The following is a 55,565-nucleotide window of genomic DNA, read 5'->3' on the forward strand; positions in this document are numbered from 1 at the left end:
GGCGGAAGACCCGGCTGGCTGATCACCGGATACGAGCTGGTCAGGTCGGTCCTGGCCGACTCGCGGTTCAGCTCGCGCAAGGAGCTCCTGAACGTGGGCGACTTCGAGGTTCCTCCGGCGCCGCCCGGCGAGTTCCTCCTCATGGACGAGCCGCAGCACGGGCGCTATCGCAAGCCGCTGGTGGGCAAGTTCACGGTACGGCGGATGCGGCTTCTCACCGAGCGCATCGAGCAGATCACCGCCGAATGCCTGGACGCCATGGAGAAGGCCGGGCCGCCCACGGACCTGGTGACCGCGTTCGCCAAGCCCATCCCCACCATCGTCATCTGCGAGCTGCTGGGCGTGCCCTATCAGGACCGGGGCTCCTTCCAGGAGCAGATCGACACGTTCATGGGAGGGGACACAAGCGAAGAGGAGCTGATAGCCGCCTACACCGCGACCCAGGACTACCTCGCGCAGCTGGTGGCCGCCAAGCGCGCGAACCCCACGGACGACGTGCTCAGCGAACTCACCGACAGCGATCTGACCGATGAGGAGCTGAAGGGGATCAGCCTGATCCTGCTGGCCGCCGGATTCGACACCACCGCGAACATGCTGTCCCTCGGCACGTTCGCGCTGCTGCAGAACCCGGCGCAACTGGCCGCGCTGCGCGCCGACCCCGCGCTCACCGACGCGGCCGTGGAGGAACTGCTGCGCTATCTGAGCGTCGCCAAGACGTTCATGAGGACGGCGCTCGAGGACGTCGAGCTGGGCGGCCAGACCATCGAGGCCGGCACGACGGTCGTCCTGTCGTACAACACCGCCAACCGCGACCCCGAGCGCTTCGCCGACCCGCACGTGCTCGACCTGCGGAGGCAGGACGCCGGTGGACACCTGGCCTTCAGCCACGGCATCCACCAGTGCCTGGGTCAGCAGCTGGCCCGCGTCGAGATGCGGGTCGCCTTCCGCGCGCTGGTCGACCGCTTCCCCACGCTGCGCCTTGCCGTACCGGCTGAGGAAGTCGGCCTGCGCCCGGAGACCGCGGACATCTACGGCGTGAAGAGCCTCCCGGTCACCTGGGACAAGGAGGAGTCATGAGCACGTCGCGCCTGCGCGTCGACCGCGAGCGCTGCATCGGCGCCGGGATGTGCGCCCTGACCGCCCCCGACGTCTTCGACCAGGACCCCGACGACGGCCGGGTGCTCCTGCTGCACGCCGAGCCGCCCACCGCCCATCGCGCCGCCGCACAGATGGCCGTCGGCGTCTGCCCCTCCGGGGCGATCACCCTCCAAGAGCCGGAACCCAGCGGCTCCTGATACCGGGGCGACCGCACCCGGACCGAGAACCCCGCGCCGCGCGCCGGTGCGGGGCTCTCGCGTGTACGGCACAGGTCGGGCATCTGTGCGTGTACGGCACAGGCCGGGCATCCGTGGGGCAGGTGTCACGCTTCCTGCCCGGTGGCCGTCTGCGCGAGGCGGAGGCGGCCCGGCAGCCGCGCCCGAGGGTCCATCTGGGCTGAGCCGGGGCAGGCGTCAGGATCCCGTCAAGATCGGGGTCTGCGGCGTAAGAACGGCATCAGCGACACCTGACCTCGCACACGCATCCGCCTACCGTCGGAAATATGCGCAGGAACAGTCGGCCGGGACCGGCCGGCGACCGCCACTGGCGCGGCAGCGCCCGGCTCGCGGCCGTCTGTGCCGGCGTCTTCGCCGCGCTGACCCTGTTCATCGACTGGGACGCCGGCACCCTGACCGCACCCCGCGCCCTGCTGTGGACCGCCCTGTCCGCCGCGATCTTCGCCGTGCTGCTGCCGCACCGCGTCACGGCGGGCCCCGGCTGGCTGACCGTACGCGGCCCCCTGCGCCGGCAGACCATACGGACAGACGCCCTGACGTCCGTACAGGAGTACGGCGACGTCAGCACCCACCTCGTCCTGAGGGACGCGTACGGCCACCGTCTGGAACTCGAGCCCCGCGTGCTCGCCGCCAACCCCTTCCTCTGGCACGAACTCGACACCGGCGTCCGTCGCTCTCTTGAGCGCGGGACACTCCGCCAAGGAACGCAGGTCCTGGAGCACCTGAGCCGACAGATCGACGGCGAGACGGCCCAGGCGGTCCTCAGGGCCTCCGGGCTGTCCTGATCCTCGGCGGAGCGAAGACGCCGGCTGGTTCTGCAGGAGCCGCTGCCAGGGCTTGGGGAGTTGCATCTCGGGGATCAGGACTGGCTGGGCCTGCCGAGGAGCGTCGTCAGCGGGGAACTGGAGTCGCTCCCGTACTCGCCTCCTTCAGTGCCGCCTGTTCCTCGGCCTTCGGGGCCAGCACCCTCTCGGCGAGCAGCCCGAAGACAAGCCCGAAGGCGGTCCACAGGGTCGCCTGGACGGCCAGGGCCGCCAGGCGGAACTGCCAGAGCAGGGTGGCCGAGAAGTCCTTCGGGACCTCGTTGACGGCCGGCAGGAACGCGTACGCCAGCCCGATGGCCAGGACGAAGAACGCCCCTGCGGCGACCGTGGCGTTCCAGTTGCCCAGGCGCGGCGCCAGGCGCCTGCCGACGATCACGGTGGTGATCGCCAGCAACACACTGAGCAGCATCATCAGGAAGTACAGAGCGGTGCGCTTGCCGATGGTGTCGGGGTCGCCGACGGACGGCGGGTTGGCGGGGTACTTCAGGAACGGCACGACGTACACGGCGGTCAGTCCGGCCGCCGCGAGGAGCAGCGCGCTCGCGCGCGGCCCGAAGCGGCCGATCCGACCGAGCGCGAAGCAGTACGCGAGGGCGGCGATACCGCCGAACGCGACGCCGTAGACGAGGACTCCGGTGGCCAGGCCGCCGGTGGACTGCATCGTGCGGCTGACGACTTCCATGCCGTGTTCGTGGGAGTGCGACTCTTCGTAGGCGATGGCCGAGTCGACGCGCGGCTCACCGAGGAAGTAGGCGACGACGAGGGCGAGCAGGCCCGCGGCGAGTCCCGCGAGCATGCCACGCACCAGCAGATTGCGGACGATTGCCGAGTTCACGGAACGCTCGATTTCTTCCTGTCGTCAGTGGCAGGGGAAGCCGAGCAGGTGGCGGGCGTCGTGCACCCACTCGTGCACGTCCTCGCCGGACATCACGGAGGTGGCGCCCTGCTCGGCGCCGACGAAGTAGAGCAGGACCAGCATCAGGATGCCGAAGAAGACCGCCCAGGGGACGATCGCGCCGATCGGCAGCTTGGCCGGTGCGGTGGTGGGGGTGGTGGTCGGCTGAGCGACGGACTGCGCCATGGCAGGACCTCCTGGGGAACTCGCGTCCCGTCTCGGTGGTGCACAGGACGACGGCGCGGGTCTGACTTGCCCACCACACAACGGAGATGTGTCGTGGGGGCTTACAGTGGCGCGACCGTGCCGGAATCCCACCGGCTTCCGCGATCCGTCGTCGATATCGCCGAGAAGGTACCGCGAAGCGGAGGTGCGGCCAAGGGCGCACGGGTGCTCACGGGCGCTCGCCGGGCCGTCGTCTTCTGTGAACTCCCTGTGCGAACAGGGGTGTCGATCACGAGAGTGAGCACGTGACGAACCGAGTGATGTTGATCTCACCAGCTATGAACACGTCCCTGCGGGCGGCTCGCTTCGACGACGGGTGCTCACTCGACGCGGTCGGGGCGTCGCACGCCCGCTCGGCGGCCGGCGCCCTCGCACGGGCCGGGCGAGCGCTGGTCTCCCCCACCGCGCGCTGTCGGCAGACGGCGTCCGCACTCGGCCTCGACGCCGACGACGCACCCGGACTGGCCGGCCTCGACGTGGGTCGCTGGCGCGGCCGGACGCTCGACGAGGTGGGCGCCGCCGAGCCGGAATCGGTGGCCCTGTGGCTGAGGGACCCGGCAGCCGCCCCGCACGGCGGGGAGTCGGTGCACGATCTGTGCGAGCGGGTCGGAGTCTGGCTGGACGAGGCCGCGCACGTCCCGGGCCGCACGGTCGCCGTTGTCGAGCCGGATGTCGTACGAGCCGTGACCGTCCGGGTGCTGGGGGCGCCGGAGCCGGCCTTCTGGCGGATCGACGTACCGCCGCTGACTGCGGCCGAGCTCAGTGGCCGCGCCGGACGCTGGAACCTGACACTCGGCAGACCACTCGAGCGAGCCGAGGACGACTGACCGGGACGTCTCGCGGCATCGACACCGTGCCGGCTGCCGCCCCGCTGCTCGCGCGGCCGGCAGTACCGGCACCAGCGTCGCGCCGCCGGGAAAGACCGTGGGCGGCCACCGTCGGAACGGCAGGTGCCGTTCCGGCGGGCGTGGTCTCCTCCCCGGTGGCGGCCGTTGTCATTGCGGCGCTCGCTGTTCCTGAAGCCGGGTAGGGCCGCCAACGCGGCCGGGGGTGGAGCAGGCGGTGGGGGTTGTCGAGGAGGGGCGCACTGGCAGGGGCGTGAGGGGCGTGCAGACCGGGGTGGCCAGCCCGATGAGCTCGACCAGTCCTTCGCCTCCCGTCGGCGGGATGATCCTCGCCCAGTTGTTGGCCACCCAGACGTTGCCGGAGGCGTCGATCTGAACGGCCGTGAGGTGCTGGATCGCCTCGTTCCGGAAGCCGGCGCCGGGGGACAGGACGGTGCCGCCGGTGGCGCCGAGGGGGCAGGCGGCGGTGTTCACACCGCACAGCAGTGACACGGAGGAGGCGCCGAATCCGGCAACCCACACGCGGTCCGTTCCGTCGACGGCGACCGACCAGGGGAAGACCGTCCCGGGCAGCTGATGCACGCCCGCGACCGTGCCGTTGGGCCGGATCCGGGTGATGGCGCTGCTGAAGAAGTTGGCCACCCAGGCGTTGCCCTCGGAGTCCAGCGCGAGCCCGACGGGCGCCTGGAGGGAGCTGTCGTTGATGGAGGCGATGGGCCTGAAGTCGGGTCCGATGACGGTGACGCTGCCGCCGACCTTGCCGGGGCGCTTGTTCTCCAGGATCTCGGCGAAGGAGAGGTGGCTGTTGGTGACCCAGGCCCGGCCGTAGCCGTCGATCTGGACGGCGAACGGATGGTTGAAGCCGGCGTCGGTGATGGTGATGGCCTTCGAGGGGTCGCCGTGCGGGTAGACGACGACGCTGCCCTGGCCGGGTTTGCCCTTGAGGCCGTAGGAGTTGGCGATCCACAGATTGCCGCGCTGGTCGACGGCGGTGCCCTGCGGATGGTTGAGCCCGCCGTTCTTCCACCCTGTGGGGGGCGACAGAACAGCGCCGGCGGCCGAGTACTTCGACATGACGTTGCCGCCGTAGCTGGGTATCCAGACGGAGCCGTCATGGTCGATCGCGATGCCCCACGCCCCGCCTTTCATGCCGCCGCCGCTGATGGGGCTGCCGAGGGTGGGGACGCCTGTCGGGTCCTGGACGGTGACGAAGGGGTTGGGGGTGCGGGTACCGGGCAGCCAGTTGTTGGTCGCCCAGGCGTTGCCCTGGGCGTCGAAGGCGATGCGGCCGGGAGCGTAGAGGTCGGTGGCGGTGTGGCGTAGCGCCAGGATCCAGGCCGTGGGTGGCGCGGTGAGGGCGGGGGTGAAGACGTTCGCCTCACGGGCCAGGGCGTACAGGTCGGCCGGGGACAGTGTGGGGTTGTGGGCGAGGTTCCCGACCGCCTGCACGGTGTCGGCCGCTGCCGCGCCCCCGGGTGGTGCAGCCAGCCGAAGGACCTGGTCGCAGCGCGGGTTGTCCGCCGTGCACAGGGAGATGAGGTTGGCGAGCGTGTCCAGGGTGGCGAGTGTCTGGCTGTTGGCGCTGTCGGCCGTGACCGCCGCTGCCGGCTTGCCCGTCACCGGGTCGGCGAGGGTGAAGGATGTCGCCGCGGCGTTCTGCAGCCCCGGGCTCGGCCCGGTGATGCCGCGCTGGTCGCTGAACTGGGCCAGGGCGTACGTCGTGGCGACCGTTGTCAGTTCGTTGACCGTCACCGTGTTCACAGTCCGCTGGGGTACGCCGCCGCCGGCGCCCACACCGACGACCGAGCGCAGCCGGAACCTGCGTGTGGCCGCCGAAGCCGCCTCGACGTACACGACTGCGTCGGCGGGCTCGGCATGGGCGATGGTGAAGGAGCCGCTCGCGTCGGTCGTCGCGCGGCCCAGCTCCCTGACTCCTGACCGCGATCCGGCCAAGAGCCTCACCTGCACACCGCGCAGCGGTTGTCCCGCGCCGACGACCGTGCCGTGCAACGGGCCCGGTACGGCATCGGGCGACGCCGCGGGGGTGCTCACCGTCCCCAGGGCGAGGGCGGCCGAGGCCGCTGCCGCGGCGGCCGCCGCCCACGACACGGGGCCCATCCGTCTTCGTGCGCGGCTCACATTCGCGAAGACCGACCTGCCGGGATGTATGCCTGGGATACGCATCATGTGGAAACCGTTCACCGTAGGGAGTCGGACTGGTTCGCGGAGCCGGAAGGGGGGGTTGTGGTCATCGACGACTCCGGTGACAGCCGGGGACGGCGCCGGTCCGTCGTGCTGGTGGACGGGGCTCAGGTCTCCTCGGTCTCAGCCGGGCCGGGGCCGCGTGTGCCCTGCAGCGGACCCTTCGGGATGTCGCCGGGCGAACTCTTGCGGAAGAGCTCCACCAGCCCGGCGTCGCCGGCCTTGAGCAGATCCGTCTCAGTGAGTGCCACGGTCGTCCTCCTAACGGCCGTCAACCGTCCCTCGGGCTCACCGCTGCCACGCTCCCGACTCCGTCGATGGCGGCCGGTCAGGGACATGCGCAGCTCGGGTGGCGCAACAGCGGTACTGCGGCTGCCCGTCGGCGCTCGCGTGGCTTCCCGCCCCTGCACGCGAAGCGGGCCTGCGCACGAACCAACCTCGATGTGCGATCCAGCTGCCAACCCCACCCTGGATCCCGCAGACGCGAACCACCACTGTTGCTGCACCGAACGGGAAGACGTTTAGAGTTCCTAACGAAACATGGCGGCCTCGCCGGTACGGGCGTTCCGGCAGCCAGCCGCCGTCGCCGCTCATCAGCAGGTGGCCAACTGAAGCACCGAAGTCACAGGTGCACAGAAACGTGGGCGGCGCTTACCTGGCGATCCAGGACGACGGCGACGTCGTCATCCACGACAGCGCCTCCCAGCCCGTCTGGGAAACCCACACCGACGGCTGACACGCACAGAATCCTCCTTGCCGGTCTGCCCGGTGAGGATCCTGGGTCTTTAGCGCCGAAGTGGCCGACTGGAGGACTCGATGGCCAACTGACGCGCTCAGTCACAGTTTGCCGTCGCCGCGAGCGGCAACGCGAAGCCCATGAATCAATCGAACAGCGGCACGAATCGAGATTCCGCATCCAAGCGAAGTGCATCTGCCAAGGCCCGGCGGGCTACGGAGAAGGCGACTGCTCCCGCATCGCAGGCGGCGGACACGGCAGTCGAAAAGTCCGGTGACGTGGCGTCAATAGCCCTGGACGCGGCCGAGCGTACGGCCGGGACGGGCAGTGCCGTCGTGCACAGCGCAGCCGGGCGTGTCCAAGCCGGCCGTCAGGCCGTCACCGCTGCCTCGGGGAAGGCCGTGGTCTTCGCCAAGACGGCATGGACGTCGATCGCCCATCGAAAGCTCCTCGCCGCCGGCGTGAGTGCGGGCTTGTCCGCGTTTGGTGCCACCTCGTACCTGGCGGGTCGCCGTGCGGGGCGCCGCACGCACGGTCCGATCACCCGTCTGACCGGCGGGCGGATCTGATGGTGACCTTCGACGTCGATGCAGGACGTCTTGGCGTCGTCCCCGTCGGTGCTACATCCGCTCGCTGAACGCGGGCCGAGCGAGCTTCGCGTGCAGCCTTGGGTATCGCTGTCCGAGGCTCGCCGCGAACGCTCGCAGCCTCGGGGCCTCACCGTCGTCCTGGGCCACTCGCTCCTCCTGCCGGTTTCCGCTCAACCGCGGTGGCCCCCTGGGACAGTGGGCCACCCGCGCCGGCGTCTTGCGCCATGCAGAGCTTCAGCAGCGCGGACATAGGGCCGTCAACGAGCCGGTAGCGCACGATCCGGCCGTCCTTCTCGCCCTCGACGACGCCGGCGGTCCGCAAGAGGCGCAGGGCCTGGGACACGGCGGTGTCCCGCATCCCGGTGGCGACGGCGAGGTCGGAGACGGCGATGGGGCCCGCCTCATGGAGGGCGAGCAGCAGGGACAGGCGTCCGGGATCGGAGAGCAGGGAGAAGCGGTCGGCCCAGGCGCGTACGCGTTCGGGATCGCCGACGGCGGCGATGGCGTCGCAGACCCGATGGCCGTCGATGGTCCGCCGCCCGGCGTGTTCCGCGGGGACGAGATGCATGGACGCATCATCGCAGTCCCCGGCGTCGACCTCCATACCTGATCAGTTGTGCAGCCTTGCACGCGTTACCCGCGGCCTTCTAGGGTGAGCGGGCCGTGGTGTTCGGGAAGACCGGTGACAGCCCCAAGGGGCTCAGTCCGGAGCGGCCCTCGCCACTGTGATCGGGAAGTTCCCGCCCCACGCATGCCACTGGCCATACGGCCGGGAAGGCAGGGGCGGGCGCGTCGACCCTCCCCCACTCTCGACTTCGCTCGAGCGGGAGGCGCCCCCATGCCAGGAGACCGGCCACGGCATCACGAAACTGATCCACGAGGTGCTGGAGCGTGACCGTATGACCGTGGCCCGAGGCGTGCCCGAAACCGCCGCCACCCCGTCCTTCCGCTGGCGCCGCGAGGACACCGTCCGAACCGCCGGCCTGCTGGCCGTGATCGTCGCTCTGCACGTGGTCGCGTTCGGGATCCTGTTTCTGCTCGTGATACCTCGTCACTACGAGGTCGGCACCAAAGCGTTCGGCGTCGGCCTGGGCATCACGGCCTACACCCTCGGCATGCGGCACGCCTTCGACGCCGACCACATCGCCGCCATCGACAACACCACCCGCAAGCTGATGGCGGACGGCCGGCGACCGGTGTCGGTCGGCTTCTGGTTCGCGCTGGGGCACTCGGGCGTGGTGGTCGTCATGGCCGCACTGGTCGCCGGGGGCGCGAAGCTCGCCGGCACCCTGATGAACGACGACTCGCGAACACACCAAGTCCTCGGCACGGTGGGCACCACGGTCTCCGGCAGCTTTCTGTACCTCATCGCCGCTCTCAACCTGGTGGCGCTGTTCGGCATCATGCGCGTCTTCAAGGCGATGCGGGCCGGACGGTACGACGAGGCGGAGCTGGAGGCGCACCTCGACTCGCGCGGCTTCATGAACCGGCTCCTGGGCCGGTTCACCAAGTCCGTCCGCCGCCCGGGCCAGATGTTCCCGCTCGGCTTCCTGTTCGGGATCGGCTTCGACACCTCGACCGAGGTCCTGCTCCTCGCGCTGGCCGGCAACGGCGCCGCCGCCGGGCTGCCGTGGTACGCGGTCCTGTGCCTGCCCCTCCTCTTCGCGGCGGGCATGAGCCTGTTCGACACTCTCGACGGCACGTTCATGAACTTCGCCTACCAGTGGGCGTTCTCCAACCCCGTTCGCAAGGTGTTCTACAACCTCACGATCACCGGCCTGTCCATCGCGGTCGCCTTCTTCGTCGGCACGATCGAACTGGTCGGCGTCCTGCACGACAAGCTCGGCCTGAGTGACGACGTCACCGGCTGGATCGCGGGCCTGAACCTGGACAGCGTCGGCTACGTCATAGTCGGCCTGTTCGTGGTCGTCTGGGCCGTGGCCATCGCCTACTGGCGCCTGGCCAAGGTCGAGGAGCGCTGGAACGCCCGTGTCGCAGAAGCCGGCTGACACCACAGCAGCCATTGCAGCGGCCGGATACTCTCCGGCAGCCGAAATGCTGATCGCGCAGGGCGTCCGGGGGCGCGCTGCGCCTCCGGGTCCCGCAGCGGACACGCCCGCCCACCCGGAGAAACGAAGGGACCGCGATCACGGGCACCCGAGTGACGCCCTCCGTGTTCAGCAGGAGCCGCTCGCCCGGGGCGAAGTCCACCCGGCACGGCTCCGGGCCCTCTCTCCGAGCGCGCCCGGCCACCGGAGCGCCGTCAAGAGTTCACCGCCCGTCCGCTCATCGACCGGCCCCGAGGCCAACCGGGAACGGCAAACTCCCCGCCGAGCCGATCATCGGCTGCCGCCCACGTCCGCCGGGAGCCGCACCGCCACCCCCCACCGGCCGCTGACCATCTGTCCCCGGCCCGCCCGGGCCGTTCGACCGTGAGGGAGAAACCGATGAGATCCTGGCGCCACGCCCTTACCGCCACCGCCGCCCTGAGCCTGCTCACGCTCGCCGTGTCCACGGGGAGCGCCTCGGCCGGCCCGCGCGCCGCCGACGCCGGCGTCACCACCGACGACACGCCGTTCACCTTCGCGGTGTTCGGCGACATGCCCTACGGCGACGCCGAGATCGCCGACTTCCCGCGCGTCATCAGTCAGATCAACGCCGATCCCGACGTCAGTTTCGTCACGCACCTCGGGGACATCAAGAACGGCTCGACGGTGTGCAGCGACGCGTATTTCCAGATGATCAAGTCGGACTTCGACCAGTTCAAGGACCCGCTGGTGTACACGGTGGGCGACAACGAGTGGACCGACTGCCACCGGCCGAACAACGGCTCCTACAACCCGCTGGAACGCCTCGCCAAGATCCGCGAGGTGTTCTTCGCCCGCCCCGGCCGGACCCTGGGCCAGAACAGCGTGCGGGTGACCTCGCAGGCCGACGAGGGCGTCCCGGAGGACGTCCGCTACACCCGCGCCGGCGTCGCGTTCGCCGCGGTCGACGTGGTGGGCAGCAACAACAGCATGGCGCCGTGGACCGGCAGGACCCAGCCCACCCCCGAGCAGGCCGCCGAGGTACTGGCCCGTACGGCGTCGGTCGTCGAGTCCATCCGCGACACCTTCGCCTCGGCCCGCCGCCACCACGACCGGGCCGTCACCCTGATGATGCAGGCCGACATGTTCGACCCCACCGTCAGCAGCCCCTCCTACGCCGACTACTACGCCTTCCAGCCGATCGTCGCCGCCATCGCCCGCGAGTCGGCCGCCTTCGACGGCCCGGTCTACCTCTTCAACGGCGACAGCCACCTCTACAACAGCGACCAGCCGCTGGCCGCCGGTTCCTCGTGGCTGTCCTTCTACCACCTGGCCGCCGCCGTGCCGAACCTGCACCGCATCACCGTCGACGGCTCCGACAACGCCAAGGACTACCTGAAGGTCACCGTCCAGCCGCACAACCCCCAGGTACTCAGCTGGACCCGGGTCCCCCTGGCCGGCTCCGGCGCCTGACACACGGGTGCGTCGGCGGCCGTCACCTGTCGGCCGCTGCTGACGCCACGGTGTTCATGGTGGGCGCCGGGCGACGAAGCCTGCGTACCGCTCGTACGGGGAACGGCGCCCTCCGCCCGGATGCGGCGGGTGCCCGAGCGGCTGCGCACACAAGAGGGGTGCTCCCGAGTCGGTACCAGCGCTGTTCGGCGCCATACAGGCGAAGGGGCCTCCGCCCGGAAGCGGAGGCCCCTTCCCTCGGTCAGAGGAAGCCGTTCAGGCGAACCCCACCGTGACTCAGGCTGCTTCGGGTTGCGGTTCCGGTTGCCGTCGTGGTGCGGGCTTCGGTTCCCACAGTGCGGTCGCCCGTACGTAGCCGTAGACCACCGAGGTCATCGCCAGAATGAGGAGTGGTCCGAACACCCCCGGATGTCGGGCCATCTCCATCGGCAGACAGCGATATGACACCAAGAGCGCGGCGAAGACCATGGCGCCGTAAGCGACCAGCTGGATCCCTGATCGATCCCAGCCGTGGTCGACCGAGCGCAGAGCTGCCTCGATCGTGAGCGCGAACACCACGCCGGCGACGAGATCCGCACCGTAGTGGAAGCCGAATCCCAGCGTCGCAGCGAGCGTGGCAATCAGCCAGAACGTGCCTGCGAATCGCAGGACCCGTGGTCCCTTCCGAGAGTGGACGAAGATGGCGGTGGCCCACGCCGTGTGCAGGCTGGGCATGCAGTTGCGTGGGGTGATCCGGTCGAACGGCATCTGGTGCGGGGTACTGATCGGCGGCGGCGTGTTGGGCCACACGTCGGCCACCGCCCAGTGCACGGTGGGCGGCGTCGCCGGCCACAGGTCGGCCGACGCCCAATGATCGTTGCCGGTGCCGTAGGCGTAGAGCGGTCCGACCACCGGGAAGATCATGTAGATGGCCGGCCCGAGGAGGCCGATCACCAGAAAAGTGCGCACCAGATGATGGCCCGGGAAGCGGCGTTCGACCGCCACATGACGCAGCTGGTACAGCGCGACGACGACCGCGGCAACCGCCAGTTGCGCGTAGACGTAATTGAGAGCATGGGCGCCGATCGAGCCGGTGGCCGTGACCATCCGGCCCACCAGCCACGACGGATTGCCCAGCGCGTGATCGGCGGTGGCCACGTACTGGTCGAACACCGCCGGGCGGGACCTCGACGTGATCAGCAGCCAGGTGTCACCGGTCTTGCGGCCCGCCACCAGCAGCAGGCCCAGGCCGACGCCCTTCAGCATCAGGACGCGTTCCGGGCCGGTGCGGCGCGTGACGGCGATGAGCGCGCCGCCCAATATCACCCACAAAGCGCCGTTGCCGAAGGGGTGTCCGCCGGTCATCCTGGCGCCGACCGCCCACCGCACCAGCAAGAAGGCGACGTCGATGCCGATCGCGGCACCGGCCGCGATGAACCGTTGCCGCCGGGTGAGCACCACCATCATCAACGCCATACTGGCGTACAACAGGAAGCCTGATTTGGGCGGGAATATCAGCTCTCGCCCCTGGCTGGCGATCGGCCCCGGCAGGCCGTAGCGACGGGCGACGATCTCCAGCGTGATGAGGAGTCCGAGGGCCACCACACCCGCTGTGGCCCACAGTATCGCCCGTGGTCGACGCCACGCGGAGAACGCAGTTCTGCCGTCTATTCGCGAAAGCGGTCGCGATGCTATAGGTCTCAATCAGTTGGCCGTTTGTCAGATGTCAGTGGAATCGGATTGTTCATCGTGCTGGACAGCATGGTTTTCCGCCGACGGAGGGCGGTGGGCATTCACGAAGTTCGAACATCTTATCGGAGCGGTGCGGGCCGGCCGCGGGTAGTTCCAGGGCCGAGGGAAAGCCCAGTCGTCTGCAGGCCGGTCAGACCCGTTCCAGGGGCCGGTGCGGGCCGTCGGGAAGTTCCGCTTCGATCGGGTCACCGGGGCGCACCACGCCACCCTCCCTCACGATGCTCATGATTCCGGCCCTGCGCACGATGTTCCCCGCCTCGTCGCGGCCGACGACCTGCTTCAGCAGCCCGTCCTGGAAGTTGTCGATCTGCAGACAGGGATTGCGGAGGCCGGTGACCTCCAGCACCGCGGAGTCACCGATGCGCAGCAGTGTGCCGACCGGAAGACCGAGCAGATCGATGCCGCGGGTGGTGATGTTCTCGCCGAGTTCGCCGGGCCCCAACTCGAACCCCTCTTCGCCGACCTCGGCGAAGAGCTCCTCGTGCATGAGGTGGACCTGGCGCAGATTCGGCTGGGTGGGGTCCTGCGCCACGCGCGAGCGGTGCTTGACCGTCACACCGGCGTGTACGTCCCCCTCCACACCGAGCCCGGCGAGCAGTGTGACGCTGTCCCGGTTCGGCTTGGTGAACGAGTACTCGCCGTTACTGCTGACCGCCGTCACTCTTCCGCTCATACCTCGGAACCCCCCTCTTCAGCAGCAATGATCAGAAAGAGCCTAACCCTCGGCCCGCCGCACGCGAGAGCGCGAGTCAGGACACGGGCGGGCCGGCCTGTACGAGGCCCGACTGGTAGGCGATGACGACGAGTTGGGCGCGGTCGCGGGCGCCCAGTTTCGTCATGGCGCGGTGAATGTGCGCTTCCCGTGCCCGCAGCCGGCGTGCGAGCAGGCCGAGCAGCACGGCGTTGACCAGCCCGGCTACCGCAATGTGGCCTATAAGTCCCTTACTGTGACTTTTGCTTGGTGCTCCGTGGACGGGATGGAGTTGGGGCCGTGGCGTTCGCGGAGTCGGCCGGTGGCGGTGAGTCCGTGCCCCCCGAGTCGGCCCCGAAGTCCCAACGACGGTCCTGGGCACCGCTGCCGGCGGTGTGCGCCGGGTATTTCATGGTGATCCTGGACGTGACGGTCATCAACGTCGCCGTGCCCGTGATCGGCCGGGAGCTGTCCGCCTCGCTCACCGGCATCCAGTGGATCACCGATGGGTACACCCTGGTCTTCGCCGGGTTCCTGCTGACCGGTGGCGCCCTGGGCGACCGGCTCGGCAACCGCCGGGTCTTCTGCTGGGGCGTGGCGGTGTTCACCGTGTCCTCGGCCGCGTGCGCGCTCGCGCCGAGCGCCCCCTTCCTGGTTGCGGCCCGGCTGGCGGAGGGGCTCGGCGCGGCGCTGATCGTGCCCGGTTCCCTGGCCCTGCTCCAGCAGGCCTACCCGGCGCCGGCCGCACGCTCGCGGGCCTTCGGGCTGTGGGGTTCGATGGCGGGCGTCGCGGCCTCTGCCGGGCCGCTGCTGGGCGGACTGCTCGTCTCCACGGTGGGTTGGCGCTGGGTGTTCCTCATCAACCTGCCCGTCGGTGTGGCCTGCCTGGCGCTGACACTGCGGTTCGTGACGCGCTCCCCCCGGCGCGCCGCCCGGGCCCTGGACTGGCCGGCGCAGTGCGCGGTCGTGGCGGCGGTGGCGCTGCTGACCGCGGCGCTCAACGAGGCGGGACGGCGGGGCTGGTCCGATCCGGCTGTTCTCGCCGGGATGGGACTGACCGTGCCGGCCGCCGCGGCGTTCGCGGTACGGGAGCGGCTGGCCCGGTCTCCCGCCCTCCCGCCGAGCCTGCTGCGCTCTCGTGCGATGAGCGGCGGAGCCGTCGTCGGCCTGCTGTTCAACTTCGGCTTCTACGGCATGGTGTTCACCGCCAGCCTGGAGTTCCAGCACCGGCGCGGCTTCAGCGCGCTCGGCACCGGGCTGGCGCTGTTCCCGGCGGTGGCGATGACCATGTTCGCCTCCGTCCTGTCCGGGCGGCTGACCCGCCGCACCGGCGATCGTCCGCTGGTGATCTCCGGCATGCTCCTCGCCGCCCTGGGGCTGGCCGGCTGGGCCGCGGCGGGAGACGACCCCGCCTACCCGCTGCTGGTGGCCCCGATGATGGCCGCGGGGTTCGGTACCTCCTTCGCCCTCACCGGCTCCACCGCCACCGTGATGGGTGCCGCACCCCCGGCGTACGCGGGGGCCGCCTCGGCCCTGTTCAACACCACCCGCCAGATCGGCAGCGCCACCGGCGTGGCGCTCGGCGGCAGCCTGCTCGCCACGGCCACCGACTACGGCACCGGGCTGCGCATCAGCATGGCCGTCGGCGCGCTCGCCTACCTGACCGCCGCAGGCCTCGCGTGGCTGTGCGTGCCGGTGAGGTCCGAGGGGACGTAGGGCGTTCGGGACACTCGGACGGGCCGGGCGGCCCCCGGGCGCTTCGGATCTCAGCCGGCGCGGACCGTGAGGTACGTCCACTGGCTCCACACGCTGCCGGTCTGTGCGCCCTTGGCGGGCGGCGTGTAGTGGCCGCGGATGCGGTAGTGGTCGTTGCTCGTGAAGAGCTTCAGAGCGCGGCCGTAGCCGTACCAGCCGTCGGAGTACAAGGGCACACAGCTCTGCGAGGTGACCTGGTGCCAGGCCCCCGAGTAGTAGTGCTCGAGGTACACCGACATGCAGCCGCCGGACTGACGGGGGGTGACCTGGAGGTTGAAGCCCATGTTGACTTCGGACTTGTGGAAGACCTGGTAGGTGGTGGATCCGATGCGGGTGGTCCCGGTGGGCCACTGCATCTGCGTGCGGACCGTGGGTGTGACGGTCGTACCGGTCGTCACCGTGCGCGGCGCATAGCGGTAGTCGCCCGCGAAGACCGCGCTGAAGACGGTGTTGCGGCTGATCCTGTAGTACGCCACGAGGTTCCCCTGCGCGTCGACCTTGCCGCTCTTCAGCTGCGTCCGCGACGCCCCCGCGGGCTGGGCGTACAGCGTCACGACACGGGAGTTGTACGTCGTCCCCAGGTGCGCGGTGACCTTGACGGTCGCGCCGGAGTGGTACGACTTCGCGTCGGTCGCCACGCTCAGGCCCGGAGTGGCTCGGGACACCTGCACCTGCGCCGACGCCGCGACCGGGAGGTAGGACGTGCCACCGTCGTAGGTGAAGGCGTAGGTGTTCGCGCCGCCGACCTGCGGGGTGTCGTGGAAGGCGAAGCCGCCGTCGGCGGCGACGGGCACGGTGCCCACCGCGTAGCCGGAGGGGTGCGCCTGGTCGGTCTTGACGACGTGGACCGCGCCGGTCGTCACATGCGCGTGCGGCCAGGCGAGTCGGCCGGTGATGGTCATCGCCGCGGCACGGTTCGCGGCGGAGGGAGCGGTCAGCGCCATGGTGGGCGCGTACTTCGCCACCGGGATGTCGAAGGTCTGGCTCGCCGGGGCGTAGTGGCCGGCTCCTGAGTAGTCGACGCGGAAGCTGAGCGATCCGGTGGCGGGAGCGGTGCCGGCGACGTAGTAGGAGCCGAAGAAGTCGAACGGTATGCGTGCCGGGGTGGTTGTCGGGTCCGTGATGAGCAGGCCGTCCGGATCGGCGTCGTCGTGGCGGGTGATCCGTACGGTGCCCGGAATCATGGATTCCCCGGCACTGAGGTTGAGGGGCGAACCGAAGCCCGTCCGGAACGTGTAGGCCTCGCCGGGGGCGAGCGGGGTGGTGGTCGAGGTTCCGTAGAGACGGACCCACGCGGTTTCCGGGGTACGGGTGATGTGCAGCGTCGGTGATCCCCCGGACGCGTCCACGGCCACGCCGTAGACCCGGCTGTCGTCCGGTGCCCAGGCGAGGCCGTGTGCGGCCAGGCGCAGCGGATAGTCGTAGCCGTACTGGGTGTAGTCGCCGTCGCCCGTTTCCGGAAACGTGTGCAGCGAGCGGTCGCCGCCGGCCATGGTCCCGTCCGGGGCCACGGCGACCGTCGCGTACGTCGCGTCGGCGAACCGCCCGTCCACTGCGAGATCCGAGGTGCGGAACCGTTGGGTGCTCGCGTTCAGGTCCTGCTCGGACGAGACCGCCAGATGTTGCCCGCCCGCCGTGACCGCGAAGTCGCTCAGGTCGCGGAAGGGCAGCGCCTTCGCGGCCTGCCGGGTCAGCGCACCGCCCTCGGCCCGGTACGTGACGACGGCGGAGGTGTCGCCCGTCTGCGCGGCGGCCGCGAGGACGCCGGAGGGCGTCGGGGTCGTCGTCAGCATCGGCGCTGCCGGCCAACTGCCGGAATCCTGCCGCAACGTGACGGTACCGGCCCCGTCGACGGATCCGATGCCGCCCGCGCCCGCCGTGCCGTATCCGAACCAGAGGGTGCCCCCGGCGACGGCCAGCGAGTCCGGACGGGTGCCCGCGCCCGTGGCGTACCGAGCGGACTCGGTCAGGCTCTCCGTGCTGATCGCCGCGATCGCGTCCTGGTCCGGCAGAGCCGCGTACAGTGCGGATCCGTCGTCGGAGAGGGCGAGACCGGTGGCGCCCGGCTCACCACTGATCGTCGTCGGGTTCCCGCCGTCGAGGTCGGTGACGAGAACGCCGTCGGTACCGGAGCCGCCGCTGATGAACAGGTGTCCGTGCGGGGCGTCCACCACCATGTGCGCGAAGTGCGCGATCGGCAGCGGTACGTCCGACGCCGCGTACGAGCCGACCGCGCCGGGACCGATGACGGTCGTCAGGCCCAGGAGCAGCGCTGCGGCGGTCGGCGGCGAGAATCGCGCCATCTTCATGAAAGGCCCCCACCTAACCTTCACGATCAAGGGGCGCAACCTAGCACGGGAAGATCAGGTGCCGACAGCGTGGGAGTAGGGAACGGGGCGAGATCACCGAGACCCGATCGTGCCCGGATCGGGTCAGGGCAACATCGGGCGCCATGACGGGGCTTGTGCGCCGGCCCATGCGCCGGCCGGCGTCTGCGGTCGGCTCCACGGGGCCCGGGACGGCCTTCCGGCGCCGGGTTGGGCGGTCTCCCGGCGGGCCAAGCCGTAGAGCACCGATGCCAGCGCGGCCAGTTCGGGTTCCCGCGGTGTGCCCCGGACCACCCGGAACAGCGGTTCTTCGCCGGTCACTGCGGCTGGTTCCCGTGCTTGCGGCTGGGCAGCGGGACGTGCTTGGCCCGCAGCATGGCGAGCGCTCCGATGAGCCGGTGCCGTGTCTCGGCCGGGTCGATGACATCGTCGACGAGGCCGCGCTCGGCGGCGTAGTAGGGATGCATGAGCTCGCTGCGGTACTCCTTCACCTTCTGTGCGCGCACCGCCTCGGGATCCTCCGCTGCCGCGATCTCGCGGCGGAAGATGACATTGGCCGCTCCCTCCGCGCCCATCACCGCGATCTCGTTGGTGGGCCAGGCGAAGGACACGTCGGCGCCGATGGAGCGGGAGTCCATCACGATGTACGCGCCGCCGTAGGCCTTGCGCAGGATCACCTGGACCCGCGGCACGGTGGCGTTGCAGTACGCGTACAGCAGCTTGGCGCCGTGCCGGATGATCCCGCCGTGCTCCTGGTCGACGCCGGGCAGGAATCCCGGCACGTCGACGAGCGTGATCAGCGGGATGTTGAACGCGTCGCACAGGGCGACGAAACGGGCGGCCTTCTCGCTGGCGTGGATGTCCAGCACGCCGGCGAGCGACGCCGGCTGGTTGGCGACGATCCCCACCACGTGCCCGTCCATCCGGGCCAGGGCGCAGATGACGTTGGTCGCCCACAGCGGCTGGATCTCGAAGTAGTCGCCGTCGTCGACGATTTCCTCGATGACGGCGCGCATGTCGTAGGACCGGTTGGGGTCCACGGGCACCAGGTCGGCCAGTTTCGCGGTGCGCCGGTCGGGCGGGTCGGCCGAGGGAGTGTGCGGTGGGAGTTCGCGGTTGTTGGACGGCAGCAGGGACAGCAGGCAGCGCAGATCCGCGAGGCACTCCTCCTCGTCGTCGTAGGCGAGGCTCGCCACCCCGGACACCCCGGCGTGCGCGTCGGCGCCGCCCAGCTCGTCGTGGCTGATCACCTCGCCCGTCACCGCCTGCACCACGTCGGGCCCGGTGATGAACATCTGGGCGGTGCCGCGCACCATGAGCACGAAGTCGGTCAGGGCCGGGGAGTAGGCGGCACCCCCCGCGCAGGGGCCGAGGATCACGCTGATCTGCGGGATGACACCGGAGTTGCGGACGTTGCGCTGGAAGATCCCCCCGTATCCGGCGAGCGCCGTGACGCCCTCCTGGATGCGGGCGCCCGCCCCGTCGCACAGGCCCACGATGGGGGCGCCGGCCGCCTCGGCCAGATCCATCACCTTGTGGATCTTGGCGGCGTGCGCCTCGCCGAGTGCGCCACCGTAGATGCGGAAGTCGTGCGCGTAGACGAACACGGTGCGGCCGTCCACGGTGCCCCAGCCGGTGACCACCCCGTCCGTGTAGGGCCTCTTCGCCTCCATGCCGAATCCGGAGGCCCGGTGCCGGCGCAGGCTCTCGATCTCCTGGAACGACCCTTCGTCGAAGAGCAGCTCGATGCGTTCCCGGACGGTCAGTTTGCCCTTGGCCTTCTGTGCCTCGGTCGCCCGCGGCCCGGGCCCGCCGCGCGCTTGGTCCTGGATCTCGGCGAGTTCGGTGACGCGGAACCGCATCGAGTCCGCGGGCTGCCCGTCATCAACGATGGTCATGCCTGCCCTTCCGATGAGATACGCGCCGCTCGGGCGAGCCCGACGCGGTGACGCTGCCGTGGCGGCGAGCGTCCGTCGCGTCCCTACAGCCCCGCTCGAAGCCGGCTGGACCGCCGCGCGGCCGGTTTCCGCCTCCATCCCGGATCCAGTGGTGCTCCAGAGCGGTCGCGGAGGGTGACCTGCGGACGCGATGAACTCGGACCCAGGACGGCGGCGGTGTGCCATGTCGGTGGCTAGAGACGAATTCCGGGCCTTCTTCGGATCGTTCCCCACGGCGGTGTCGATCGTGACGACGGTCGACACGGACGGTGCTCCTCGAGGGTTCACCTGCAGCGCCGTCACGTCCGTCTCGATGGATCCCCCTCTGCTGCTGGTCTGCCTGGACCGGTCCGCGCGCTCACTCGCCCCGCTGCTGTCGGCGGGGACCTTCGTGGTCAACGTGCTCGCGGACGGCGCCCAGGACACGGCGCGGGCCTTCGCGAGCAGGTCGGAACGGAAGTTCACCGGCGTGCGCTGGCAGCCCTCCGCGGTCGCCGGGGGCGCCCCCGTCCTGTCGGACCTGGTGGTCGGCTACGCCGAGTGCACGGTGACACGGTCCCTGCAGGCCGGCGACCACTGGATCGTCATCGGCAGGGTGGAAGGGGTCGCGGTCTTCCCCCGGGCGCCGGTCCTGCACCAGCGCGGAGTGTTCGGGGTCTGGCCCGGCGAACTCGCCGCGTCCAGGGGGTGATCCGCCAGGGGCCGCGCGGGCGCGGCCCCTGGCGTCTCAGGCGTGGCAGACGGGCAGGCCCCCATGGTGTTCGATCATCTTGCCGAAGAGCTTCCCGATGTCCAGCGGGTCACCGGGGGCCGCACCCCGCTCCTCCGCGTAAGCCCGGTACAGGTTCGGAACCAGCCGCTCGGCGTCCAGCAGCCCGGCGTACTCGCCGAGATCGGCCTCACGCGCCACGTCGAGAGGGTCGAGGCCGGCCGCCACTCCTTCCTTGGCCAGTTGCTGGAGCCGGCGCAGATATCCCTCGGTCACGTCGAGCGCCTCCGGCCCGGCGACCGGGCCGTGTCCGGTGACGAGGACGCGTGCGCCGAAGGCGCGCAACCGGTCGACGGCGGCCAGGGAACCGGACACCGAACCCATCGGGCAGAACGGGGTCACCCCGGCCATGACCAGGTCGCCGGTGAACAGCACACCCCGTTCCGGCAGCCAGACCACCGTGTCATCGGTGGTGTGCGCCGGACCGACATGCACCAACTCGGCTCGCAGGGAGCCCACATGGAGGGTCATCCGGTCCTCGTAGGTCACCGTCGGCAGCACGAGCCGCAGGTCCCCCCAGTCGACATTCGGCCACAGCGACGTCAGGTGCAGCCCGGCTGCGGCCATCTCGGTGCGTGTCCGGTGCTGGGCCACGACCACGGCCTCGGGAAAGACGAAGTTCCCGAAGGCGTGGTCACCGTGGAAGTGGGTGTTGACGACGAGCCGGGGCGGGGCGGGGGCGACGGCCGACACGGCCGTCCGCAGTCGCCGGGCGCGTTCCTCGGTCGCGGCGGTGTCGATCAGCGCGGCCTCGCCGTCGGCGACGACCACGCCGGCGTTGTTGAGGCACCATCCGCCGTCCGGCTGGACATAGGCGAACACGCCGTCGGCCACCTCCTCCAAAGTGGCTGCCGAGGGGTCGTACTGTCGAGCGCTCATGAGTGTCTCCCGTGGACGTCCGAGTGCCTGCCTGCCCGGACTGTCGCGGGTGTTCCTGGAGGGCTGGTCGAGCCCGTCCGCCGGACGGCCGCGGCATGTGGCCGAATTCAGCAAATCCCAGGAAAAGCAGTCATTTTCACAAGCCGCGGCGGGCTAGTATCGACTTTGTCAATCAACCGGGGGAACTTGTGATACGGGTCATGCTGGCCGAGGACATGCACATGGTGCGTGGGGCCTTGGTGGCGCTCCTGAAACTGGAGCCGGATTTCGAAGTGATCGCGGAAGTCGAGTCCGGAGACGCCATCCTGCCGGTCGCCCTGGAGAGACGGCCCGACGTCATCATCGTCGACCTCGACCTGCCCGGACTCGACGGGCTCACCGCGGCCACCCAGCTGAGGAACCGGATACCGGAGTGCGGCGTGCTGATCCTCACCAGTCTGGACCGCCCCGGCACCCTGCGGCGGGCACTGGCTGCGGGGGCCCTGGGATATCTGCGCAAGGACGCCCCGTCCCAGGAACTGGCGGAGGCGGTGCGCAAGGTCGCGGCGCACGAACTGGCGGTGGACCGGCAGCTGATGCATGCCGCGTGGAGCCAGGAGGACAACCCGCTCACCAGCCGGGAGACGGAGGTACTGCGCTGGGCGGCGTCCGGTGCGGAAACCACCGAGATCGCCGCCCAGGTCCATCTGTCGGTGGGTACCGTGCGCAACTACCTCACGTCGGCCGTGGCCAAGCTCAACGCGCGAAATCGGCTTGACGCAGTACGGATTGCCTCGGAGGCGGGCTGGTTGTGACCGTCCGCTGAGGGGCGACGAGCGGGCAGCCGGCGATGACGTGGAACCAGCCGTGCTCGTCGACCTCGGCGGTGAGCGCACCCCCCAACCGGGCCATCCGCTCGGCGAGGTTGTCCAGACCCCGGCCCCCGACGACCATCCTCGGACCGCTGTCCCGCACGCCGTCGTTGGACAGCGTCAGCCGCACATGGTCGCCCTCCTCCCGGAGCCTAATGCGGCACCGGCTCGGCTCGGCGTGCCGCAGCAGATTGGTGACCCCCTCGCGGAGCACCGTGGCGAGCGCGGTCTCCGTCTGGCAGCCCCAACGGCCCTCCTCCGCCTCGATGTCGGCCTCGACGCCGGCGGCGGCCAGCACCCTTCGTACGGCGGCGACCTCGTCGCAGAGGGAGAGCTCTCGGTAGGAGTAGGCCACCGTCCGCACGTCCGACAGGGCCTGGCGCGAGATGTCGAGCACCTCGCCGAGTTCCTTGCGGGCCTGCTCGTTGTCCTCGACCATCCGATGGACCAGCTCGCTCTTGAGCGTGATGGAGGCGAGGCTGTATCCGAGCAGATCGTGCAGGTCGCGGGAGAAGCGCAGACGCTCCCGGGTGACGGCGAGGTGCGCGCTCTCGCCCTGGTTGCGATGCGCCTCGCTCAGCAGTTCAGCCAGACAGAGCAGGCCGTAGATCATCAGCCCGGTCATGGCTGTGCCCACGGTCAGGCAGGAGATGTCGAGCATCGGAAATCCCTTCGCCATGGCCAGGGCGCCCGCGACCACCGGATAGAGGGCGAAGAGAATCCACGAGAGGGGGGCGTCGACGATGAGCAGGGTGCTCCCGGCCACGAACCCGCCCATGCCACCCCAGGCCGCGCCGAAGAGCACGACGGGGGCGAAGGTGAAGAACGCCTGGAGTGAGAGCGTCCACCTGCCGTACCGGGCGCGGTGACGCCGGGTCGGCTCCGCGCAGTGCACCAGTTGCAGCAGAAGGACCGCGGCGAAGGAGACCAGGCACACCACGACGCTCACAGGCGAGGGGTGGGTCGCCAGGAGCCGGAGCATGCCGGTCACGCCGAACCCGCACTGGGCGAGGGCGACGACGATCACCGGAAACCACGGCGACAGATAGCGATTTCTCACCCCGTTTATTTCAAAAGCTGCTTCAGAAAGCGCGTTCCCCCGTGCAATACCGCCCATGACTCTCCTCGACAGATCATGCGGACATTGCGTTCGAAGAGAAGCATACGGAGGCCGGGCACCCCGACGAGTGAACTGTGACGCATCCCCCGTCGGGACATTCCGGATCGCGACCGAAATGGCAGGTCCCGACTGAAACGGACGTTGCACGTCCGCTTTCCGGATCGTTAAGGAAATCAATCCGGCCACTGCGGCAAGAATTGATCGAACATTGCCGGGTCGTACAACGATGAAATACCGCACCCCTCCCCGGGGAGCGCGGTGACCATGCCCGCCCCTGCCACATGGGCGATGATCGCCTGCACCAGCAGCGGTGCCATCGCCTCGGCCGCGGCCTGCGCCGGCGTGACGTACCCCTGCAGCATCCTCGTCGTGAACAGTGCCTCCGGCCGGTGCAGCAGCACCCGGTGACACGCCTGAGGGGAGAACAGCTCCCCGGTGACGCCCCGAACGGTCAGCGTGCAGCAGCAGGACAGCCTCACCCACTGGTGCGGCGACGGCAGGACCGGACGGAACCGGGCCTGCCGGCACACCGGTACCACCGAGAGCACCGGCCCGAGACGGTCGTCCAGCCCGATCGAGCGCACCACCATGTGCTGCAGACGCCACAGCACGTCGGAGAGCACGGCGGGAAGAGCCGAGAACAGATCCGTGCCGGGCGGGCCCTCGAAGGCGCCCCGCGGCGCGTCCACCGCGTTCTCCAGGGAGACCGGTCCCAGCACCATCCGGTCGAGCGTCCTGCGCACCATCGGGTGGGGCGACGGCAGCCGGACCCGGCCGACGGCACTGCGCACGACGAGCACGCGACCGCCCTCCTCGTCCTCCAGCACGGCGTCGTCGCGCAGGGACCACAGGGACCGGGGCTCGTACCCGGGCCGCGCCGTGAGGCCGGTGGCCTCCGGTGGGCCGCCCCGCGGTCCCGCGGAGACGAGCGGGCGGCGTCTTCCGTCCACGGATGAGATTCCTTCACTTGTCTGTCACGCACTGATCGTCTCGGAACACTTCGGCGCCCCTTTGACGGATCGCTCATTGTGCCGTGAGACGGCCGTAACAAAACAGTGCCGTCGTCCCGGCGGCCGTTAAAAGCTCATACACGCCTTCCGGTTGCATGAGTTCGTCACGAGATCTCTGTGAGGGGGGCACTACTGCCTGGCGGGCACCTCGTGGAAGGCTCGAGAAGCACTCGTCGACCAGGGCGCCGCCCATGACCAGGGCTTCGCCCGAAGAGAGGCTCCCACCATGGAAATCGAGATACTCGGACCGGTTGAGATTCGCATGAACGGAGTGTCGATCGTTCCGAGCGCGGGAAAGCCGCGGCAGGTCCTGGCGCTCCTCGCCATCAGAGCGGGTCAGATCGTGCCGGTCACGACCCTGATGGAGGAGGTGTGGGGCGACGACCTGCCGCGCAGTGCGGTCACCACGCTGCAGACGTACATCCTGCAGCTGAGGCGGAAGATCGTCTCCACCCTGCCGGCGGAAGCGGGCGCGAGCGCCAAGGACATTCTGAGCACCCGGTTCGGCGGCTACAGCATCGGCGTGCGGCCGGACGTCTGCGACCTGCGGGAGTTCGAGCAGCTCGCCGCCCGGGGCATGACGGCCCTGGAGGCCGGTGACGCCCGAAGCGCCTCGTCGCTTCTCGGGCAGGCGCTGTCCCTGTGGCGGGGGAACGCGCTCATGGACGTGCCGATGGGCCGGGTGCTGGAGATGGAGACGCTCGGCATCCAGGAGGCGCGCATGCGGGTCCTGGAGCAGCGGATCAAGGCCGATCTGCAGTTGGGCCGGCACGCCGAGCTTCTCGCCGAGCTGCGGGTGCTGACCACCCAGCACCCGCTGCACGAGACCTTCGCCGGCAACCTGATGCTGGCCTTCTACCGGTCCGGCGCGGTCTGGCGGGCGCTGGAGGTCTTCCAGCAGCTGCGCAGGACGCTGGACGACGAGCTGGGCATCGTGCCCTCCCCGCGGCTGCAGCAGCTGCACCAGGCGATCCTGGTCGGGGACCCTGCTCTGGACGCCCCGCAGTACACCGCCGACGCTGCCCTGCCCCTCGTCGCGGCCTGAGGGTCCCGACCGCCCCGCCGGGTCCCCGCCGGCTCGTCCAGGCCCTGGTGGCCGCCGGTCCCGGGGGCGGCCACCAGGGCGGAGTTCAGCCCATGTGGTCGTAGTCGACGACGCGGGAGCGCATCAGAACCCGGTCGTCGGACACCTCCAGCACGTCGCGCACGATGCAGCTGGGCCAGATCTCCGGCTCCGGCTTGCCGCCGGGGCGGGTGCGCACCACCAGGCAGTACACCGTGGAGCGAAGGGTGCCGTCGGGCTGGGGGTCGAGCACGATCTGGTTGAACCAGTGCCGCCGCTGGACCGGTTCGTCCCGGTACCGCTCGTGGAAGCGCACGAGTTCGGCGACGATGCCCCGGCGCGTGCGGGCGGGTTCGGTGCCGGGAGTGTGCTGGAAGGTGCCGTCCTCCGTGAACGTGGCGGCGTACTCCTCGAACCTGCCCTCGTCCAGCGCCTGCATCTGGCGGGCGTAGAACTGCTGGATCCGCGCGTACTCATGGGGCGGCACGGGCGTCTTGGTCATAACTTCCTCCGGTGCCGGATCAGCGAGGTTCCCACCGTCCACCAGCCACCTCGAAGGTCGCTCGAGCGCCGCCGACACCGCCCGGGTCACGGGCTCGGGCCGCGGTGCCGTCGAGAACTCTTCGACCACCGCTCAAGGCCCTGGGCGCAGGCTCGGACCGTCGGACTGAACGCGGGTCAGGAGGAAACATGGCGGAGGCAGTCAAACCGGTCGCGCTGGTCACCGGGGCCACCAGCGGTATCGGACTGGAGATCACCAAGCGGCTGGCCGGGCTCGGCGCACGCGTCTACCTCTGCGCCCGGCGGGAGCAGCAGCTGGCCGCCACGGTCAAGGAGCTGCAGGACCAGGGACTGGACGTCGACGGCACCACGTGCGACGTGGCGCAGCCCGAGCAGATCCGGGCCCTGGTCAGGGCGGCGGTGGAACGCTTCGGGCCGATCGACATCCTGGTCAACAACGCCGGCCGCAGCGGTGGCGGGGCCACCGCGGAGATCCCGGACGAGCTGTGGCTGGACGTGATCAACACCAATCTCAACAGCGTCTTCCTGGTCACCAAGGAGGTCCTCACCACGGGCGGCATGCTCGACAAGGACCGCGGCCGGATCATCAACATCGCCTCGACGGGCGGGAAGCAGGGCGTCGTGCACGCCGCCCCGTACTCCGCCTCCAAGCACGGCGTGGTGGGCTTCTCCAAGGCGCTCGGGCTGGAACTGGCCCGGACCGGCATCACCGTGAACGCGGTGTGCCCGGGCTTCGTCGAGACGCCGATGGCGGAGCGGGTGCGCGAGCACTACGGCGACATCTGGGGAGTCACCGAGCAGGAGGCCCACGACCGGATCACCACGCGTGTGCCGCTGGGCCGTTACGTGGAGACGCGCGAGGTCGCCGCGATGGTCGAGTACCTGGTCAGCGACGACGCCGCCGCGGTGACGGCGCAGGCGCTCAACGTCTGCGGCGGCCTCGGCAACTACTGAGCCGGACACAGCCGTCGGCGAGCGCGGGGGCCTCTCAACGGGAGGCCCCCGCGCCGTGCGCGGCCGTGACGACGGCCAGTCGGCGTACGTCGTCGAGCAGTTGGGCCTGGCGGATGAGCGAAGGGTCGGCGCAGGTCCGACCGCGCAGGACGGCATCCGCGAACGCGGCGAGCGTGTTGGCGCACTGATCGTCCGGTTCGAGGACCAACTCCTCCACACCGCCGCCCCGTTCGAGGCGGACCACCGGCGTGTGGTCGGCGGGCGGGGTGAACGCGCGGTCCACGGTGATGCGGCCCTCCGTGCCCAGCAGCTCGTAGCGGGAGGTGTAGGCGTGGTCCAGGCCGAAGACGAGCTGACCGACGACTCCGTCGGGCCGGTTGACCAGCGCTCCACCGGCGACGTCCACGCCCGGGTCCTCCTCGTGCCTCAGGGCCGACCCCACGACCCGGGTGCCGGGGCCGAGGAAGTACAGCGCGGCCCGGACGGGGTAGGCGCCCACGTCGAGCCGGGCGCCGCCGCCCAGCGCCGCCTGGTACCGGATGTCGGAGCGGTCGCGGGGCGGGATGGCGAAGGCGGCGGAGAAGGAGCGGAGTTCCCCGATCGCGCCGCTGTCGAGAAGCGCGCGGACCCGGTGCTGACGCCGGTGGTGGAGGAACATGAAGTTCTCGTGCAGCACGAGGCCGGCCGCCCGCGCCTGAGTCACCAGCGCTTCGGTGGCCGCCGGGTCCGTGGTGAGCGGCTTCTCCGCGAGGACGTGCTTGCCCGCCGCCAGTGCGCGGCCGACCCATTCGGCGTGCAGCCCGGTGGGCAGCGGAACGTAGACGGCGTCGACGTCCTCCCGGTCCAGCAGTTGCTCGTAGTCCGCCACCGCGCGCCCGCCGAACACGGCCGTCACCCGCTCGGCACGCTCCCGGTCGCGGCTGGCGACCGCGGTGAGCGAGAGCCGGGGAAGCCGTGCCACGGCGGGCAGCACCCGACGCAGGGCGATGTCCGCACAGCCCATCAGGCCCAGGCGGACGACCGGCCCGGAGGCGGGTGTCATGCCGAGCCCTCCAGGGCGCGCAGCGGCTCCCAGAAGCCGGGGTGGTCCCTGTACCAGGCGACGAGGTCGGCGAGCCCCTCCTCGAAGGACCAGCGCGGCGCGTATCCCAGCTGCCGGCTGATCTTGCTGTCGTCGATGGAGTACCGCAGGTCGTGGCCCTTGCGGTCCTCGACGTGGCGGACCAGGTCCCAGTCCGCCCCACACAGCTCCAGCAGCCGTGCGGTGACCTCGCGGTTGGTGAGCTCCGTGCCGCCGCCCACGTTGTAGATCTCGCCGGCCGCGCCCTTGGTGAGGACCAGCTGGATGGCCTGGCAGTGGTCGTCGACGTGCAGCCACTCGCGGGAGTTGCGCCCGTCGCCGTAGAGCGGGACGGGCAGTCCGCTGAGCAGGTTGGTGATGAAACGCGGCAGGAACTTCTCGGGGTGCTGGCGCGGGCCGTAGTTGTTGGAGCAGCGGGTGACGCGCACGTCCAGACCGTGGGTGCGCCAGAAGGCGCGGGCGATCAGGTCGCTGCCCGCCTTCGAGGCCGCGTACGGGGAGTTGGGCAGCAGCGGCTCGTTCTCGTCCCACGAGCCGGTGGGGATCGAGCCGTAGACCTCGTCCGTCGACACGTGGACGACGGTGCGCACGCCGACCTCCACACAGGTCTCCAGCAGGCACTGGGTTCCGCCGACGTTGGTGCGGACGAACGCCGCCGCCGCCTGCAGCGAGCGGTCGACGTGGCTCTCCGCCGCGAAGTGGACCACCATGTCGTGGCCCGGCAGCAACAGCCGCAGCAGGTCCTGGTCGCAGACGTCCCCGCGGACGAAGAAGAGCCGGGGGTCGTCGGTGGGCAGGTTGTCCAGGCTGCCGGCGTAGGTCACCTTGTCGAGCACGGTGATCTCGGCGTCCTCGTAGCCCGGGTACGCGCCGGCCAGCATGGACCGCACGTAGTGGGAGCCTATGAAACCGGCACCACCGGTCACCAGTACCTTCATGTCGCCACCTCCGCTTGGGCGTGATCACCGACGATGAGCCGCGACGGTCGCGTACCGTCCGCGGCGCTGAGTTTGGCCCACCGGCCGATGATCGAGTGACGCAGCGCCGGCACACTGTCCACCGCGGCGCCCTCGAGCAGGATCGAATCGGACAACCCCGCGCTGCTGACCAGGCACTCGCGGCCGACCGCGACACCGGGACCGATGGCGCTGTCCGAGATGACGCTGCCGGCCCCGATGACCAGCGGGCCGACCAGCCGGGACCGGATGACCTTGGCACCCGCCTCGATGACGACGGGCCCCTCGACGGAGGTCTCGGCGTCGATCTCGCCCTCGATCCGCGGCCGCAGCCGTGCCAGCAGTTCCCGGTTGCACTCCAGGAGGTCCTCGGGCCGGCCGGTGTCCTTCCAGTACCCCTGGTACCTCTCGGCGAGCACGGTGCCGCCGCTGTCCAGCAGATGCTGGATCGCGTCCGTGATCTCCAGCTCACCGCGGCCGCTCGGGCGGATGGCGGCGACGGACCGGTGGATCGCGCCCGTGAAGAAGTACACACCGATGACCGCGAGATCGCTCTTCGGCTCCTGAGGCTTCTCCACCAGACGACGGATGCGGCCTTCGGCGTCCAGTTCGGCGACGCCGTACGCCCGTGGGTCGGGCACGGGGGCGACCAGCACGGTCGCGTCGCACCCGGAGGCCCGGAAGTTCTCCGCCGCCGGCACGATGCCGTCCGCGAGGATGTTGTCTCCCAGGTACATGACGAAGTCCTCGTCACCGAGGAAATCCGCGGCGACGGCGATGCAGTGCGCCAGGCCTAGCGGGGCGTGCTGCCTGATGTACGTGATCCGCAGTCCCAGGTGGGCCCCGTCGCCGATGGCCGCCCTGATCTGGTCGCCGTGATCACCGACGATGATCCCGACCTCGGTCACGCCGGCCTCCTGGATCTTCTCCAGGCAGTGCCGGAGCACGGGCTTGTTGGCCACCGGGAGCAGTTGCTTGGCCGTCGAATAAGTGAAAGGCCGCAATCGCGAGCCTGTTCCTCCGGACAATACAAGCGCCTTCATGCCGCGAAGCCTGCGTACCTCCGCTCAAGCCCCGGTCGACACTGGCTCGGGCCGTCGCCCTGTGCGAGAGGGACGCGGAACCGGAGGAGAAGTCCTCGGCCGGTGCTCGACCACGGCTCGAGCAGGCGCGGCGACGGTGCCCGATATGACATTGGCGAATGGTATGGCAACGCCGTCGCAAGCGGTCGATGAGGCCCGCGGCAGTGGCCCGGCGGACGGCTTCTGGCATGTCGCCCGGCCCGTCACCGGCCCGGCCGATGGTCTCCCCGAATTCCGGCAGTGGTTCGCGGAGCAGGCCCGGATCCACCACTACAGGGTCGACCGGATCCCCCTGTCCGAGCTGTCCGGGTGGCACTTCGAGGACGGCAGCGGCGACCTGGTGCACGAGTCCGGGGGGTTCTTCGCCATCTCCGGCCTGCGGGCGCGCACCGGTTTCCGCCGCCCCCGTGAATGGACGCAGCCGGTGATCGTGCAGTCCGAGATCGGCGTGCTGGGCATTCTCCTCAAGCGGTTCGACGGCGTACCGCACCTGCTGATGCAGGCGAAGATGGAGCCCGGGAACATCAACACCGTGCAGCTGTCGCCCACCGTGCAGGCCACGCGCAGCAACTACACCGGCGTGCACCGCGGCCGGCGCGTGCCGTACCTGGAGTACTTCATGGGCCCGCAGCGGGGCACGGTGCTCGCCGACTCCCTCCAGTCGGAGCAGGGCTGGTGGTTCCTGCACAAGCGGAACCGCAACATGGTGGTGGAGACACGGGAAGAGGTGCCGCTGCTCGACGGCTTCCGCTGGGTGACGCTGCCCCAGCTCGGCGAGCTGCTGAGGACCGACAACCTGGTCAACATGGACTCCCGTACGGTCCTGTCGACCCTGCCCTACGGCGAGCCCGCGCCCGAACTGGTCGACGCGGCCACGGACCCGTACCGCAGGGCGGCCCTGCGGTCCCTGGCGCCGCGGTACGGGTCCGTGCACAGCCTGCACGAGGTGCTGCGCAGGCTGACCGACGCCCGGTCCCGCCACGAGCTGGTGCAGCGCCGCATACCGCTGCGCGAGGTCCTCGACGGGGGGTCGTGGCAGCGGACGGAGCGCGGGATCGCCCGGCCCGACGGACGGCACTTCGAGGTGATCGGGGTCGACGTACGGGCGGAGCGGCGCGAGGTGGGCCGTTGGTCGCAGCCGCTGGTGGCGCCCGTCGCGGGGCTGTCGGGACTGTTCGTGAAGCGGATCGGAGGCGTGCTCCACCTGCTGCTGGAGGCCCGCGTCGAGGCGGGCACGCTGAACGTGTGCGAGTACGCGCCGAGCGTCCAGTGCTCCCCCTCCCACCACGCCGCAGGCGCAGGCGCAGGCGCAGGCAGCGAGCTGCTCGGCCTGCTGCTGTCGGCCCCGCGCGACCGGATCCGCTACGACGCCGTGCAGTCCGAGGAAGGCGGCCGGTTCCACCACGCGGTGACCCGCAACCTGGTCGTCGAGGCCGACGACGACTTCCCGCTCGCCGAGCCGGAGGGGCACTGCTGGGTGACGCTGCACCAGGCCCAGGAGCTGCTGCGCCACAGCAACTACCTCAACGTGCAGGCCCGCACCCTGGTCGCCTGCCTGAGCCTCGGTCTGTTCTGAGCCCCGGTCCACTCCGGCTCAAGGGGGGTTCGACTCCCCGCGCCTAGCGTCGCCCGCATGCGAATCCTCTTCATCTCGGGCGGAAGCCGGGGCGCGGTCTTCCCGCTGGTCCCGCTGGCCACCGCAGCCCGCAACGCAGGTCATGAAGTCTTCGTCGGCGTCACCGAGAACACGTTGCCCGCGGTGGCGAGTGCCGGTCTGCCCGGCGTCTCCCTCACCACGGGCACCATGCCGCAGTTCATGTACCAGGACCGCGAGGGCAAGCCGGCCATCGAGCCGGACGACCCGGACGAGTGGAACCTGTTCAACGGCCACGGCATGGGCCGGCTGGCGGCGGCCAGCCTGGAGGGTCTGGTTCCGTTGATCGAACGGTGGCGGCCGGACGTCATCGTGGGCGGCTCCCTGTCCTACGCCGCCCCCATCATCGCCGCGCACTTCCGGATCCCCTTCGTGCGGCACGCCCTGAACATGGGCGAGCCGGCCAACATCGACCTCGGCGCGGCCGCAGAACTCGCGCCCGAGCTGGAGAAGTTCGGCCTGTCGGAGATTCCCGGCGAGGACATGTTCATCGACATCTGCCCGCCGAGCGTGCGTCCCGAGGACGCCATCCCGTCGCAGTCGATGCGGTACGTGCCGTACAACACGCACAAGAAGCTCGACCCGTGGATGTACACCAAGCCCGAGAAGCCGCGGGTCGTCGTCTCGGCGGGCAGCCGCGTCACCCCGGACTACGAACTCGCCCCGCTGCGCGACCTGGTCGAGAAGGTGGGACCGCTCGGCATGGAGATGGTCATCGCCGTGCCCGACGAGGTGGCCGATCTGCTCGGTCCGCTGCCCGAGGGGGTGCGGGCCGGATGGCTGCCCATCGACGTGCTGATGCGCTCCAGCGATCTGCTCGTCCACCGTGGCGGCGGCAACACCATGCTGTCCGCGATGACCGCGGGCATCCCGCAGCTCGTCATCCCCGCCATGCCCAAGCAGGTGGGCATGACGGAGAACCTCGTCGAGTACGGCGCCGCGAAGATGGTGCTGAACGGCGAGGACAGCGGCGACGTCATCGCCGCGGCGTGCCGGGAGCTGCTGGACGAACCGTCGTACCTGAAGCGGTCACGGGACATCGCCCAGGAGATCGCCGAGCTGCCGAGCCCGGCGGAGGTGGTCGACGTCGTCGCGGCTCTGGCGAAGGGCTGAGCGCGTGACCTCCCTCGACGACACGGTGGCGGGCGGTCCGGCCCACGTGGCCGGCCGCCCGGCCTTCCTCGACGACTTCTCGGGCGGCCTGGACGCGCACGGCGACGGCGCCCGCTGGGACCTGCGTGCCGCCGGGGCGTTGCCGGCGGGCGACGGGACGGTACGGCAGACCCCCGGCGGGCTGGTCGTCGACCCCATCGCCCGGCACCCCGGGACGGGCGAACCGAGCTGGGCGTTCGGCGACATGCCGGGTACCGGCGAGGACCACATGCGCTGGCGGGCCATCCCCCGGCAGACCGCGTCCTCCGGCTTCCCGGGCTTCGACGTCACCGGCACGCTCACCGTGCGCAGTGAGATGGCGGCCGAGGCCTTCGGAGTGGCAGGGCACCCCTTCGGTGACGGCGTCGCCGACCCGGACACGGATCTGCGCCTGGCTGCCGGCGCCCTGATCGCCGCGGACGTGGAGACCCGGCTCGTCCTCAACCTGTCGCTCACCAATCGTCGCGTCTACGCCCTGTACGAACGGTTCGCGCAGGGGCCGGATGACCCGACGGCCTTCTGCCGCGCCGTTCCGGTCGCCGACCGGACCCCGGGCCAGGCGCACCGGCTCGCCCTGGGCTACGACCGTGCGACGGGCACCGCCCGGTGGTGGGTGGACGGCGCCGAGGTGCTCACCGTCGACCGCATCGGCAGCCACGGTCCCGCCGACCGCGGCCGCCTGCTGATCGGTGCGGACGGCGTGGAGGAGGCCATCCGGCCGCGTCAGCTGCTGGCCGGGTACGCCTGCTTCACCCTGCTCAACGCGGCCGGCCCGGACGGCGGGCCACCGCTGGAGCCGCAGGGGGGCGGCGCGGCGCGGCCGTCCCTGTGGGGACAGGGCGTGCGGCTGACGCTGAAGGACTTCGGCGTGTACGTCACGGACTGACCCTCCGCACGTCAGGGGCCTGCCACCGGTACGCCGGTGGCAGGCCCCTGACGTGTGACCGCCCGGCTCACCGCAGGTGGTACTCCTGCGGCCGGACCCGGTGGGTGCGGCTCCAGTACTCCTGGGCGGTGAACGGCCAGTTCTGCGCCGAACGGCCGGCCACGCGGTCGACGGTCCAGTTGCTCACCGAGGAGAACCCCCAGGCGCGTTCCGCGTTGGCCTCGTCGATCCTGGCGTTGTATTCGTCATGGACGTCCTGGCGCACCTCCAGCGAGCGGTGCCCGCCTTCCAGCAGCAGCCGCAGGGCGTCCAGCAGATAGGTGACCCCGCACTCGGAGAAGTAGAAGATGCTGCCGCCCTGGCCGGAGAGATTCGTGTTCGGACCGTACAGGCAGAACAAGTTGGGGAATCCCGGCACGGTCAGTCCCAGATAGGCGCGGGCGCTGCCGCCCCACGTCTCGTGCAGGTCCGCTCCGCCCCGGCCGGTCACCTTCATCGGCATCAGGAAGCGCGAGGCCTGGAAGCCGGTGCCGTACACCAGGACGTCCAGCTCGTGATGGCGCCCGTCCGCCGTCCGCACCCCGGTCGGCGTGATCTCCTCGATGGCGTCGGTGACCAGCGTGACGTCGTCGCGCTTGAGGGTACGGATCCAGCCTCCGTTGTCCCGCAGCACTCGCTTGGCCCCGACCGGGTAGCGGGGCAGTACCCGGGGCAGCAGCTCGCGCGCATCGGTGAGCTGGCTCTCCAGGGCCCGGGTGAGGGCCACGCGCAGCTTCTCGTTCAGAGCGGACACGGCACGTTCCGTCGGCGGGTACGACCGGTCCACGATCCACGCCTCGAGCACTCCGCGCAGTCCCGGCGCGAAGAGCCAGAACCGGTACCAGTCCGCGTAGTACGGGACGTGCTCGAGCAGCCACCGGGCGCCCTGCGGCACCTGGTCGTGGTAGTGCGGGGTGGGCCGCAGCCAGGGCGGCGTGCGCTGGAAAACCCGCAGCTCGGCGGTCTGTTCGGCGATCTCGGGGATGAACTGGAAGGCACTGGCGCCGGTGCCGATCACGCCCACCCGCCGCCCCGCCAGCTCCACCGAGTGGTTCCAGCGGGCGGAGTGGAAGGCGGGGCCGCGGAAGGTGTCCCGGCCGGGGATCTGCGGCAGACTCGGCCGGGACAGTTGCCCGACGGCGCTGACCAGCACGGTGCACTCGGTCCGCTCCGGGCCGCCCGGGGTGTCCAGCAGCAGCGACCACCGGCTGCGCTCCTCGTCCCAGGCCGCCTCGCGCACCTCGGTGCCGAAGCGGATGCGGTCGTACAGGCCGAAACGTTTGGCCACGTCACGGAAGTAGTCCAGCAGGACGTCCTGGGTGCAGAAGTACTCCGGCCAGTCGGTCCTGGTGGCGAACGAGTAGCTGTAGAGGTGGCTGGGCACGTCGACCCGGCACCCGGGATACCGGTTGTCGAACCAGGTTCCGCCGACGTCGCTGTTCTTCTCGTAGATCTCGAACGGCACGCCGGCCTGGGCGAGCCGGTGGGCGGCCAGCAGACCGCTCATGCCGGCGCCGATGATGCCGACCCGGATGCCGCTGCCCGGTGCCACGTCCCGCAGGTTCCAGCGCGGTGCCTTGGGATCGGTGCCCGGCGCCGTCACCTCCTCGACGATCAGCGGCAGGAGCTCCTCGGTGTCCTCACCCATCGCCCAGGAGGTGATGGCGTGCAGCAGCTCCGGCCCGGGCGGGGGCGGCGCGACACTCCCACCGTCCCGGTGGCGGACCAGGGCGCGCAGCGCCAGTTCGCGGGCCGAGGCGAGCTGTTCCGGGGTGAGACCGCCCTGCGGGAGGGTGAGCCATCCGCTGGGACCGGCGTAGTCACCGAGAAAGGAGACGTCCCCGGTCAGATGGGCCACCGCCATCAACAACGCGGGTACTTCCGCGCTTTGGAGGTGGGTCCGGATGACGTCGTCCGCGGCGGTGATCGGCCGGACCTCGGAGTTGGCGGCCATGGCCGCTCCTTTCCAAGTCAGGGGCGCGCCCCCGTCGGGGGCGCGCCGTACGTGCCGTCGACTGGTGTGTGGGGGGCCTCGTCAGGAGCGGACGATGTCGAACTGGCCCATCATGCCCATGGCTCCGTGGTCGATGAGATGGCAGTGGTAGTAGTAGCGGCCCAGGTAGGGGTAGGCGAACGACACCTGGATGCGGGCCTTCTGGCCCGGCATGACGCTCACGATGTCCTTGAGCCCCGCCTGGCCCGGCGCGGGCGGCGTGCCGTTGATGTCGAGGACCCGGAAGTCGACCAGGTGGATGTGGAAGTTGTGGGGGATCTGGTCGATGTTGCTGATCTCCCATATCTCGGTGGCGCCCTGTTTGACGGTGAAGTCCACCCGGTTCATGTCGAACTCGCGCCCGTTGATGAGGCCCGCGCCGGTCGCCGGGTCGAGCGTGAGCGAGAAGGTGCGGGTGACGGTGGGCGTGCCGAGCGCGGGGAGCGTGGCCAGCCGGCCGGGGACCCGGCTGGTGTCCGACGCGGTGTCGCCGACGTCGAACCGCATGATCCGGTCGGTGGTGTCCGTGGGGAACAGCGTGTTCTGCAGCACGATCTGGGTGCCCGCCGCGTACCGGGAGAAGTCCACGACGATGTCCGCCCGTTCGCCCGGAGAAAGCGGAAGGCTCGTCGTCGTGACCGGTGCCGGCAGCAGCCCGCGGTCGGTGCCGATCTGCTGGAAAGCGTCGCCGTTGTCGAGCCTGAACTCGAACGGGCGCAGGTTGGAGCCGTTGCACAGCCGCAAGCGGTACTTGCGGGCCCGGACCCGGAAGTACGGCTGCGGCTTGCCGTTCACCAGGATCTGCGGACGCGAGGTGAACAAGTGGTCGAAGTAGAGCGAGCCGTCGTCGTTGAGGCCGACGTCGCGGATCATGATGGGCACGTCGTAGGTGCCGCTCGGCAGGCCCAGCGCCTGTTCGGAGGCGTCACTGAGGACGTAGAAGCCGGACATGCCGCGGTAGACGTGCTCGGCGTCCGTCATGTGCGCGTGGTCGTGGTACCAGAGCGTCGTCGCGACCTGCTTGTTCGGGTAGGTGTAGGTCCGGGTGGCGCCGGGCGCGACCTGGTCCATCGGACCGCCGTCGTTGTCCGGGTCGACCACGGCACCGTGGAGATGCATCGAGGTACCGGCGCCGATCCTGTTGGTCTGCCGGACCACCACGGTGCGGCCGGACTTGGCCCGGATGGTGGGGCCGGGCAGCGAGCCGCCGTAGGTGAGGACCGTCGTGCTCTTGCCGGGCATGATCTCGGTGACCGCCTGCTGGACATCCAGCGTGTAGTAGTCGGTGGTGCTGGAACGGCTGGTGGGCTGCAGCACCTTCGGCACCGGCATGGCCACCTGGAAGGGCGTGATCGGGCCGGCCAGGGCGGCCGTGGCGCTGGCGGCCGGCTGGACGTCCGGACGCATGCTCCGCACGGCCAGGCCACCGGTCACCGCCAGCGCGCCCCCCGTCGCCGCCATCAACTTGAGCATCTCTCGTCTGCTGTTCATGGTGCGTCTCTCTTCGTGCTCCGTGCTCCCCTGGGGGACCCCCGACAGCCGGCCCGCGGGAGCGGAACCGGCCACCCCTGGTTGGGTTTTCAGGAAGGGAACACCTCTCCCCCGTACACCCCGGCGGCGGCGTCGAACTGCAACGCCACATGTGTGGACGCCGCGTTGACGTCGCGCCAGAAGCGCTGCATCGGACTGTGCTCGGACTGCCCGCTGGTGCCGCCGGCGCGGAAGAGCCGGTCCACGGCGGTCACCAGCTGCTCCACCGCCAGCGAGCAGTCCCGCAGGTTGCGGGCCGTCTGCAGCGGGCTGACGGCCGAACCCAGATCGGCCACGGCGGACGCCCGCTCCAGCAGCAGCCCGGCGGCGTCGATCTCGCCGGACGACCGGCTCAGCGTGCGCTCGTGCGCCGCGCGGTTGACCGGCGGCCGGCCCGGCACCGAGGCCGTGCGCAACTTCTCGCCCATGTACTGCGACCACGCGCGCAGCGCGCCCTGGGCCGCGCCGAGCGTCGGAGTGGCGAACGACAGGCCGTTGGCCGCCTGCAACGGCACACTGTGGCAGGCGGCGGTGGAGTCCACGGCCCGTCCCGCGAACAGGTCCTCCCGGCGGAAGGCCCGCGGCGTGGGCACGAACACCTCGTCCAGCACCAGGGTGTTGCTGCCCGTCGCCCGCATGCCGACGCTGGACCACGAGTCCACGACGGAGTACGCGGAGCGCGGGACGGCGAACATCAGCGCCTGCGGCTCGGCCTCGGTCACGACCGTCCCGGCGACCAGCGCCCAGTCGGAGAAGTCGACCGCGCTGATGTAGGACCACGCGCCGGACAGCCGCCAGCCGCCGGGTACCGCGGTCGCCTTCCCGGCCGGGGTGAGCGAGCCGACCACCACCGCGTCCGGGCCCTCCGCCCAGATCTCGCGGTACCCCTCGACGGGCAGGAAGGCGGCCATGCGGGCCAGGTTGGCGAAGAGGGAGGCGCACCAGGCGGTGGCGGGGCAGGAGGCGCCGACGGTGACGACGGCCTCGCTCAGCTCCGTGAAGGTGCCCGCGTTCCCTCCCGCGTCGCGCGGGACGAAGTGCCGGGCGAAACCGGCGGCGACCACCTCCTTGACCACCTCGGCGTCGAGCCGGCGGGCTGCCTCCGCGGCGGCCGCGCTCCGCTCGGCCGCCGTCGCGACGTCCTTCGCGGCGGACAGCAGACCGGTGTTCGGAAGGGTTCGCTCAAGCATCCCTGCACACTCCTTGGTCTCGCAGGGCACCCGCGGCCGGGCCGTCCCGGCCCGAGGGAGCGGGTGCGGCCCGGGTGCTGGTTGCGCCGACCCTGGCGACAAGCGGTGGAAGGTGGCTCGAACACCGCTGGAACCCGTCCGGCCCGCCGGTCACGCGAGCCTCGCTCGAGTCATACTCGACCGAATTTCCCTACACCTGGACCGTGTTGCGTACATACCGTTGTCGGTGCGGTGGCCGCGCTCGGGCGCGGACAACCGGAGTAGCCGGACGCAGGGGGACAGGGTGCGGTGGGCTGTGGAGGACCTGATCGGCGTGTGGCGTCTGCTCGCCTACGTGGACCTCGACGAGGCCGGGGGAAGCCGTGAGGGCCCGCTGGGCCCCGACCCCCGGGGACTGCTGATCTACGACGGCCACGGGCACATGTCGGTGTCGATGATGCGGGGCGACCATGCGACCGCTCCCGAATCGGCCACGCTCTTCATGGGCTATGCCGGCACCTGGCGGCTGGTCGACGGTGTCGTCAAGCACGACGTCAGCGTGAGCGCCCACCCCTTCCAGGTCGGCACGGAGCTGACCCGGGAGGCCGAACTCGACGGCGACCGACTCGTGTTGCACGGCGTCGCGACGATCGGCGGGCGCCCGCAGCGCCGCAGGCTGACCTGGCAGCGCGTGTCCGCCCCCGCGTCCGCACGGCATCCGGCAGGCAGGTCCTCCGCACAACCTCGCTCATAAGGAGAACAGTCCTTGAAGGCAGTCATCGCCCAGTCGTACGCCCCCGTCGACCAGCTCGTGGTCACCGACACGGCACCCCCCACGCCCGGACCCGGCCAGGTGCTCGTGCGGGTGGAGGCGGCGGGGCTCAACCCGATCGACGTCATTCTGATCACCGGCCGGCTCCGCCAGGTGATGCCCGTGGAGCACCCCTTCACACCGGGCATGGACGCGGCCGGTGTCGTGGAGTCCGTCGGTGAGGGTGTGACACGTTTCGCCCCCGGTGACAAGGTCGTGGCGTTCACCCACGACACGACCGGAACCCTGGCCGAACTGACCGTCGTCGCCGACGGCCCGGGGCTCGTGCACCGGCCCGAGACCGTGGACGCGGTCAGCGGCGCGGCGCTGCCGGTGTCCGGGATGACCGCGGCCGCCCTGCTGGAGGCGTCCGGCCTCGCGGCAGGCCAGAGCGTCCTGATCGTCGGCGCCACCGGCGGTATCGGCTCGTACCTGGTGCAGCTGGCCGCCGGCGTCGGCGCCGAGGTGATCGCCACCGCGCAGCCGTCCGCCCTGGACCACGTGCGGGGGCTCGGTGCCGCACACGCCGTCGACTACACCTCCGTCGACCCCGTCGCCGAGGCCCTCCGCCTGTACCCGGGCGGCGTCGACGTGGTCATCGACCTCGTCAACGGCGGCCCCGCGGTGGAGAAGACGGCCGCCGCGGTCCGCCCGGGCGGCCGGCTCGTCTCCTCGATCGGCGTTCCCGACTCCCTCGAGCGTGACGTGACGCCCGTGCACGTGGGAGTGGAGAACGGCATCGGCCGGCTCGAGGAACTGGTCGCCAAGGTCGCGGCGGGCGAGCTGGCCGTCCACGTCAGCGCCACGTACCCGCTCGCGGACGCCGCGCAGGCCTACGGCGACTTCGCCGCGGGCAAGCACCCCGTCGGCAAGGTCGTCGTCACCGTCTGACACCGCAACCGGTGACAGGGCCGGCGCCCGCGCCCGGCGACGTCCTCCTGAAGCACGGTGCCCGGCCGCGGCGGCGGCCGGGCACCTCGGTCCGCCCCTCTGGAAGGTCTGCCGTGGAATACGACTACGACCCGGAGCTGGCCCCCTGGGCGGCCAAGTTCCCGGCCGTCGACTACCGCGATCTCGCCGCGGCGCGCACGCTGCTGCGTGCGGCGTCGGACAACGCCCCCGCCTACCGGCCCGAGCACCCGGTCGAGGTGACGGATCGGACCGTCCCCGGGCCGCCCGGCGCGCCCGGAGTCGCGGTGCGCGTCTACCAGCCCGCCGGGCGGACGGGGTTGCTGCCCGCGCTGCTCTATCTGCGCTGGGGCGGCTTCGTCTTCGGCGACCTGGACTCCATCCACTCCACGGCACTGCGGCTCGCCGACCGGGTCGGCGCCGTCGTGGTGTCGGTCGGCTACCGCAACGCCCCGGAACACCCCTATCCGGCGGCCCTGTTCGACTGTTACGCCGCGCTCGAGTGGACCGCGCGCAACGCCGGGGAACTCGGCGTCGACCCCGATCGCATCGGGGTGGGCGGCGAGAGCGCCGGCGGCGGTCTCGCGGCGGCGCTGACCCTGCTGGCCCGTGACCGCGGCGGACCGCGAACGGTCTTCCAGTGCCTCTTCCAGCCGGAGCTCGACGACCGTCTCGACACCCTCTCGGCCCGCTCTTTCACGGACACCCCCAAGTGGAACCGTGCAGGAGCGCGGTCGAGCTGGCAGTACTACCTGACGGGTACCGCCGAACCGGGCAGCGGCGCGGTGCCGGCGCTGGCCGCCCCGGCCCGCGCCGAGGATCTGCGCGGCCTTCCACCGGCCTTCGTCATGGTGTGCGAGTTCGACCCGCTGCGGGACGAGGGGATCGTGTACGCCCACCGGCTGATCCAGGCCGGGGTGCGCACCGAGTTGAGCCACTACCCGGGAACCTTCCACGGTTCCGTGGCGATCGACGCGGAGATCTCCCGCCGGATGATCGCCGACCAGGTGCATGCCCTGCGCCAGGGCCTGCGCGCCTGACGGGCCGCCGCCGGCCCGCTCCGACACGACCACTGCCGGGGTTCGTCCCCGCAACAGAAGGTGAGCTCATTCCATGGCACGCAAGAGGAGTCTGGGACGGCTGCTGACGGCCGCGGCACTGTGCTGCGCGGCGGTGACCGGCACCGCTCCCGCAGCCGCGGCCGCGACCGGTACGGGCTCGGACCCGACCTCGTACCGCACCGTGTGGGACGACTTCGGCAACGGCTTCTCCTCCACCGGGCCCGATGCCCGCTGGGCCTTCCCCACGATCGGCTCCTTCGTGACCGACGACGGCAAGACGTCGACCTCCCGCAGCGGCCTCCACCTGGTCTCCGGTGGCGTCAACCCGGCCACGGGCGAGCCCGCCTTCACCCACACCGTGGGCCAGGAGAACGGCGACGGTTCGGGCCTGCCGGGCAATCTGGACCACGTCAAGTGGCTGGCGTTCACCAACCACACCTCGTCGGCGGGCTACCAGGGCTTCGACGCGGTGCCCGGCCGGGTGCTCTCCTGCGAGACCTGGATGTCGGGCAGGACCTACGGCACCGGGGCGCATCCGTTCGGGAGCCGGGTGGCCGATCCGGACGACGACCTGCGGCTGGCCTCGGTGGGCATGCCGGTCCTCGACCCGGAGACGTCGATGATCTTCGACTTCTTCGTGACGAACAAGCGCGTCTACGCCTTCTACGAACGGGTCCCCGACAACCGCGCGAAGCTGGGCGACTACGCCGCCTTCACGTACGCGATCCCCGTGGCGTCCACCACGCCCGGCCGGCAGCACCACTTCAAGATCTCCTACGACCGGTCCGCCGGTGTGGTGCGCTGGGTACTCGACGGTCGCGTGGTCCAGACCGTGGACCGCATCGGCTACCGGCTGCCGTCGCGGAAGTACATGATGCTCGACAACGGCGGCACGGACATGGCGGCCGCGCCGCGCCAGCTCAGCTGCGGCATGGGCCTGTTCACCATCATGGACGGCGGTCGGCCCGGGACCACCGACGACTCGGCCCTGATCCGGCTGACCACCGCCCCGGACCACTACTACCGCCCGCGGGTCGGCGCTCCGGTCCCGCAGACGTTCTACGACAACGCCAGCGCGCCCGGGAACCGGCTGTTCGGCCAGGGCGCCGGACTGGACATGAGCCGGTACGTGGTCTCCAGCGTCCCGGCGCCCTCCGCCGGCAGCGAGCGCTGATCCGGCCCCGGCACACGAAGGGGCGGTCCGCCACGGCGGACCGCCCCTTCCGCGCTGTCAGGGTCAGCGACTGCCCTCCACCGCCGCGGCGGCGTAGGACAGGGTCGTCCTGCTGTTGTTGCCGAGCGCCTCGCGGATGTAGGCGCGGGCGTCGGCGAGGGTGCTGCCCGCTCCGAGCACCTCCGTGACCGCGGCCGGGTCGAGGGCGACCGTGTGCCGCGCGGTCGCCACCGGGCCCTCGTCGCCGTCGGAGAAGGTCCACAGGCCGCTGTGGCCGAGGAGCAGCTTCGGCATCCTCAGCTGCTTGTAGGCGATCCACTCCCCCTCCTGGCACACCCGGAAGGAGCGGGTCGTGTGGGAGGAGCCGTCCGCCGTGACGGTCTCCATCTCCAGCTCCTGGACACCCGGGGACGGCTCCGTGAGCCGCACGCCGGCGACATGCGGCAGCCGCTCGGCCCACAGGTCGGCGCGGTGGACGAAGGCGTAGGCATCGGCCACGCCCGCGCGCAGGGGCAGGACGTCGGTGAAGGAGAAGACCACCTCCGGCAGCGGGTGGCCGAGGCCCGACAACCGGGCGAGCGCGGCCAGTTCCTCGGGGCTGTTGCGGTCCAGCGCCGCCATGATCGAGGCGAGGGTTCCGGGGCTGTCGTCCACCGGCACGAAGTCGTGCACCAGGACCACTTCGCAGCGTCCGCCGGGCAGCTCCCGGAAGATCCACTCGCCGCTCATGGAGTCGAACGGCGGCCGGCTGTGCTCCTGGTGGAAGGTGATCCGCAGCTCTTCCGGGTGCAGGGTGCGCCGGGAGACCCAGCTGGTTACCTGGCCGTTGACCACGGCCCACAGCTGGAAGCGCTCCTGCCGCGGGGTGTGTTCGAAGTGCCGTACGTACACGGTCGGCCCGAACGCCGCGGGCCACAGGGTCACGTCCGCCACCAGGTCGTAGAGCGTGCGGGCAGGCGCGGCCACGGTCAGGGTGTGTTCGGTGCGATGCCGGTTGGTCATGCGCGAGGAGCTCCTTCGGTCTGCCGGGCGGTCGCGGGACGACGACGGTGCCCGCCCCCGCGGGCTGCGGGCACGGGCACCGTCGGAGGGGATGGGAAAGGGATCAGGCGGTCGCGGCGACGGACCGGTTGACCAGATCGAGCAGGGCACGCGGGGTGGCCACCTCGGTGATCTCGTCGTCCGAGAGGTCCACTCCGTACTCCTGGGTGATACGGGCCGCTGTCTCCATCATCGCCAGCGAGTCGTAACCGAGGTCCTGGAACGTCACGTCGAGGATGTCGCCGTCGAGGTCGGCCGCGTCGTCCTCGCCCGCGCACGCCACGAGGATGCGGCGCAGGTCTTCTATGTCCATCGTTGCCATGGGTGGGGATTCCTCCTGCGTTGTCGCCTGTTCAGCGGGTCGGAGCGGTCACGACGAGGGCCGAGTTGAACCCCCAGCGACCGCGGGCGAGGATCAGGGCCGCCTTGACGGGCATTCCGCGCGCCTCGTCGCGGACCACGTCGAGCCCGTACTCCTCGGGTACGTCGGTGGTGTGCGCGGTCATCGGTACGACCTGGTCCCGGATGCTCAGCAGCGCGGTGATGACGTCGACCGGGCCGCCGCCCGCGTACATCCGGCCGGTGAGGGTCTTCGGAGCGGTCACCGGGACCTTTTTCGGCCCGAAGATCTCGGTGACGGCCTGTGCCTCGGCGCGGTCCGCCTCCGGCAGCCCGGCGGCGTCGGCGAACACCACGTCGATGTCGGCGGGCCGCAGTCCGGCGTCGGCCAGCGCGAGTTCGGCGGCCCGGCGCAGCGCCGGGGGGCGGCCCGAGCCCGGCCGCGGATCGAACGTGGACGCGTAGCCCGCGATCTCGCCGTAGATCTGCGGGGCGCCGCGCCGGGCGGCCGCGTCGGCGTCCTCGACGATGAGGATCCCGCCGCCCTCGCCGGGCACGTACCCGCTCGCCGCGCGGTCGAAGGGCAGGTACGCCGCCGCGGCGTCCTCCACGGTGCTGACCCGGCCGCCGGCCAGCTGCGCGGCCCAGCCCCACGGGTCCAGAGCGGAGTCGACCCCGCCGGCGAGCACCAGGTCGGTGCCGCCGCGCACCGTCCGGCGGGCGTGCCCGAGCGCGTCGAGTCCCCCGGCCTGCTCGCCGACGAGGGCGGCGCTCGGTCCGCGCATGCCGTTGCGGATGGAGATCTGGCCGGTGTTGACCGCGTAGAACCAGGCGAAGGACTCGTAGACGCTGACGAACTCCGGTCCCTTGCTCCACAGTTTGCGGAACTCGCGGTGGGTGAAGTCGAAACCGCCCTGGGCGTTCGACGTGACCACGCCCATGCTGTAGTCGGCGAACGTGTCCGGCCCCACCGCGGCGTCGGCCAGCGCCCAGTCGGCGGCGGCGAGCGCGTACCGGGTCGAGACGTCGGTCTGCGGCAGCAGCCGGCTCGGCAGGTGTTCCTTGGCGTCGAAGTCCGTGATCTGGCCGGCCAGCCGGGAGGTGTAGCCCGACGGGTCGAAGCGGGTGATCTCGCCGATCCCGCTCTCGCCGGCCAGCACGGCCTTCCAGTGCTGGTCGCTGCCGAGTCCGGTCGGAGCCACGACCGCCATCCCGGTGATCACCGTGACACTCATGCCGTTGCCCCCTTCGGACGGTGCAGGACCATGGCGCTCTGGAAGCCGCCGAAACCACTGCCGACGGTCAGGACGGTGTCCACCCTCTGTTCGCGCGCGGTCAGCGGCACGTAGTCCAGGTCGCACTCGGGATCGGGAGTGTGCAGGTTGGCCGTCGGGGGCACCACGTTGTGCTCGATGGCCAGTGCGCACGCGGCGATCTCGATCGAGCCGATGGCGCCGAGCGAGTGCCCGACCATCGACTTGATGGAACTCACCGGTACGTCGTACGCGTGCGGGCCGAGGCTGCGCTTGAACGCGGCGGTTTCGTGCCGGTCGTTCTGCTTGGTCCCCGATCCATGGGCGTTGACGTAGTCGATGCCGGTGGGGTCGGTGCGGGACGCGTCGAGCGCGACCCGGATCGCCTCGGCCATCTCACGGCCGTCCGTCTTCAGGCCCGTCATGTGGTAGGCGTTGCACCGAGTCGCGTAGCCGCCGATCTCCGCGTAGATGTGGGCACCGCGGCGCAGCGCCCGCTCGTACTCCTCGAGCACGAACATCGCGGCGCCCTCGGCCAGGACGAAGCCGTTGCGGGAGCCGTCGAAGGGCCTCGACGCCCGGGCCGGATCGTCATTGCGCGGAGTCGTCGCCTTGATCGCGTCGAAGCAGGCGACGACGATGGGCGAGATCGGCGTGTCGGCGGCACCGGCCAGAACGATGTCGGCGGAGTCCTCCCGGATGAGCTGTACGCCGTAGCCGACCGCGTCGAGTCCCGAGGTGCAGCCGTCCGACACCATGGTCGTCGGCCCCTCGGCGCCCACCGCCCAGGCGACCTCGGCGGGCATCACGCCCGGGCTGAGATAGTCGAACATGTGCGGAGACATGTAGTCCTGGTCGACAAGCCACTTGCGGCCCGCGTCCGACATGACCAGGTACTCGTTCTCCAGACTGGTGGCGGAGGCGACGGCGCTGCCGAGGCTGACGCCGATCCGGGCCGGGTCGACGACGTCGAAGTCCAGCCCGCTGTCGGCCACGGCGTCACGCGTGCAGACGACGGCGAACTGGCTGGCGCGGTCCATCCGGCGGATCTCCCGGGGGCTCAGCCCCTCGGCGACCGCGTCGAAGTCCACCTCGCCCGCGATGCGGGAACGGAAGGCGCCGGCGTCGAAGGCCGAGATCGCACGCGTCGCGGTGCGCCCTGAGGACAGCAGATCCCAGAACTCCTTCGTCCCGGACCCGCCCGGGGCGCGGACACCGATGCCGGTGATCGCTACACGCCTGGTCATCGGGCGCTCCGGACGGGGGTGGAGCCGGGGCGGTGCCCCGTGGACCGGTGCCGCAGCCAACCCCGGCTTCCCTCCATGCAGAACATCGCAGTTCGTTCCTTTCGCGTGTCGGGGCTCGCGCTCTCCGGCGGAACCGCGCCGAAGGTTCCAGCAGGCTCGCCCGGGCTGCTCGAGCTGAGCTAGAAGGAGAGTGGACGTACCGCATGCGCCGCACGGACCGACGGCGGAGCGGGCGCCCTCGCCTCGAGGACGCCCGCTCCGCCGGGCGCGTCAGGCCGGCGTCCTGACCGCCGGGCCCGCCTGGGCCGCCTCCCGCACGACGCGGCGGGGCCGGGTCGGAATGCCGAGCGTCGGGTTGGCGATGCTCCAGGCCGCGCCCTTGCAGACCAACTCCTTGTAGACGGCGGCGAGCCGTCCCGTCAGGGCCGCCCGGACGGCGCGGTCGTCGGCGGTGACGTACTGGATCAGGCCCTCCCTGCGGCCCAGCGAGATGCACTGGTTGAAGTAGCGCAGCGGTACCTTCGGGAGCTTCCCGCCGGTCAGGCGCGCCGCGATGGCGTCGGCGGCCTGCCACGCCATGGGGGTGCCCGAGGCGCACGACATCCGCAGCGGCTTGTCGCCGGGGCCCGTCGCCATGGCCGCGTCTCCGATGGCGTAGACGTCGGGGTGCGAGACCGAACGCATGGTTGCGTCGACCACGATCCGGCCCGTGTCGGTGACCTCCAGGGTGGTGGCCTTCGCGATCGGGTGGACGGCGAAGCCGGTGGTCCACACGGTGACCGCGGCGGGGACGGAGGTGCCGTCGGCGGTGGTGACGCGGTCGGCCTCGACGGCGGTGACGTCGGCGTGTTCGTGCACGGTGACGCCGAGCCTGCCGAAGACCTTCCGCAGGTGCCGGCGGCCCCTGGGCGAGAGCCAGTCGCCGAGGCCGCCGCGGGCGACGAGGGCGACGTCGAGGTCGGGACGGGCCTCGGCGATCTCGGTCGCCGCCTCCAGGCCGGTGAGGCCGCCGCCGACCACGACCACGGGCTGTCCGGCGTCCAGGCGGGCCAGGCGCTCGCGCAGCCGGAGCGCTCCGGGGCGACTGGCGATCTCGTGGGCGTGCTCGGCGGTTCCGGGGACGCCCTGGTCGTTCCAGCCGCTGCCGAGGGCGTACACGAGGGTGTCGTAGGACAGTTCCTCCTCCCGCCCCTCGGCGCCGTCGGCGGCGATGACGGTCACGGTCCTGCGGTCGACGTCGACGCCGGTGACCTTCGCGAGCTTCAGTTCGACCCCGGTGCCCGCGAAGATCTCGTCGAACGGCCGGGGTTCGAGGTCCTGGCCGACCGCGAGCTGGTGCATCCGGACGCGCTCGACGAAGTCGGGCTCGGCGTTGACGAGGGTGATGGCGACGTCTTCGCGGCGCAGCCGCCTGGCGAGGCGCCCGGCGGCGATGGCTCCGGTGTATCCGGCTCCGAGGACGACGATGCGGTGCTGCATCTCCTTGCTCCTGTCTCGAGCGCTGCTGCGTGGGCGGGTTCGCCCCTTGAACCGGGCGGTCCGCCGTTTCCTGACAGGAACGTGATGTGAAGCACCTCACATCGGGATCGGAAGGGTCAGAAGGCGCTGAGCAGGGGTTCGCCGTGGTCGTCGGCCGCCCATCGCCTGGTCGCGCGTTCGAGCTTGTCGGGGTTGACCTGGTTGCGGAAGGCGGCGATGCCCTCGGCGGTGATCTCCAGGCACATGACGCCGACGACCCGACCGTCGACGACCGCCACGACGGCCGGATCGCCGTTGGCGGTCGTGGCGTACACCTCGGGTGAGCCACCGACCAGGGCCTGCTTGGCCTTGCTCGGTTTGAACAGGCCCCGCAGGAACTTCGCGACCGCGAGCGCGCCCTCGAACGCCTTGGCGCGGGCCGGGACCTTCCCGCCGCCGTCACCGATCGAGACGGCGTCCTGGGTGAGCAGCCGCACGAGCGGCTCGGTCCGGCCGCTGGTGGCGGCGGCGAGGAACTCGTGGACGATCCGCCGGGCGGCGGCCTCGTCGATCTCGCTGCGGGCCCTGCCGTCCGCGACGTGCTTCTTGGCGCGGTGGAAGATCTGCTGGCTGGCGGACTCGGTGATGTCGAGGATCTCGGCGATCTCCCGGTGCGGGTAGTCGAAGGCCTCCCGCAGCACGTACACCGCCCGCTCGTTCGGGGAGAGGCGCTCCAGCAGGGTGAGGACCGCGTACGAGACCGACTCGCGCTGTTCGGCCGTGTCGGCCGGGCCGAGCATCGGGTCCCCGGCGAGCAGCGGCTCGGGGAGCCACTGGCCCACGTAGGTCTCGCGCCGCGCGCGGGCCGAGGTGAGCTGGTTGAGGCACAGGTTGGTGAGAACCTTCGTCAGCCAGGCCTCGGGGACCTCGATGTGGCCGACATCGGCGGACTGCCAGCGCAGGAACGTCTCCTGCACGGCGTCCTCGGCCTCGCTCGCGGAGCCGAGGAGGCGGTAGGCGATGGCCTCCAGGCGGGACCTGGAGGCCTCGAACCGGTCCACGTCGCTCATGGTCAGGGCCATGGCCCGGATCCTAGCCCCCGCGATGCGCGACGGCCTCCGCATTGCGGGGGCGGCCCCTGCATTGCTCGGCCGAGGCTGTTCGGCGGCCGGCAGCGAGCGGGCCTCGGCGACCGCTAGCCTCCGGTCCATGAACTGGCTTCCCGACGACTTCGTCCACCCCGTCCGCGTGCCGCTCCCCGGTGGCCACCATCTCCGCCCCGTCTCCGCCGCCGACACGGACCTCGACTACCCCGCAGTCATGGGATCGCGGGAACGGCTGTGGTCCATCTACGGCGAGGCGTGGGGCTGGCCGCCCGCCACCATGACGTACGACCAGGACCGTGAGGACCTGCTGCACCACGAGCGGGAGATCGCCGAGCACAAGGCCTTCAACTACGCGCTCTTCGACGAGGCTGGCACCGCTCTGTTGGGCTGCGTGTACATCGACCCGCCGGAGAAGACCGGCGCCGACGCCGAGATCTCCTGGTGGGTGGTGGACGACAAGGTCGGCACCGAACTGGAGCGCACTATGGACGAGTTCGTCCCGCAGTGGATCGCCGAGGCCTGGCCCTTCCGCAAGCCGCGTCACATAGGCCGTGACCTCACCTGGAAGGAGTGGCTCGCCCTCCCCGACAACGCCTGAGCACGCGACCGGGAACCGGCCGGTGGCGCGGTGCCGGGGACCTCGGCCGCCGGGCCGGTGCAAGCCGGGGCCTACGCCACGACCGCGCCGGGCGTCCGGGGTGCGGGCGCCGGGTGGACGGTGAGCAGGTCGGCGAGGTCGACCCGGGTGAGGAACTCCCGGCGGATGCGGTCGGCGACGTTCGAGACCTCTTCCGAGCCGTCGTCGGCGGGGTCGATGTGGACCAGGTACGGCCGCTGTCCGGCGGGGAGGGCGACGATGCGGGCGATCTCGTCGGAGACCATCGAGGCGTCCGCGTCCTCGGGGGCCGGCGCGGCCGGCTTCTGGGCGACCTGTTCCATGAGGCCGGGGTACTTCGTCTCGTACTCCGCCTCGGTGGCGCCGTCGGCGGGGACTCCTGGGAGTTGACGTCGAGTTCGATGGCGCGCAGGTCGACGCCGTGCCGGGCGCTGTGGTCGGCGGCGGCTTCGACCTGCGGCGCGTTGTGGGTGCCGGTCTGGCGCATGCCGGCGTAGACGGTGTTGCGTCAGAGAGCGTGTCCCGGGCGACCCCGGGTGACTTTGCCATCTCTTTACAACCTGCTCCGGCGCCGTCTCGTCTCTGCGCTCGATCCGTGATTCAGCCCGCCGCAGCACCGGGCGGACCGACGAAAGAGAGCGATTCGATGCGCCGAACTGTCCTCAGCGCCATGGCACTTGCGTGCACCGCCGGGCTGGCGGGCACCGTGCCCGCGTTCGCCGACGGGGCGTCCCCCTCCCCGACCGCCCGCGCGGCCACCGCCTCCCCGTCCGCCGCCCCGGAACGGACCGCGCCGCCGACCGCCGCGAGCGCGGTTCCCAGTGCCGCGCCGACGAGGGCGCGCGGCCAGGTCTCCGTCGTCCCCAGCGGCGCGCCGGACACCGGCGTACCCGCAGGGACCTCCCGGTCCGTGTCCCCCGGGCTGATCGGTGGGGGCGCCGGCCTGGCACTGGTCGCGGGTGGTGCTGCCGTCCACGTCGTACGCCGCCGGCGGGCGACCGGGGCATGACCCGGCTCTCCAGGCGCGCCTTCGCCGCCGTGGCGATGACCGCGCTGCTCGCGGGCTGCGGCGGCCACGAGGCCGGCCGGGCCCCGGCCACCCGTCCCGGAACCGTCCGTCCCGGCAGTACGCCACCGCCCGCGTCGACCTCCGCCGAGGTGGCGCCGGCGGTGGAGCGTTCGGCCCCCGTCAGGCTGCAGATCCCGGCCATCGGGGTCGACACGCCGGTCATGCGGCTGGGGTTGGCGCAGGACGGCAGTGTGCAGGTGCCGCCGGTCTCCGCACACGACCGGGCGGGCTGGTACTGGCACTCACCGACACCGGGTCAGGTCGGGCCGTCGGTCATCCTCGGTCATGTCACGGTGGGCAGCTACGGGGACGGGGTCTTCCGTCACCTCGCGGAGCTGCACCGGGGCGACCGGATCGTGGCGCGCCTGGAGAACGGGAACTCGGCCGTGTTCACGGTCCGCTCCGTACGGACGGTCGCCAAGGCCGACTTCCCGACGGAGGAGGTCTACGGGAACGTGAACCGCCCGGAGTTGCGGCTGATCACCTGCGGGGGTCCCCGTACCGGCGACGGCTACCCCGACAACGTGATCGTCTTCGCGGCGCTGACCACGTCCACCCCCTGATCCCGCCGGCATACCGCCGCTCCCTGATGCGCCGGCATGCCGCCGGCCCTCGACCGCCGGTACGGATCCCGGGCCTTCGGAACGTACGCCGGTGGGCCGAGGTCCTACCCCACGACTGCCCCACGACCATGGAGAGCGTTGAAACGGTCCCGTGAGAGGGCGGCGTCCGAGCTGTTCGCCGCCGTCTATCCACGCCTCGCCGGCTGGTGCCGCCGTCTCGTCGACGACGACGAGACGGCCCACGAGATCGCCTCGGAGGCGTTCACCCGGCTCTGGGCCCGCTGGACGTCCGTGGACGAGCCGCGCGGCTTCCTCTACGTCACCGCGGCCAACATCGTCCGGGACCACTGGCGCAAGCTCGAGCGCGAGCGCAGAGCCGTGCACCGCGCCACCACGGAGGCCGCCGTACGCCCCCACCCCGAACAGGCCGACCCCTCGGTGCGCCTGCTCGTGCAGTCGCTGCCGGAGCGACTGCGCGTCCCGATCCTGTTGCACTACTACGCTGACATGCCGATCCGGGAGGTGTCCGTGCTGACCGGACGCAAGGAAGGAACCGTCAAGGCCGACCTGCACGCGGCCCGGGAACTGCTCCGCGTCCACCTGAGGAGAAGCCTTGACCACACGCTCTGACGGCGGCCCGGAGCTGGAACCCGACGACCCCCTCGCGGTCATCCTGCGGCCCCCCTCGGACCACCTCGGCCCGCCCCCCGGCCGCTTCCGCGCGATCCGCCGCGCCGCGGCCCGCCGCCGGCTGCTCCGCGCGGCGGCCGGGGCCGGCCTCACCGCCGCCGTCGCCGTCCTCGTCGCCCTGCCGCTCCACCTGGCGGCGCCCGAGACACCCGCACCCCCGTCGGTCCCTCTCGCCCCGCCGCCCCCGAGCGGTCGTCCGGCGCCCGCCGCCCCGTCGGCGTCGCCGTCCCGGTCGGCATCGCCCGGAAGCGCCACCCCGCGCCCCACCACGGCTCCTCGAACCGGCGGTTCCCGCACCGCGAGCCGCCCGCCGACCGCCACCCGGGAACCGTCGGCGACACCGACCCCGGCACGTCCCGAGCCGTCGGCGAGCCGGACCGGCGCCGACACCGCACCGTCGGTCCGCCCCTCGATACGGCAGAGGTAGTCACGGCAGAGGTAGTCACGACCACTCCCCACCCTGCTCCCCGTGCCCCGCACCCCGCACCCCGCCCGCGTGCAGTGCGCCGCCCGAAGGCGCGGGAGGCACCCCTGCAAGGCCCCCGGAGAATCCCCTCACAAACCCCACACAGCCTGCACAGGGTCTTTCGATGGCCCCGTTAGCGTGGCAACCCGTTCGATTCCAGGTGCGAACGCGGCCCGTCGGGGCGGCGACGAGCCAACACAGGAAGACCGCAATGGACTACTGCTCCTCGTGTCGTCGGCATCTCAACGGCGCCCTGGTGTGCCCCGGATGCGGTGCCTACGCCCCCGACATCGCCCCGTTCACCGCCGACGGCCACACCCTCCCGGGCCCGGCCACCACGGCGACTCCGGTCATGGAGGCGACGGCGGCCACGGCGCCATGGGAGTCCGCGGCCCCCGACATCCATGAAGCCCCGGACTTCGACGAGGCCCCGCACGCCGACCTCACGGGCCCGGCGCGCCGCACGGAAGGGCGTGCCGCGCGGCGGCGCCGGCTGGCGCGCTGGAAGAAGACCCAGCGCAAGGCCCTGGTGGCGACCGCCGTCGCCCTCGTCGGAGGCGGTCTGACCGTGGCCTCGATGGACCGGCACACCGCCGACCGCGCCCAGGCGGCCCCGGCTCCGGAGGCGTCGGCCCTCGGAGGTGCGGAGGAACCGACGTCGCTGTACAGCAGTCCGGCGCCGCCCCGCTCCGGCACCCCGCACTCCGCCGCGCCCCGGGCCGCGCACACCTCCGCCGCGCAGTCCCCCGCGGCAGACCTGCCCCGTCTGTCCTCGCCGGGCGCGGCACATGCCACGCCGTCGGCCGCTCGGCCGGACACGGCCACCTCGTCCCGTACGACGCACTCGACGGGCACGACAGGTGCGGCGGGCACGGGTACGTCGGGCACGAGCCACACGACGGCGAACTCTTCCTCCCAGTCGGGGACGGACTCCTCGTCGTCCACGGGGACGTCCCAGCACACCTCCTCCCCGGCCGCCGGTACCGGCAACGGCACCGGCGGCGGCACGGCTCCGGGCACCTCGCAGACCGCCCCGTCCCCGGCGGCGACCTCGCCGTCGCAGATCTGCCTGCTCGTCGTCTGCCTCGGCTGACCACAGGCGAACGCCACCACGGTCACTCACCGCTCCCCGCGATCTCGCGGGGGGCGGTTTTCGGCGTGCCCGCGCGACGCGCTCAACAGCAGGCGGTCCAAGCACTCGTGCCGTGGAACCGGTCGGTCAGGAGTGTCGGACACGCGAGGATTGCGCAACCGGCTCGTCACCCGGAGGTCACCGGATGGGGGAGACCGTGATCGAATCGTGTGTCCGTGCCAGTAGGCTGTGATCCGCTGCGGCACCCCACCCCCACCCGCCCTGGCGGAATCCTGTCCGGCGGCGGTCGAGTCGTCGCACGGCATTCGTCTCCCGGCGTGAGGATGAAACAACAGGTGCTGATCGCGGGCCGGTACCAGCTGAACACCACCATCGGACGTGGCGCGATGGGAGAGGTCTGGCGGGCGTACGACCAGATGCTCGGCCGTCCCGTCGCCGTCAAGGTATTGCTCGACCGGAACGCCGACCCCACCGCCGACTCCCGTTTCCGCCTCGAGGCACAGACGGCGGGCCGGCTCCACCACCCGCACGTGGTCGGCGTGCTCGACTTCGGGGAGCACGAGGGACGGCTGTTCCTGGTCATGGAGCTGGTGGAGGGTGCGAGCCTCGCCCGGGTGCTCGCCGACGACGGGCCGCTGCCCGCCGACCAGGTCGCGGCCATCGCCGCCCAGGCGGCGGCCGGACTCGCCGTGGCGCACGAACAGGGCATCGTGCACCGCGACATCAAGCCCGGCAACCTGCTCCTCGACGCGGGCGGCAGCCTGAAGATCGGCGACTTCGGCATCGCCCGCTTCATGGACGACCCGTCGGGCGCGCTCACGGCGACCGGGCAGATCGTCGGGACGAGCCTGTACATCGCGCCCGAGCGTGCTCTGGGCAAGCCTGCGGGACCGGCCAGCGACGTGTACTCGCTCGGCTGTGTCCTCTACCAACTTCTCACCGGGCAGCCGCCGTTCCGCGCCGACAGCCCGATCGCGATCCTGCACCAGCACCTGGACGCCACACCGGTACCGCCGCGCGAGCTGGGTGCCGCCCTGCCGCCCGCCTTCGAGAACTATCTGCTCGGCCTGCTCGCCAAGCGGCCCGAGGACCGGCCCACGGCACGGCAGGCCGCCGACTGGTTCGCCACGGGCGCCTGGCGCGGCCGCCCGGAACCGCTTCCGGCCGCGGCACCGGTCCCGGTCGTGACGCCCGCTGCGGTCCCGACTCCCCTCCCGGCCCCGAAGTCGCCGGTCCCGCCCCGGGTGGAGGGCCCGGCGACGACGTACAAACTCCCGTCCGCGCTCCCCGGCCACCGCGCGGCCCGCCAGCGGTCGTCGTCGGGGAACCGGCGCGCGCGTCCGTCGCTGCGCGGGTTCGTCACCGGGCGGCCGCGTGCGGTGGGGCTGATCGCCGCTGCGCTGCTGTTCCTGACGGCGATGTACGTGGGCATGTCGGTGTTCGGCCCGGACAGCAGCTCGGCGGAGACGCCGCAGGAGACGGGCCTGTCGAGCCCGGCCGCGCCGACGCCGTGACGCTCCCGCTCAACTCCGCTGCCGACCAGGCAGGTTGAGTTGACGAAGGCTTGACCGAACGAAGAGAAACGACGGTGGGGGCGAACTGTAGGTTCACCCGCATGCCCCCACAGCCCCCACAGCCCCCGCGCCTGCCCGTCCTGCCGTACCGCAAGCCCACCCGTGGCCGCGACTACTGGGTCCTCGACGACGTGCTGCCGAACGTGGACGAGGTCCGGGCCCGCTGTCTCGCCAAGGACGACTGGGTCAAGGGATACCCGTACACGCAGGAGAGCTGGCCGGGGATGCGCACCATGCCCGGCCTCGAACCGGCGGAACTCGCCCGGATCGAGCGGCTGGTGCGCAAGGAGACCGGTGCGGCGAAGCTCTGGCAGGAGACCGCCCCCGGCGGCGGCACCCTCAACCACAACTGCGTCCAGGTCGTCGGCAAGGACGAGGGCGAACCGCGCCCGCACACCGACTCGCGCGCCCTGTGCCGGTACGCCGCCGTGCTCTACCTCAGCCCGAACATCCCCAAGGACTGCGGCACGAGCTTCTACCGGCAGAGCCTGCCGGGCGGCGTCCTCGGCGGCAACATGGTGCAGGCGCCGCACACCAACCTGGTCGAGGCGCTGGGCACGCGGTACGTCTCGCCGGACGCGTTCACCGAGGACATCCGCGTGCCGCAGCGCTACAACCGGCTGCTGCTGTACAAGGCCAACCTCATGCACAGCGCCACCGGTTACTGGGGCAGCGACCTGGAGGACAGGCGCATGACGGCCGTCTTCTTCTGGATGGCCTAGGGCCTCTCGTTCAGCTCAGGCCGAGGCTGGAGAGCGCGGTCGTCCAGTCGGTGGCGATAGCGTTGCGCGCG

General features: G+C 71.2%; 54 protein-coding genes, 2 pseudogenes and 2 riboswitches (2 of these 58 only partly in view). Of the genes and pseudogenes, 27 read left to right on the forward strand and 29 right to left on the reverse strand.

The features are described from left to right. The 3 genes from ACFYZE_RS04785 to ACFYZE_RS04795 all read left to right on the forward strand — a co-directional run. A protein-coding gene (locus ACFYZE_RS04785) for a cytochrome P450 (RefSeq protein ID WP_388988587.1) crosses the window boundary here: on the forward strand, positions 1-1,077 show its 3' portion. Its footprint begins 126 nt before the window's first position; the window shows 1,077 of its 1,203 coding nt (coding positions 127-1,203); its start codon lies beyond the left edge, outside the window; its stop codon occupies positions 1,075-1,077. Further along, complete coding sequence (locus ACFYZE_RS04790) at positions 1,074-1,295, forward strand: ferredoxin (RefSeq protein ID WP_388988590.1); 222 nt, start codon at positions 1,074-1,076, stop codon at positions 1,293-1,295. Before ACFYZE_RS04785 ends, ACFYZE_RS04790 begins: the two co-directional genes overlap by 4 nt. 305 nt (positions 1,296-1,600) lie before the next feature. Further along, positions 1,601-2,119: a hypothetical protein gene (locus ACFYZE_RS04795; RefSeq protein ID WP_388988593.1), complete on the forward strand. Its 519-nt coding sequence runs from the start codon at positions 1,601-1,603 to the stop codon at positions 2,117-2,119. Positions 2,120-2,225: 106 nt separating this feature from the next. Here the strand turns inward: ACFYZE_RS04795 and ACFYZE_RS04800 are convergent, their stop codons facing one another. Together ACFYZE_RS04800 and ACFYZE_RS04805 are read right to left on the reverse strand one after the other, a co-directional pair. Further along, positions 2,226-2,993 carry a CbtA family protein gene (locus ACFYZE_RS04800; RefSeq protein WP_388988596.1) on the reverse strand — a complete coding sequence of 256 codons (768 nt, stop codon included), beginning with the start codon at positions 2,991-2,993 and terminating at the stop codon, positions 2,226-2,228. A gap of 24 nt (positions 2,994-3,017) precedes the next feature. Continuing rightward, on the reverse strand, positions 3,018-3,239 hold the full coding sequence (locus tag ACFYZE_RS04805) for a CbtB domain-containing protein (RefSeq protein WP_388988599.1): 222 nt from the start codon (positions 3,237-3,239) through the stop codon (positions 3,018-3,020). 34 nt (positions 3,240-3,273) lie between these two features. Beyond that, positions 3,274-3,430, reverse strand: a riboswitch (cobalamin riboswitch). A 93-nt stretch (positions 3,431-3,523) separates the two neighbouring features. On the opposite strand from ACFYZE_RS04805, the gene ACFYZE_RS04810 reads away from it, so the two are divergent. After that, positions 3,524-4,105: a histidine phosphatase family protein gene (locus tag ACFYZE_RS04810; protein WP_388988602.1), complete on the forward strand. Its 582-nt coding sequence runs from the start codon at positions 3,524-3,526 to the stop codon at positions 4,103-4,105. Between the two features lie 168 nt (positions 4,106-4,273). Here the strand turns inward: ACFYZE_RS04810 and ACFYZE_RS04815 are convergent, their stop codons facing one another. Together ACFYZE_RS04815 and ACFYZE_RS04820 are read right to left on the reverse strand one after the other, a co-directional pair. Beyond that, positions 4,274-6,232 carry a hypothetical protein gene (locus tag ACFYZE_RS04815; protein ID WP_388988605.1) on the reverse strand — a complete coding sequence of 653 codons (1,959 nt, stop codon included), beginning with the start codon at positions 6,230-6,232 and terminating at the stop codon, positions 4,274-4,276. Positions 6,233-6,432: 200 nt separating this feature from the next. Next, on the reverse strand, positions 6,433-6,576 hold the full coding sequence (locus ACFYZE_RS04820) for a hypothetical protein (protein WP_388988607.1): 144 nt from the start codon (positions 6,574-6,576) through the stop codon (positions 6,433-6,435). 763 nt (positions 6,577-7,339) lie between these two features. Here ACFYZE_RS04820 and ACFYZE_RS04825 point away from each other — a divergent pair. Further along, on the forward strand, positions 7,340-7,630 hold the full coding sequence (locus ACFYZE_RS04825) for a hypothetical protein (protein WP_388988610.1): 291 nt from the start codon (positions 7,340-7,342) through the stop codon (positions 7,628-7,630). 253 nt (positions 7,631-7,883) lie between these two features. Here ACFYZE_RS04825 and ACFYZE_RS04830 read toward each other — a convergent pair. Further along, positions 7,884-8,219 (reverse strand): annotated as a pseudogene (locus ACFYZE_RS04830) (ArsR/SmtB family transcription factor); the annotation flags it as partial. A gap of 79 nt (positions 8,220-8,298) precedes the next feature. After that, a riboswitch (cobalamin riboswitch) is annotated at positions 8,299-8,524 on the forward strand. Positions 8,525-8,550: 26 nt separating this feature from the next. Here ACFYZE_RS04830 and ACFYZE_RS04835 point away from each other — a divergent pair. Beyond that, the gene (locus tag ACFYZE_RS04835) at positions 8,551-9,660 is read left to right on the forward strand and encodes a HoxN/HupN/NixA family nickel/cobalt transporter (protein WP_388988613.1); all 1,110 of its coding nucleotides are present in this window, start codon (positions 8,551-8,553) and stop codon (positions 9,658-9,660) included. 438 nt (positions 9,661-10,098) lie between these two features. Continuing rightward, complete coding sequence (locus tag ACFYZE_RS04840; protein ID WP_388988616.1) at positions 10,099-11,151, forward strand: metallophosphoesterase; 1,053 nt, start codon at positions 10,099-10,101, stop codon at positions 11,149-11,151. 276 nt (positions 11,152-11,427) lie between these two features. Here the strand turns inward: ACFYZE_RS04840 and ACFYZE_RS04845 are convergent, their stop codons facing one another. From ACFYZE_RS04845 to ACFYZE_RS04855, 3 genes and pseudogenes are all read right to left on the reverse strand, one after another. Next, complete coding sequence (locus ACFYZE_RS04845; protein ID WP_388989522.1) at positions 11,428-12,801, reverse strand: phosphatase PAP2 family protein; 1,374 nt, start codon at positions 12,799-12,801, stop codon at positions 11,428-11,430. Positions 12,802-13,012: 211 nt separating this feature from the next. Further along, positions 13,013-13,555: an MOSC domain-containing protein gene (locus ACFYZE_RS04850; protein ID WP_388988619.1), complete on the reverse strand. Its 543-nt coding sequence runs from the start codon at positions 13,553-13,555 to the stop codon at positions 13,013-13,015. A 76-nt stretch (positions 13,556-13,631) separates the two neighbouring features. Next, positions 13,632-13,736, reverse strand: a pseudogene (locus ACFYZE_RS04855) (DNA-binding response regulator); the annotation flags it as partial. A gap of 137 nt (positions 13,737-13,873) precedes the next feature. Between ACFYZE_RS04855 and ACFYZE_RS04860 the strand changes: the two are divergent. Next, positions 13,874-15,289 (forward strand): MFS transporter, encoded by a 1,416-nt coding sequence (locus ACFYZE_RS04860; protein ID WP_388988622.1) that lies wholly within the window; start codon positions 13,874-13,876, stop codon positions 15,287-15,289. Positions 15,290-15,339: 50 nt separating this feature from the next. On the opposite strand, the gene ACFYZE_RS04865 is transcribed toward ACFYZE_RS04860, so the two are convergent. From ACFYZE_RS04865 to ACFYZE_RS04875, 3 genes are all read right to left on the reverse strand, one after another. Further along, entirely contained in the window at positions 15,340-17,637 is a 2,298-nt protein-coding gene (locus tag ACFYZE_RS04865) for a YncE family protein (protein WP_388988625.1), read from the reverse strand. A 123-nt stretch (positions 17,638-17,760) separates the two neighbouring features. Next, the gene (locus tag ACFYZE_RS04870; protein ID WP_388988628.1) at positions 17,761-17,976 is read right to left on the reverse strand and encodes an acyl-CoA carboxylase subunit epsilon; all 216 of its coding nucleotides are present in this window, start codon (positions 17,974-17,976) and stop codon (positions 17,761-17,763) included. After that, positions 17,973-19,553: an acyl-CoA carboxylase subunit beta gene (locus ACFYZE_RS04875; protein ID WP_388988631.1), complete on the reverse strand. Its 1,581-nt coding sequence runs from the start codon at positions 19,551-19,553 to the stop codon at positions 17,973-17,975. Before ACFYZE_RS04875 ends, ACFYZE_RS04870 begins: the two co-directional genes overlap by 4 nt. 223 nt (positions 19,554-19,776) lie before the next feature. On the opposite strand from ACFYZE_RS04875, the gene ACFYZE_RS04880 reads away from it, so the two are divergent. After that, complete coding sequence (locus ACFYZE_RS04880; RefSeq protein ID WP_388988634.1) at positions 19,777-20,283, forward strand: flavin reductase family protein; 507 nt, start codon at positions 19,777-19,779, stop codon at positions 20,281-20,283. Between the two features lie 36 nt (positions 20,284-20,319). Here the strand turns inward: ACFYZE_RS04880 and ACFYZE_RS04885 are convergent, their stop codons facing one another. Next, a complete protein-coding gene (locus ACFYZE_RS04885; RefSeq protein WP_388988637.1) occupies positions 20,320-21,240 on the reverse strand; it encodes an MBL fold metallo-hydrolase in 921 nt (306 codons plus the stop codon). A 200-nt stretch (positions 21,241-21,440) separates the two neighbouring features. Between ACFYZE_RS04885 and ACFYZE_RS04890 the strand changes: the two genes are divergently transcribed. Further along, positions 21,441-22,034, forward strand: coding sequence for a DNA-binding response regulator (locus ACFYZE_RS04890; RefSeq protein WP_388988640.1), 594 nt, complete (start codon positions 21,441-21,443; stop codon positions 22,032-22,034). Here the strand turns inward: ACFYZE_RS04890 and ACFYZE_RS04895 are convergent. Together ACFYZE_RS04895 and ACFYZE_RS04900 are read right to left on the reverse strand one after the other, a co-directional pair. Further along, positions 21,976-23,151: a sensor histidine kinase gene (locus ACFYZE_RS04895; protein WP_388988642.1), complete on the reverse strand. Its 1,176-nt coding sequence runs from the start codon at positions 23,149-23,151 to the stop codon at positions 21,976-21,978. The genes ACFYZE_RS04890 and ACFYZE_RS04895 overlap by 59 nt on opposite strands. A 233-nt stretch (positions 23,152-23,384) precedes the next feature. After that, complete coding sequence (locus ACFYZE_RS04900; protein WP_388988645.1) at positions 23,385-24,161, reverse strand: hypothetical protein; 777 nt, start codon at positions 24,159-24,161, stop codon at positions 23,385-23,387. Between the two features lie 322 nt (positions 24,162-24,483). On the opposite strand from ACFYZE_RS04900, the gene ACFYZE_RS04905 reads away from it, so the two are divergent. Continuing rightward, positions 24,484-25,266 carry a BTAD domain-containing putative transcriptional regulator gene (locus ACFYZE_RS04905; RefSeq protein WP_388988648.1) on the forward strand — a complete coding sequence of 261 codons (783 nt, stop codon included), beginning with the start codon at positions 24,484-24,486 and terminating at the stop codon, positions 25,264-25,266. An 85-nt stretch (positions 25,267-25,351) separates the two neighbouring features. Here the strand turns inward: ACFYZE_RS04905 and ACFYZE_RS04910 are convergent, their stop codons facing one another. Then, a complete protein-coding gene (locus ACFYZE_RS04910; RefSeq protein ID WP_388988651.1) occupies positions 25,352-25,786 on the reverse strand; it encodes a nuclear transport factor 2 family protein in 435 nt (144 codons plus the stop codon). Between the two features lie 188 nt (positions 25,787-25,974). On the opposite strand from ACFYZE_RS04910, the gene ACFYZE_RS04915 reads away from it, so the two are divergent. Continuing rightward, positions 25,975-26,760: a 3-oxoacyl-ACP reductase gene (locus tag ACFYZE_RS04915; RefSeq protein WP_388988654.1), complete on the forward strand. Its 786-nt coding sequence runs from the start codon at positions 25,975-25,977 to the stop codon at positions 26,758-26,760. 34 nt (positions 26,761-26,794) lie between these two features. Here the strand turns inward: ACFYZE_RS04915 and ACFYZE_RS04920 are convergent, their stop codons facing one another. From ACFYZE_RS04920 to ACFYZE_RS04930, 3 genes are read right to left on the reverse strand one after another with little or no spacing between them, the layout of a single operon-like run. Beyond that, positions 26,795-27,802 (reverse strand): Gfo/Idh/MocA family protein, encoded by a 1,008-nt coding sequence (locus ACFYZE_RS04920; RefSeq protein ID WP_388988657.1) that lies wholly within the window; start codon positions 27,800-27,802, stop codon positions 26,795-26,797. After that, entirely contained in the window at positions 27,799-28,779 is a 981-nt protein-coding gene (rfbB, locus tag ACFYZE_RS04925; protein ID WP_388988660.1) for a dTDP-glucose 4,6-dehydratase, read from the reverse strand. Before rfbB ends, ACFYZE_RS04920 begins: the two co-directional genes overlap by 4 nt. Continuing rightward, positions 28,776-29,840, reverse strand: a complete 1,065-nt coding sequence (locus ACFYZE_RS04930) for a glucose-1-phosphate thymidylyltransferase (protein WP_388988663.1) — start codon at positions 29,838-29,840, stop codon at positions 28,776-28,778. Before ACFYZE_RS04930 ends, rfbB begins: the two co-directional genes overlap by 4 nt. Positions 29,841-30,003: 163 nt before the next feature. Here ACFYZE_RS04930 and ACFYZE_RS04935 point away from each other — a divergent pair, with 163 nt between their 5' ends. Genes ACFYZE_RS04935 through ACFYZE_RS04945 form a run of 3 tightly spaced genes read left to right on the forward strand, consistent with a single transcriptional unit; the run spans position 30,004 to position 33,571 of the window. Beyond that, positions 30,004-31,455, forward strand: a complete 1,452-nt coding sequence (locus ACFYZE_RS04935) for an NDP-hexose 2,3-dehydratase family protein (protein ID WP_388988666.1) — start codon at positions 30,004-30,006, stop codon at positions 31,453-31,455. 57 nt (positions 31,456-31,512) lie between these two features. After that, entirely contained in the window at positions 31,513-32,646 is a 1,134-nt protein-coding gene (locus ACFYZE_RS04940) for a nucleotide disphospho-sugar-binding domain-containing protein (protein WP_388988669.1), read from the forward strand. A gap of 4 nt (positions 32,647-32,650) precedes the next feature. Beyond that, on the forward strand, positions 32,651-33,571 hold the full coding sequence (locus ACFYZE_RS04945) for a DUF6081 family protein (RefSeq protein ID WP_388988672.1): 921 nt from the start codon (positions 32,651-32,653) through the stop codon (positions 33,569-33,571). 67 nt (positions 33,572-33,638) lie between these two features. On the opposite strand, the gene ACFYZE_RS04950 is transcribed toward ACFYZE_RS04945, so the two are convergent. The 3 genes from ACFYZE_RS04950 to ACFYZE_RS04960 all read right to left on the reverse strand — a co-directional run bounded on the left by ACFYZE_RS04950 (position 33,639) and on the right by ACFYZE_RS04960 (position 38,323). Then, entirely contained in the window at positions 33,639-35,564 is a 1,926-nt protein-coding gene (locus tag ACFYZE_RS04950) for a flavin-containing monooxygenase (protein ID WP_388988675.1), read from the reverse strand. 81 nt (positions 35,565-35,645) lie between these two features. Next, positions 35,646-37,094 (reverse strand): multicopper oxidase family protein, encoded by a 1,449-nt coding sequence (locus ACFYZE_RS04955; RefSeq protein WP_388988678.1) that lies wholly within the window; start codon positions 37,092-37,094, stop codon positions 35,646-35,648. Between the two features lie 89 nt (positions 37,095-37,183). Beyond that, positions 37,184-38,323: a hydrolase gene (locus ACFYZE_RS04960; protein WP_388988681.1), complete on the reverse strand. Its 1,140-nt coding sequence runs from the start codon at positions 38,321-38,323 to the stop codon at positions 37,184-37,186. A gap of 295 nt (positions 38,324-38,618) precedes the next feature. Between ACFYZE_RS04960 and ACFYZE_RS04965 the strand changes: the two genes are divergently transcribed. The 4 genes from ACFYZE_RS04965 to ACFYZE_RS04980 all read left to right on the forward strand — a co-directional run bounded on the left by ACFYZE_RS04965 (position 38,619) and on the right by ACFYZE_RS04980 (position 42,257). Beyond that, on the forward strand, positions 38,619-39,056 hold the full coding sequence (locus ACFYZE_RS04965; protein WP_388988683.1) for a lipocalin-like domain-containing protein: 438 nt from the start codon (positions 38,619-38,621) through the stop codon (positions 39,054-39,056). A gap of 12 nt (positions 39,057-39,068) precedes the next feature. Next, on the forward strand, positions 39,069-40,004 hold the full coding sequence (locus tag ACFYZE_RS04970; RefSeq protein WP_388988686.1) for an NADP-dependent oxidoreductase: 936 nt from the start codon (positions 39,069-39,071) through the stop codon (positions 40,002-40,004). A 113-nt stretch (positions 40,005-40,117) separates the two neighbouring features. Continuing rightward, positions 40,118-41,062, forward strand: a complete 945-nt coding sequence (locus ACFYZE_RS04975) for an alpha/beta hydrolase (RefSeq protein WP_388988689.1) — start codon at positions 40,118-40,120, stop codon at positions 41,060-41,062. Positions 41,063-41,135: 73 nt separating this feature from the next. Beyond that, positions 41,136-42,257: a DUF6081 family protein gene (locus ACFYZE_RS04980; RefSeq protein ID WP_388988692.1), complete on the forward strand. Its 1,122-nt coding sequence runs from the start codon at positions 41,136-41,138 to the stop codon at positions 42,255-42,257. A 63-nt stretch (positions 42,258-42,320) separates the two neighbouring features. On the opposite strand, the gene ACFYZE_RS04985 is transcribed toward ACFYZE_RS04980, so the two are convergent. From ACFYZE_RS04985 to ACFYZE_RS05010, 6 genes are all read right to left on the reverse strand, one after another. Then, positions 42,321-43,259 (reverse strand): aromatase/cyclase, encoded by a 939-nt coding sequence (locus ACFYZE_RS04985; RefSeq protein WP_388988695.1) that lies wholly within the window; start codon positions 43,257-43,259, stop codon positions 42,321-42,323. 103 nt (positions 43,260-43,362) lie between these two features. After that, positions 43,363-43,620, reverse strand: a complete 258-nt coding sequence (locus ACFYZE_RS04990; protein WP_388988698.1) for an acyl carrier protein — start codon at positions 43,618-43,620, stop codon at positions 43,363-43,365. Positions 43,621-43,651: 31 nt separating this feature from the next. Then, positions 43,652-44,872, reverse strand: a complete 1,221-nt coding sequence (locus ACFYZE_RS04995) for a ketosynthase chain-length factor (RefSeq protein ID WP_388988701.1) — start codon at positions 44,870-44,872, stop codon at positions 43,652-43,654. Next, a complete protein-coding gene (locus tag ACFYZE_RS05000; RefSeq protein WP_388988704.1) occupies positions 44,869-46,137 on the reverse strand; it encodes a beta-ketoacyl-[acyl-carrier-protein] synthase family protein in 1,269 nt (422 codons plus the stop codon). Before ACFYZE_RS05000 ends, ACFYZE_RS04995 begins: the two co-directional genes overlap by 4 nt. A 270-nt stretch (positions 46,138-46,407) precedes the next feature. Continuing rightward, complete coding sequence (locus tag ACFYZE_RS05005; protein ID WP_388988707.1) at positions 46,408-47,616, reverse strand: NAD(P)/FAD-dependent oxidoreductase; 1,209 nt, start codon at positions 47,614-47,616, stop codon at positions 46,408-46,410. A gap of 116 nt (positions 47,617-47,732) precedes the next feature. After that, the gene (locus tag ACFYZE_RS05010) at positions 47,733-48,677 is read right to left on the reverse strand and encodes an RNA polymerase sigma-70 factor (protein ID WP_388988710.1); all 945 of its coding nucleotides are present in this window, start codon (positions 48,675-48,677) and stop codon (positions 47,733-47,735) included. A gap of 127 nt (positions 48,678-48,804) precedes the next feature. Between ACFYZE_RS05010 and ACFYZE_RS05015 the strand changes: the two genes are divergently transcribed. After that, entirely contained in the window at positions 48,805-49,299 is a 495-nt protein-coding gene (locus tag ACFYZE_RS05015) for an N-acetyltransferase (protein WP_388988713.1), read from the forward strand. A 71-nt stretch (positions 49,300-49,370) separates the two neighbouring features. Here the strand turns inward: ACFYZE_RS05015 and ACFYZE_RS05020 are convergent, their stop codons facing one another. Next, positions 49,371-49,640, reverse strand: coding sequence for a hypothetical protein (locus tag ACFYZE_RS05020; protein ID WP_388988716.1), 270 nt, complete (start codon positions 49,638-49,640; stop codon positions 49,371-49,373). 323 nt (positions 49,641-49,963) lie between these two features. Here ACFYZE_RS05020 and ACFYZE_RS05025 point away from each other — a divergent pair, with 323 nt between their 5' ends. The 7 genes from ACFYZE_RS05025 (at position 49,964) to ACFYZE_RS05055 (ending at position 55,494) form a co-directional block, all read left to right on the forward strand. Then, positions 49,964-50,326: a sortase-dependent protein gene (locus ACFYZE_RS05025; RefSeq protein ID WP_388988719.1), complete on the forward strand. Its 363-nt coding sequence runs from the start codon at positions 49,964-49,966 to the stop codon at positions 50,324-50,326. After that, positions 50,323-50,949, forward strand: coding sequence for a class F sortase (locus tag ACFYZE_RS05030; protein WP_388988722.1), 627 nt, complete (start codon positions 50,323-50,325; stop codon positions 50,947-50,949). The genes ACFYZE_RS05025 and ACFYZE_RS05030 overlap by 4 nt, the downstream gene beginning before the upstream one ends. A gap of 138 nt (positions 50,950-51,087) precedes the next feature. Then, positions 51,088-51,579, forward strand: coding sequence for an RNA polymerase sigma factor (locus tag ACFYZE_RS05035; protein ID WP_388988725.1), 492 nt, complete (start codon positions 51,088-51,090; stop codon positions 51,577-51,579). Continuing rightward, complete coding sequence (locus tag ACFYZE_RS05040; protein WP_388988728.1) at positions 51,563-52,066, forward strand: hypothetical protein; 504 nt, start codon at positions 51,563-51,565, stop codon at positions 52,064-52,066. Before ACFYZE_RS05035 ends, ACFYZE_RS05040 begins: the two co-directional genes overlap by 17 nt. Positions 52,067-52,316: 250 nt before the next feature. Then, positions 52,317-53,198, forward strand: coding sequence for a hypothetical protein (locus ACFYZE_RS05045; RefSeq protein WP_388988730.1), 882 nt, complete (start codon positions 52,317-52,319; stop codon positions 53,196-53,198). A 323-nt stretch (positions 53,199-53,521) separates the two neighbouring features. Next, the gene (locus tag ACFYZE_RS05050) at positions 53,522-54,712 is read left to right on the forward strand and encodes a protein kinase (RefSeq protein ID WP_388989524.1); all 1,191 of its coding nucleotides are present in this window, start codon (positions 53,522-53,524) and stop codon (positions 54,710-54,712) included. A gap of 101 nt (positions 54,713-54,813) precedes the next feature. Then, positions 54,814-55,494 carry a DUF6445 family protein gene (locus ACFYZE_RS05055; RefSeq protein ID WP_388988733.1) on the forward strand — a complete coding sequence of 227 codons (681 nt, stop codon included), beginning with the start codon at positions 54,814-54,816 and terminating at the stop codon, positions 55,492-55,494. Between the two features lie 10 nt (positions 55,495-55,504). Here the strand turns inward: ACFYZE_RS05055 and ACFYZE_RS05060 are convergent, their stop codons facing one another. Further along, positions 55,505-55,565 carry the end of a hypothetical protein gene (locus ACFYZE_RS05060; RefSeq protein WP_388988735.1) on the reverse strand. 473 nt of this gene lie beyond the right edge of the window, so only the last 61 of its 534 coding nucleotides appear in the window; the start codon falls outside the window, past its right edge; the stop codon is at positions 55,505-55,507.

This window comes from Streptomyces sp. NPDC001796 (assembly GCF_042892355.1).
Classification (GTDB): Bacteria; Actinomycetota; Actinomycetes; order Streptomycetales; family Streptomycetaceae; genus Streptomyces.

Bases quoted from the DNA above. Each gene is read 5' to 3' on its own strand.
- ACFYZE_RS04890 (WP_388988640.1), top strand. From the start codon at position 21,441: ATGCTGGCCGAGGACATGCACATGGTGCGTGGGGCCTTGGTGGCGCTC.
- ACFYZE_RS04910 (WP_388988651.1), bottom strand. From the start codon at position 25,786: ATGACCAAGACGCCCGTGCCGCCCCATGAGTACGCGCGGATCCAGCAG.
- ACFYZE_RS05045 (WP_388988730.1), top strand. From the start codon at position 52,317: ATGGACTACTGCTCCTCGTGTCGTCGGCATCTCAACGGCGCCCTGGTG.
- ACFYZE_RS04980 (WP_388988692.1), top strand. From the start codon at position 41,136: ATGGCACGCAAGAGGAGTCTGGGACGGCTGCTGACGGCCGCGGCACTG.
- ACFYZE_RS05005 (WP_388988707.1), bottom strand. From the start codon at position 47,616: ATGCAGCACCGCATCGTCGTCCTCGGAGCCGGATACACCGGAGCCATC.
- ACFYZE_RS04950 (WP_388988675.1), bottom strand. From the start codon at position 35,564: ATGGCCGCCAACTCCGAGGTCCGGCCGATCACCGCCGCGGACGACGTC.
- ACFYZE_RS04850 (WP_388988619.1), bottom strand. From the start codon at position 13,555: ATGAGCGGAAGAGTGACGGCGGTCAGCAGTAACGGCGAGTACTCGTTC.
- ACFYZE_RS04875 (WP_388988631.1), bottom strand. From the start codon at position 19,553: ATGACCATCGTTGATGACGGGCAGCCCGCGGACTCGATGCGGTTCCGC.
- ACFYZE_RS05010 (WP_388988710.1), bottom strand. From the start codon at position 48,677: ATGGCCCTGACCATGAGCGACGTGGACCGGTTCGAGGCCTCCAGGTCC.
- ACFYZE_RS04955 (WP_388988678.1), bottom strand. From the start codon at position 37,094: ATGAACAGCAGACGAGAGATGCTCAAGTTGATGGCGGCGACGGGGGGC.
- ACFYZE_RS04795 (WP_388988593.1), top strand. From the start codon at position 1,601: ATGCGCAGGAACAGTCGGCCGGGACCGGCCGGCGACCGCCACTGGCGC.
- ACFYZE_RS04905 (WP_388988648.1), top strand. From the start codon at position 24,484: ATGAACGGAGTGTCGATCGTTCCGAGCGCGGGAAAGCCGCGGCAGGTC.
- ACFYZE_RS04840 (WP_388988616.1), top strand. From the start codon at position 10,099: ATGAGATCCTGGCGCCACGCCCTTACCGCCACCGCCGCCCTGAGCCTG.
- ACFYZE_RS04995 (WP_388988701.1), bottom strand. From the start codon at position 44,872: ATGAGTGTCACGGTGATCACCGGGATGGCGGTCGTGGCTCCGACCGGA.
- ACFYZE_RS04805 (WP_388988599.1), bottom strand. From the start codon at position 3,239: ATGGCGCAGTCCGTCGCTCAGCCGACCACCACCCCCACCACCGCACCG.
- ACFYZE_RS05055 (WP_388988733.1), top strand. From the start codon at position 54,814: ATGCCCCCACAGCCCCCACAGCCCCCGCGCCTGCCCGTCCTGCCGTAC.
- ACFYZE_RS04920 (WP_388988657.1), bottom strand. From the start codon at position 27,802: ATGACACCCGCCTCCGGGCCGGTCGTCCGCCTGGGCCTGATGGGCTGT.
- ACFYZE_RS04935 (WP_388988666.1), top strand. From the start codon at position 30,004: ATGGCAACGCCGTCGCAAGCGGTCGATGAGGCCCGCGGCAGTGGCCCG.
- ACFYZE_RS04865 (WP_388988625.1), bottom strand. From the start codon at position 17,637: ATGAAGATGGCGCGATTCTCGCCGCCGACCGCCGCAGCGCTGCTCCTG.
- ACFYZE_RS04880 (WP_388988634.1), top strand. From the start codon at position 19,777: ATGTCGGTGGCTAGAGACGAATTCCGGGCCTTCTTCGGATCGTTCCCC.
- ACFYZE_RS04940 (WP_388988669.1), top strand. From the start codon at position 31,513: ATGCGAATCCTCTTCATCTCGGGCGGAAGCCGGGGCGCGGTCTTCCCG.
- rfbB (WP_388988660.1), bottom strand. From the start codon at position 28,779: ATGAAGGTACTGGTGACCGGTGGTGCCGGTTTCATAGGCTCCCACTAC.
- ACFYZE_RS05020 (WP_388988716.1), bottom strand. From the start codon at position 49,640: ATGGAACAGGTCGCCCAGAAGCCGGCCGCGCCGGCCCCCGAGGACGCG.
- ACFYZE_RS05025 (WP_388988719.1), top strand. From the start codon at position 49,964: ATGCGCCGAACTGTCCTCAGCGCCATGGCACTTGCGTGCACCGCCGGG.
- ACFYZE_RS04985 (WP_388988695.1), bottom strand. From the start codon at position 43,259: ATGACCAACCGGCATCGCACCGAACACACCCTGACCGTGGCCGCGCCT.
- ACFYZE_RS04960 (WP_388988681.1), bottom strand. From the start codon at position 38,323: ATGCTTGAGCGAACCCTTCCGAACACCGGTCTGCTGTCCGCCGCGAAG.
- ACFYZE_RS04990 (WP_388988698.1), bottom strand. From the start codon at position 43,620: ATGGCAACGATGGACATAGAAGACCTGCGCCGCATCCTCGTGGCGTGC.
- ACFYZE_RS04790 (WP_388988590.1), top strand. From the start codon at position 1,074: ATGAGCACGTCGCGCCTGCGCGTCGACCGCGAGCGCTGCATCGGCGCC.
- ACFYZE_RS04835 (WP_388988613.1), top strand. From the start codon at position 8,551: ATGACCGTGGCCCGAGGCGTGCCCGAAACCGCCGCCACCCCGTCCTTC.
- ACFYZE_RS04915 (WP_388988654.1), top strand. From the start codon at position 25,975: ATGGCGGAGGCAGTCAAACCGGTCGCGCTGGTCACCGGGGCCACCAGC.
- ACFYZE_RS05030 (WP_388988722.1), top strand. From the start codon at position 50,323: ATGACCCGGCTCTCCAGGCGCGCCTTCGCCGCCGTGGCGATGACCGCG.
- ACFYZE_RS04930 (WP_388988663.1), bottom strand. From the start codon at position 29,840: ATGAAGGCGCTTGTATTGTCCGGAGGAACAGGCTCGCGATTGCGGCCT.
- ACFYZE_RS04885 (WP_388988637.1), bottom strand. From the start codon at position 21,240: ATGAGCGCTCGACAGTACGACCCCTCGGCAGCCACTTTGGAGGAGGTG.
- ACFYZE_RS05000 (WP_388988704.1), bottom strand. From the start codon at position 46,137: ATGACCAGGCGTGTAGCGATCACCGGCATCGGTGTCCGCGCCCCGGGC.
- ACFYZE_RS05015 (WP_388988713.1), top strand. From the start codon at position 48,805: ATGAACTGGCTTCCCGACGACTTCGTCCACCCCGTCCGCGTGCCGCTC.
- ACFYZE_RS05050 (WP_388989524.1), top strand. From the start codon at position 53,522: ATGAAACAACAGGTGCTGATCGCGGGCCGGTACCAGCTGAACACCACC.